Genomic DNA, 56,840 nt, shown 5'->3' with positions numbered 1-56,840 from the left:
ACGCTTGCCGAGGTGCCGAGAAATGTCAGGGCGAACATGGTCGTCGATGTCCAGCGGCCGCCCCTCTCCGCGACAGCACGGTGGACGGCCTTACCGTCCCCAATGCCACGCAAGCAGCAGCGCGTACAGGCCCATCGAGGCGGCATAGAGCACCGCAAGGAGTGCGTAGCCCGCGATCTGGCGACTGACCGCCGCCTTCGGCGCGATCCACCAGTCGAGTGCCTTGAAGGCGGCAGGCACCAGCCACCAGCCGAGCAGCTGGGTGCTGACGAGATTGCCGACGAAGAGCGACAGCCAGACCGGCACGCCATGGCTGTCGATCAGCGGCCCGCTGACGAAAATGCCCCAGAGGTAGACCACCGGATAGAGCACGAGGAGGACGATCAGGTTGCTCTTCCAGATGAAGTCCGGACCTTGCTCCGGCGACTGCGTCTTGCCAGACGGGAACCAGAAATTGAAGCCGTAGCTCGCGCGCTTCACGTTCATGCCGGCATTGAAACGCTCGCCTTCGCTGAGCAGCGTCTGCCGCACGGGCGAGTCAAGCCATGCGTTGAGGCTGGCATCCGAGTCGAACGACAGGATGACGATCCATTCGTCATGCAGCCCCGGAATCGGCCGCTCGATCTTGTGGCGCAAAAACCCCTTGAACTCGGCTTCGGCGGCCTGGATGCGCTGCTGCCATTTCAGGAACGCATCCTCGAGCCCTTCGGGGACCTTGAAGGAGATGACGGCGGACACTGCACTGTCGCGCTGGACACCGCTGTCAGGCAGGATGTGGACATCCTCGGAACCGACGAAATAGCGCTGCACCTCTCCGATCAGCTTGGCCCGCGCCTCGCTCTGAAGCCAGGCGCGCGCGGCGGCCGGGCTGGCGAAACGCACGATCGTCACCCAGTCCACATGCGCCGGCGGCTGCGGCGGCACGACCTCCTGGCTGAGGAAGCCTGGCCATGCCTTCAGCACCTCGCCGACCTCGCCATTCCAGCGCACGAACGCGGCGAAGCCGTCGTCCGCGATCCGGCGCTGGATGACGAGAGCGACCGGTTGGCCGGCTGGATCCGCAGATGCACTCATGAGCTGCTGTCTCAGCTCTTCTTGTAGAGACGCTTGCCCATCACCCAGGTCTCGTCGACGCAGCGGTCGTCGCCGACCATCATGACGGCGAACAGCATGCTCGCGGCCTCATCCATCGTGCGCGGACCGCCGCCGTCGGCGATCAGCGACTGGTGCCACGCCTGCGCGATCTGCCCGCCGTTCGGATCGAGCGCGACGAAATCGGCCTCCTTTCCGGGTTCGAAATTGCCGAGCTTGTCGTCGATGTAGAGGCCTTCGGCACCGCCGAGCGTGATCGACCAGAAGCCGCGATAGGGCGAGAGCTTGTTGCGCTCGGCTTCGGCGAGATCCTTGCGGGTGGGATCGATGCTGCCGTCGAGCAGCGTGTTGTTGCACATGCCGACCTTGTAGGCGTCGTCGAGCACGGAGATCATCGAGAAGCGGTTGCCGCCGCCGACGTCGGTGCCGAACGACATCTTGACGCGATGCTCGGGATCGGTGGCGCGGCCGAGACGGAACAGGCCGCTGCCGAGGAACAGGTTCGAGCACGGACAGAACACCACCGCGGCGCCCTTCTTCGACATGCGGCGGAACTCGCTGTTCGAAAGATAGACGCCATGGCCCCCGGAGAATTTCGGCCCCACCAGGTCGAACTTCTCGTAGACGCCGAGATAATCCTGGCAGTCCGGATGCTCGACCAGCACGCCGCTGCATTCGGCGGGGTTCTCGGAGATGTGGGTGTTGACCCAGCAGTCCGGATGCTCGTGCTTGAGGCGCTGACACGCCTTCAAGAGCTCCGGCGAGGCACCGAAGGCAAAGCGCGGCGTGATGGCGTAGAGGTTGCGCCCCTTGTTGTGGTATTGCGCGATCAACCGCTTGCTGTCGCGGTAGAAATTCTCGGGCGTATCGATGAAATCGGCCGGCGCGTTGCGATCGATGCCGGTGAGGCCTGCGATGACGCGCATGTTGCGGCGTGCAGCTTCCTCGAACAGCTCCTCGGTCGAAACCGGCGAGGAGCTGGTGAAGGCCTGGCAGGTGGTGGTGCCGGACGCCAGCAGCGCATCGAGAAAGCGCTTCACGCCCTCGCGCGCGTAGTTGCGATCGCGGTATTTGAGCTCTTCCGGATAGACCCACTTCTGAAGCCACGGCAGGAGCTGCTCGCCATAGGCACCCAACACGCGGGTCTGCGGCAGGTGGATATGACCGTCGATGAAGCCCGGGACGATGATGCGGTCCTTGATATCAGTGATCGCCACGCCGGGATGCGCAGCGGCGATCTTCTCATACGGACCGAACGCCTTGATCACGCCGTCGGTGACGATCATGAGACCATCCTGATGGAAGCGTGCAGCGGCCTGTTCGTTGCCGACGTGCTTCCAGGGATCGTCGACGAAATCGAAGAACGTGCCGCGAATACCGACGGTGGTCATGAATTGGTTCCTTCCTTAAGTCTGTGCGGCGTGCCGCGCCGAAGGCAATGAGATCGCGAGCAGCACGCCCGCAATGGCGCAGAGGCCGAGATAAAGCCATCCGATCGGCGCCTGCGTGGCCTCAGGCAGCACCGCCGCGATCGCCATGGCACCGCTGACCGCGAGATAGCAGAGCGCGCTGATGAGACCGCCGATCAGGCCGTGGTCGCGCTCGAACAGGCCGAGCGCCATGCCGTACATCATCGGGCACAGCACGCCGCAGCCGCCGAGCACCAGCGCGCCGCCGATCGTGATCGACGCGACATCGAGACCGAAGATCAGGCCGGTTGCGGTCAGAACCGCTGAGCCTGCGAGAAACAGCGCGAAGGCGCCGAAGCCGAGCATGCGGGCCGGCACGAGGCGCGCGAAGTGCGCGCAGCCGAGCTCGCCGGCGAGATTGACGCCGCCAAGGCCCAGCGCGACCAGGCCGTAGACCGCCGCGGAGTAGTCGAGGCCAGTCTGATAGAAGAACGGCGCGACGACGCCGAAGGCAAGCTGCGCGCTCGCCGCGGCGGCGAACACCAGCACGAAAGCGAGGAAGCCCGGGCGGACCAGCGCCTCGCGCAGGATGCCGGCCGTGCGGCGCGGATTGAACGGTGCGCGCCGATTAGCGGGCAGCGTCTCGGGCAGGAGACATACGACGATCGCGGCAACGATGGCCGCAGCGATGGCAATGATGACGAAGACACCGCGCCAGGACGTCAGCTCGACGATGAAGCCGCCGGCCGCTGGCGCAAGCACAGGCGCGAGGCCCCAGGCGGCGCCAAGCAGGCCGGAGATCGCCGTGAGCTCACGACCGCGAAAGCAGTCGGCCGCAACAGCATAGGCGACGACGAGGCAGGTGCAGCCGCCAATGCCTTGCAGGAAGCGCAAGCCGAGCAGCAGCGAGGCGCTGGTGGCGAGCGCACAGGCGATGCTCATTGCGATCAGCATGGACAGGCCTGCGAGCAGGACGTTGCGGCGGCCGAGCGTGTCGGAGGCGATGCCGACGGGCACCAGCGCCAGACTCATGCCGAGCATGTAGGCGGTGACGGTGTTCTGCATCGAGGCGGAATCGGTTGCGAGATCCACCACCATCTGCGGCAGGCCGGGCGTATAGGCATCGAGCGGAATCTGACTGAACGGCACGACGCACAACAGGATCGTCACGATCCCACCCCTCGCGCGACCGGCGTCCGAAGCAAGTGCAGTCATGGCTTTTACGCCCCCTCGATTTCCGCGGGCCTCGTCTTTTCGTGCGCGCAATGAGAGGCGCCGATGCGGGTTGCGGATTGACGGGCGGAGGGTGCCAGAACTGTGTGTAGAAACTCTTAGGGGCGAGCGTATCGATCCGTTTCCGGCCGCTGATGCTCAGGCTGCCACCTCTCAAACAAGAAATGCGAAAACAACCCCATGCAAAGTACAAATCATTGAAGAATTTTCCTGCGTGCGGCCGAGCCTGATGCCGCGTTTGACACGTCGGGCAAAACAGCGGCACGATTGCACGATCGCCATATCGAGTTGCCTTCGTCCGGATCCATTAACCGACCGGAAGGCACGACTGTTTCGGATCGCGAGATGGAGGTCCCATGCAAAGAGCCGCGGACGCTGCTGACTTGGACTACGGCCCGATCAGCGCCCTTCTCGGCGCCCTGCACGCTCGCAAGATGTCGGCGTCGGAGTTGCTCGAACACACCATCGCGCGCATCGAGGCGCTGGATGGCAAGATCAACGCCATCATCGTTCGCGATTTCGATCGCGCCAGAGACGCCGCGCGCGCTGCCGATGCCGCGCTTGGCCGCGGCGAACGGCGGCCGTTGCTCGGCATCCCCGTCACCATGAAAGAGCCGTTCAACGTCGCGGGCCTGCCGACGACCTGGGGCTTTCCGCATTTCAGGGATTTTCAGCCACCCGAGGACGCTCTCGTCGTGTCGCGGCTGAAGGCGGCGGGCGCCATCATCATCGGCAAGACCAACATCCCGATCGGCCTCAGGGATTTCCAGAGCTACAACGAGATCTATGGCACGACCAGGAATCCATGGGATCTCGACCGGTCGCCCGGCGGCTCCTCGGGCGGATCGGGCGCGGCGCTCGCCGCAGGCTTCGGCCCGCTCTCGATCGGCTCGGATATCGGCGGCTCGATCCGGGTCCCGTCGCATTTCTGCGGCGTGTTCGGGCACAAGCCGAGCCTTGGCCTGGTGCCGCTGCGGGGATACAACCTGCCGCCGGCGCCGCCTGTTCCCGGCCAGGGCGATCTCGCCGTCCTTGGGCCGATGGCGCGCACGGCCTCGGATCTTGCCCTGTCGCTCGACGTCATCGCCGGCCCCGACGAGCTGCGCGATGGGGTCGGCTATCGGCTCGCACTGCCCGCCCCTCGCCATGCCGATCTCAGGGATTTCAGGATCCTCGTGATCGATACGCATCCGCTGATGCCGACAGGTGACGCCGTACGTTCTGCCATCGGACGATTGGCCGACCGGCTAGGCAGATCGGGCGCTCATGTCGCGCGTGCCAGCGCCTCGCTGCCTGATCTTGCGGACTCCGCGCGGCTCTACATGAGGCTGCTCAACGGCGCGCGAAGCCCGCGCCTGACACCCGCCGCGCTCGCCGAAGCGCAAGGCCTTGCCGCGGCACTCTCACCCGACGACCGCAGCCTGCAGGCCGAACGTGCCCGCGGCTGGGGCATGCTCCATCGTGAATGGCTCGCAGCCGACGCGGCCCGGCTGCAGCTGCAGCAACGCTGGCAGCAGTTCTTCCGCGAGTTCGACGTGGTGATCTATCCCGTCGCCACCGTGCCGGCCTTTCCGCACGACCATTCCGAGCCGTTCGAGGCGCGGCAGCTCGACATCGACGGCAAGCTCTACAATTACTCCGATGCGTGCTTCATCTGGGCCGACCCCGCCTCGACCTGCGGACTGCCGGCGACCGCCGTTCCGATCGAGCGCACGCCCACCGGCCTTCCGATCGGCGTCCAGATCATCGGACCATATCTGGAGGACCGCACGACGATCGCGCTCGCCGAGCTGATCGAACGCGAGTTCGGCGGCTTCGTCGCGCCGCCGTCGCTGCCTGCCAAATAACCGCAACATGAGAGGGGACGACGCTAATAGTCGTCACGTTCTTTCAGTCGACTGCGCCTCAACCACCGGCACGGCCACACTTGCCACCAAGGACAGCGCCTTTCCAGGCCCTGCCCTGCGGCAGGATTATTCCGACCAACTATCTGCTAATCCAAACCTCAAGAGCGCCCTTTGGCACTCCCGAGCTGAGTTTCGCAACAACCGGTCGGGAGACTATGCTGGAAGCTTGTACGGCTTGCGCGAGTACTCTTGCCGCCGCTTCATCAACCGCGTCCGAAAAGCGCACTTCTTGTAGCCCTGCGGCAGCCGGGGTACGTTCGCCACCGAGTTCAGCGCCCTGAACATTCCAACCAACATCGCCCAATTTACGCATCATGACTCGCATCTCGTCACGAGTGATGACACCGGCAAATTGAACAAATACGCGATAATTGGCGGCTTGAATGTTCTTGTCGGATGGCAATTCCGGCACTTGTACCTTGGCGCGCGGATTGATCGAGGCACTTCGATCCTTCTCGACGTATCCTACCTCAGCATAAGCCCATTTTAAGCGGCGCTCGAGATGCTCTATTCGCAGATCATCAGGCTCCTTGGCTCGAACGGCCTTCAGCCAATCGCCTTCCATTTGGTCGATATCCTTGCGGATATCGTCCCGTTGTTTCTGCAACTCGCTGCGATAGTCATTCCACCCCTTACGAAAGGTGTCGGCGGAGACAAAAGCAAAATATTGTGCGAAGCGGATCCGAAGTTCGATATCCTGATTCAGCGCGTTGTTAAGGAAGTCTTTGATATAGCCGTCCCGAAATTCCTGTTGCTTAACTTGTCGATCCTTATCGCTTCTCACACTCTCAAGAAACGCTGTGGCAAGCTGGAATGAGGGTGGAATTGCTGCGATTGCAATAGCCGCACACACACTGCCAAGCACAAATTTCCAAAAGTCCAGCTTGGACTTGTAGCGCTCTACGCTAAGCTTCTCTCGTTCAATATCGAACTGGGAATCGGCTCCATTGCTCATAGGATTCTCACCCAAATAAATGGTTCGGAAAATGACTTGAATAGGAAAGGACCGGCACCGAATCTACTCGGAATGACGCGGCAAACTAATTCTACTTTAGGTTACCTGACCCGTTCCTAGATGCACGCTGTAGAGCCCGCCTTCCAATCGTGGCCCGTTCGAGTGACCATGGTGGAAGATCGGTGTCCTATGAAGGATATGCTCAAAGGCGCGCCTACGCTCAGCTCACTTGCGCGAGGTGGCGGCATTATCAGCTAAGCCGCGAAGAAAATCGTGAGCCATCACGAGGCAGCAGGGACCTCAGTCGACTGCGCCTCGACCGCCTGCACCGCGACATCAGCCACCTGCCGCAACGCTTCGCGGTCCGCGCCCGAGGATGCCATCACCCCCATGCCGACCGCGACCGCCGAGACGTAGCGCGCGAGCGCGGCGGGATCTGACGTCGACTTGAGATCACCTTCCGCCTTGGCGCGAACAAAACGGTCGCGAAGCTGGTCCTCGTTCTGGGCGCGGCGGGCGGCGAGCTCGAAGGGGACGTTCTCGGAACCGGTGCCGCAGGCGATGCCGCCCTGCACGAGCAGGCAGCCGGGCGGATTGGCGGGATCGGTCTGCTTGTCGGCGATGCCCATCAGCATCCGCTCGGCGACGTCGCGCGCGGTGCGGGCCGCGACCACCTCGTCCATCCAGGCGCCGCGCAATTTGGTGTAACGGTCGAGCGCGGCCTTCAGCAGGCCTTCCTTGTTGCCGAAGCAGGCATAGAGGCTGGGGGGATTGATGCCCATGGCCTCGGTCAGCTGGGCGATGGTGGCGCCCTCATAGCCATGGCGCCAAAACACTTCCATCGCCTGGTCCAACGCCGTTTCGGCGTCGAACTCGCGGGGGCGTCCCATGCGCATGTGCCTGTCTCCTCGGAAGCGGCCGGCGGTGTCAGCCTAACGCCGGTCCCTATCTATTTGTTCTAACTTTCTTTTTCTTGTGTCTTCCAATTGTCGCGGTATCGACGTACATTTTTCTTAGCGATTGATACATAAGTATCTTGCGCTGCGGTATCCAGCTCCACATTTGTAGTGAACACTACATATCTGGAGCGCGCAAATGCCCCCCTCCCAAGAAACATCTTCCGCCGGCCGTTTCCGCCGCCTTCTCGGCGGCGTCGCCATTGTCGGCGCCCTCGCCGCCGCGGGCTCGATCGCGACCGGCCGCTACTTCCATGCCGCCCAGGCCACGGCGACCGCCGCCGCGGCTGAACAGGCCGTCCCCGTCACCGTCGCGCTGATCGAACCGAAGCAGACCGCGCTGTGGGACGATTTCTCCGGCCGGCTCGAGGCCGTCCATCGCGTTGAGCTGCGCCCGCGAGTCGCCGGCGCGATCTTGTCTGCCAACTTCACCGAGGGCGCGCTGGTGAAGGCCGGCGACGTCCTGTTCAAGATCGACCCTGCCCCCTACGCGGCCGAAGTCGACAAGGCCGCGGCCCAGCTCGAAGCGGCGAAGGCGCGCGTGGTGTTCACCAACAGCGAAGTCGAGCGCGGCGCGCAGCTCGTCGGCAACGCCGTCGTGACCCGTCGCGATTTCGATCAGCGCGAGAATGCCAATCGCGAAGCGATCGCCAACGTGAAGGCCGCCGAGGCGACGCTCCAGACCGCCAAGCTCAATCTCGACTATACCGAGGTGCGCGCGCCCGTGGACGGCCGCGTCGGCAAGATCGAGGTCACCGTCGGCAATCTCGTCGCCGCCGGCACCGCCTCCCCGGTGCTGACCTCGCTGGTCTCGGTCAATCCGATCTACGCCTCCTTCGATGCGGACGAAGAAGTCGTGCTGCATGCGCTGAACGCGATCGCGGACGCCTCGGGCCACCGCGGCAATCTCGACCAGATCCCGGTGGAGATGGCGACCTCCGGCGGCCTCTCGGCGAAAGGCCACATCCAGCTCATCGACAACCAGGTCAACGGCCAGAGCGGCACCATCCGTGTCCGCGCGGTGTTCCGGAACGAGGACGGGCGGCTGATCCCCGGCCAGTTCGCCCGCGTGCGCATGGGCCAGCCGAAGCAGCAGACGCTCGTGATGATCGACGAGCGCGCGATCGGCACCGACCAGGACAAGAAGTTCGTGATGGCGGTCGGCGACGACAGCCGCGCGGTGTACCGGCCGGTCACGCTCGGCGGCGCCGTGGACGGGTTGCGCATCGTCACCGCGGGTCTGAAGCCCGGCGACCGCATCGTCGTGAACGGTCTGCAACGCGTGCGTCCCGGAGCCCTGCTGAAGACGGAGGTCGCGGCGATGGGCGCGCGCGGGCAGCAGGCGTCCAACCACAGCAACCAGGATGTGGTGCAACGCTAGTTACCTCGCTCCGGGCCGCGCGCCCGGAACGAACGAGCTACGAAACTCCGAGCACATCGCCTCTGGATTCCGGGTTCGCGCTTCGCGCCCCGGAATGACGGCGGAGCTGTCGGGAGACGACAAAGATATTGCCCAGGGGCAAGGCCATGAATCTCTCAAAGTTCTTCATTGATCGTCCGATTTTCGCCGGCGTGCTGTCGGTCCTGATCTTTCTCGCAGGCCTGATCTCGCTGTTCGCGATGCCGATCTCGGAATATCCCGATGTCGTGCCGCCCTCCGTCGTGGTGCGTGCGACCTATCCCGGCGCGAACCCCAAGGTGATCGCGGAAACGGTGGCGACGCCGATCGAGGAGCAGATCAACGGCGTCGAGAACATGCTCTACATGTCGAGCCAGGCGACCACCGACGGCGCGATGACGCTGACGGTGACGTTCCGGCTCGGCACCGACCCTGATAAGGCGACGCAGCTGGTGCAGAACCGCGTGCAGCAGGCCGAGCCGCGGCTGCCGGCCGTGGTGCGCCAGCTCGGCATCATCACCAAGAAGTCTTCCCCCGACCTCACCATGGTCGTGCATCTGTTGTCGCCCAACGGCCGCTACGACATGACGTATCTGCGCAACTATGCGGTGCTCAACGTCAAGGACCGGCTGGCGCGGATCGACGGCGTCGGCGACGTCCAGCTCTATGGTGCGGGCGACTATTCGATGCGGGTCTGGGTCGATCCGCAGAAGGCGGCCGAGCACGGGCTGACCGCCAGCGACATCGTGAAGGCGATTCAGGCGCAGAACGTCGAAGCCGCCGCCGGCGTGGTCGGCTCCTCCCCGAACGTCAGGGGGATCGACCTGCAGCTCTCCGTCAATGCGGAAGGACGCCTCGCCAACGAGGAGCAGTTCGGGGATATCGTGGTGAAGACGGGGACACGCGGCGAAGTCGTTCGCCTGCGCGACGTCGCGCGCATCGAGCTGGGAGCGTCCGAATACGGATTGCGCTCGCTGCTCGACAACAAGCAGGCGGTCGCGATCCCGATCTTCCAGGCGCCCGGCTCCAACGCGCTGCAGATCTCCGACAACGTCCGCGCCACCATGGCCGAAATCAAGAAGAACATGCCGGAAGGCGTGTCCTACCAGATCGTCTACGACCCCACCCAGTTCGTGCGCTCCTCGATCGAGGCGGTGATCCACACCCTGCTGGAGGCGATCGCGCTGGTGGTGCTGGTGGTGATCCTGTTCCTGCAGACCTGGCGAGCCTCGATCATTCCGCTGCTGGCCGTGCCGGTGTCGATCGTCGGCACGTTTGCGGTGATGCACGTGTTCGGCTTCTCCATCAACGCGCTCAGCCTGTTCGGCCTCGTGCTCGCGATCGGCATCGTCGTCGACGACGCCATCGTCGTGGTCGAGAACGTCGAACGCAACATCGAGGGCGGGCTGTCGCCGCGCGATGCCACCTATCAGGCCATGCGCGAGGTTTCCGGCCCGATCATCGCGATCGCCATGATGCTGATCGCGGTGTTCGTGCCGCTCGCCTTCATCTCCGGCCTCACCGGACAGTTCTACAAGCAATTCGCGCTGACGATCGCGATCTCGACCGTGATCTCGGCCGTCAACTCGCTGACCCTGTCGCCTGCCCTGTCGGCCTTGCTGCTCAAGGGCCACAACGAGCCGAAAGACCGGCTGACGATCATTATGGAAAAGGGCCTTGGCTGGTTCTTCCGCGGCTTCAACAAGGCCTTCACCCGCTCCTCGGAGAACTACAGCGGCAGCGTCACCAGGGTGATCTCGGCCAAGGCCGCCGTCATGGGTCTCTATGTCGTGCTGGTCGGCCTCACGGCCTTCCTGTTCCAGCAGGTGCCTGGTGGATTCGTGCCGGGCCAGGACAAGCAATATCTGGTCGGCTTTGCCCGCCTGCCCGACGGCGCCACGCTCGACCGGAGCGAGGAGGTGATCCGCAAGATGAGCGACATCGCGCTGACCCAGCCCGGTGTCGAGAGTTCTGTCGCCTTTCCCGGCCTGTCGATCTCCGGATTCACCAACTCGTCCAACGCCGGCATCGTGTTCTCGACGCTGAAACCGTTCGACGAACGCAAGAGCCCGGCCCTGAGCGGCAATGCCATCGCGGCCGATCTCAACAAGAAGTACGCCGGCATCCAGGAAGCCTTCATCGCCATGTTTCCGCCGCCCCCGGTCAACGGTCTCGGCACCATCGGCGGCTTCAAGCTGCAGATCGAGGACCGCGCCGGCCTCGGTTATGACGCACTGAACCAGGCGACCAACGCTTTCATGGCGGCGATGCAGAAGGCGCCGGAGATCGCCGGCGTGTTCTCGAGCTTCCAGGTCAACGTACCCCAGCTGTTCGCCGACATCGACCGCACCAAGGCGCTGCAGCTCGGCGTGCCCGTGACGGAGGTGTTCAACACGCTGCAGATCTACCTCGGCTCCTACTACGTCAACGACTTCAACAAGTTTGGCCGCACCTATTCGGTCCGAGTCCAGGCCGATGCGCCGTTCCGCGCGCGTGCTGACGACATCAGGCAGTTGAAGGTGCGCTCGTCCTCCGGTGACATGGTGCCGCTGTCGGCGCTGCTCACGATCCGCCAGAGCGCAGGGCCGGAGCGCGCGATCCGCTACAACGGATTCCTGTCATCCGACATCAACGCGGCGGCCGCGCCCGGTTTCTCGTCGGGCCAGGCGCAGGAGGCTGCAACGCGAATCGCGGCCGAGGTGCTGCCGCCGGGCTTTGCCTTCGAATGGACCGACCTGACCTATCAGGAGTTCATCGCCGGCAATTCCGGCATCTGGGTGTTCCCGCTGGCGATCCTGCTGGTGTTCCTGGTGCTGGCGGCGCTCTACGAGAGCCTGACGCTGCCGCTCTCGATCATCATGATCGTGCCGATGGGCCTGCTCGCTGCGATGTTCGGCGTCTGGATCTCCAAGGGCGACAACAACGTCTTCACCCAGATCGGCCTCATCGTTCTCGTCGGCCTCTCCGCCAAGAACGCGATCCTGATCGTGGAATTCGCGCGCGAGCTCGAATTCGCCGGGCGCACGCCGATCCGGGCCGCGATCGAGGCGAGCCGCCTGCGGCTGCGACCGATCCTGATGACCTCGATGGCGTTCATCATGGGCGTGCTGCCGCTGGTGCTCTCGACCGGCGCGGGCTCGGAGATGCGGCGCGCCATGGGCGTCGCCGTGTTCTCCGGCATGATCGGCGTCACCGTGTTCGGCCTGTTCCTGACGCCGGTGTTCTACGTGCTGCTGCGAACCATCACCGGCAACAAGCCGCTGGTGCATCACGGCAGCGACATCAGCGCGGCGCCGGTCCAGAGTGCGGGGCACTAGATCAGGGAAATCCCCGAGATCAGCAGCAGAACGAGCACGGTCTTGCGAAAGATCGTCTCGTTGACGCGGTGAAAGGCGATCACGCCGAGCGCAGAGCCGGCGAACAGCGCCGGCAGGCTGACCGCGAGGTCGACGAACACCTTCGACGACAGGTTCTGGTGCCCGACCAGCAGCACGATGGCGAAGAGCTGCATCACCGCGATGAAGGGCTGCACGAGACCGCGCTGCTCGCTCTTGGGCATGCCGCGCATGTCGCACCAGATCGTCGGAACGGCGCCCGGCATCGCCGTCAGGCCGCCGACGAGCCCTCCTCCGAACCCGATCAGCGCGACCCAGTGGCGGCCCACGGCTTCGCCGGCGGTCACCAGCGTCGGCCGCAACAGCATGTAGGCGGCATACAGCGCGACGACGATGCCGAAGCCGCGCCGCAGCAGATGCGTATCCGTCGACTGCAGCAGCGAGATCGCGATGGGAACGCCGATCAATCCGCCGACGATCAGCATCAGGCTGCCTTCCCAGCGGATGTTGCGCCGGAGCGCCCACAGATTGGTCGCCTGCACGCCGATGCTGCAGGCCATCATCAGCGGCACGGCCTCGAGCGGCTGAAACACGCGCAGCAGGATCGCGCCCGCCACGGCCGAAAACGCAAAGCCGGAGAGCCCGGAGACGAAGGCGCCGGCGAACACGGCAACACTCAGCAGAATCAGAGTTGCGACATCAGGCACGGACCGTCCTCCGGTCAATCGTAGGGAATCTGCGGAGCGTCGGCATTGACGCCTTCGGGGCAGACGGCCGCCTCGCTCGGCAACGACACGTGCATCGCGTGGGCGTGGGACCGTTCCAGAATCGCGAGGCCAACCAGTTGAAGAGCGACGAGTGCTGCGGTCAGCACGATTGCAACGATGTTGAAATTACGCGCGCTCGAAGGCCGGGTGGCCGGGAGCGTGTTCGCACGCATCAATTCCGTGGGCATTTCTCGAAATATCCTCTTGCTTGCTGACCGAAATGGTTTCGTTCAAAGGCAATGTCTCGTCCGGCCGGGCCAGCAAATGGTGATAGCGCCGCAATGCGCGCTGCGCCTCGATCTTGCGCTGCTCGTGAAACACGGCGCCGACGCGAGCGACGATGTCGCGGAACTTGTCGGCCATGGCAAATGACGTCCTTCGCATGACGACCTCCTCTCAACCTGTCCGAGAGAATGGTTGGCTTCACTCCAACCCGCTGTGAGTTGCTTCACAGAAGAGCTGATCGGTCGAACAAGAAATCGTGTGACGATTCACTAAATGAGAACGCAAAAAAACGCGTCATTCGATCGAATGACGCGTGGTCACTTCATCATGATGTCTTCGGCTTGAACCTGTCGCGCGCTACGGCGATGCGAGTGCGGGCCCGACGCGCATCAATGCAGGAGCGGATTGGAAAATCCCGCGGCGAGCTTGACGAGATCGGCCTGGCGCGAAACACCGGTCTTGGCGAAGACGCGATGCAGATGCGTTTTCACCGTCGTCTCGGCGATCCCCAATGCCACCGCGGTCTCCGGAACACCGCCGACCTCGACGATCGACTGCAAGACCCTCAGCTCCGCCGGCGTCAGCTCGAACGTGCGATCGATCAGGCCGGCGCATGAGCGACTGTCGAGTTCCGCCTTCCAGACGAGCAAGGCCCCGACCGCCGATGTGCGCTCTGTTGCGCCGTCGCGCAGCAGCGACGGCAATGCAATCACATGCGCGACGTAGTGCGATCCGTCATGCGCCATCAGAGGGATCTTCCGACCCATTGCCGCCGCGACGGCCACCTCTGCCGGATCACGGAAGATGTTGCGCAAGGCGAGATTCGCCTCGGAGGATCTCGTCACGAGCCGGCCCGCCATGGAACGCAGGACGTCGTCGGCCGCGAGGATCGTCTCCGCGGCCGGATTGCTGTGGACGATGCGGCAGGCCGAATCGAGCAGGATGACGCCGGCATTCAGCCGATCCACGACGTCGGCGAGCGCGGTCGCGCGCTGCTGCTTCCGCTCGATCGCGCGGTTGATCAGCAGCGCCCGGCTCGCATGCGGGGCCAGGGACCGCATGCGCGCACGTTGCTCGGCATCGAGCATCTCCTTGCCCGGGATGACGGTCATCAACATCGGGCACGGCGACTTCGACTGCTCCAGCACGACGTTGGCAACGTCGACGCAGCCCTGGGGACGGAGCCATTCCTGGTAGAAGCGGCCGCGGCGATACTCGTCGAAATTCACGAGGTCCGGAATGTTGCGCACCTCGCCGTACTGGGGAAGCCGGGCGAGCGGATCGTAGCGCGAGTAGGTTTCGGAATAGAGCTGGATATAGTGCGGATCGACCCCGCAATAATAATGGGTCGCGCCCGACTTGCTGACCGTGTCCTTCGAGATCAGGCCGCAGGCCTGGCTGCCGATGAAGGCATTGAGCATGACCACGACATCGCTCCACAACTCAGGGTGGAGCCCCGCATCGTAGATGCTCTCGATCAGCTCGGAATGCTTGGGAACTCGGGACATCCGAAGAGCCATGGTCAAACGCGGAGATTGGGGAAATGTTCTTCACGCCCGGGGGCTATCGTGAGTCTGTCACGGCGCCAAAAGGTTCAACTTCGGCAGCGGTTGAGCGGGTCAGTTGACGAGCGGGTTGGCAAACCCGGCCGCGAGCTTGACGAGATCCGCCTGCCGGCTGACGCCGGTCTTGGCGAAGATGCGATGCAGATGTGTCTTCGCCGTGGTTTCCGCGATGCCCAGCGCCGCCGCCGTCTCCGGGACGCCGCCGATTTCGACGATCGACAGCAACACCCGGAGCTCCGCCGGCGTCAGATCGAAGGTCCGCGCGATCAATTCGCCATATGACGGGCCGCCGAGCGACACCTTGCGCAGGAGCAGCGCGCCGGCTGCGTCGACGACGCGCTCGCTGCAATTGCGCAGCACCGATGACAATGGCAGCAGATGAGCGACGTAGCGCCCGCCCGTCGATGACTGCAGCGGCATCGCATTGCCGCTTGCGGCAACCAACAGATGGTCGCCGCGGCCCGCGAGCGTTTCGCGCAGCGCCTGGTTGGCCTCCATGCTGGAGGTCACGAGCTGCCCGGCGACCGACCTCACCACGTCGTCGGCCGCGAGAAGAGCGTGACCGGCCGAATTCGCATGCACCACCCGGCAGAGGCCATCGAGCAGGAAGATCCCGGCCGTCAAATTGTCGAGGACATCGGCCAGTGCCGTCGCCAGCGTCAGTTGCGCGCTCATGGCGCGGTTGATCAGGAGCGCCCGGCTGGCATGCGGCACAAGGAGCGAGAGGCGATCCTTCATGCTCCGGTCGACCATGCGGCGGCCCGACAGCACGGTCATCATCACGGGGCAGTTCGCATTCGACATCTCGAGCACGACATTGGCCGCATCGCTGCAGCCCTGCGGCTGCATCCATTCCTGGTAAAAACGCCCTTTGCGATATTCCGCGAACTCGACCAGGTCCGGGACGCTCACAACCCTGCCGTGTGGCGGTAGGACGCTGAGCGGGTCGAACTTCGAATGCGTGGCGGCATAGAGCCGGATGAAATGCGGGTCGGCTCCGCAATAATAGTGGGTGACGCCGAACTTGCTGATCGAATCCTTCGAAAACACGCCGCAGGCCTGGCCGCCGACGAAATCCCGAATGCCGGCGACGGCCTCATTCCAGCGGGACGGATCGATCCCGGCATCGTAGATGGTCTCGACGAGGTCAGGCAGTTTCTGCGGTCCGTGCATGGCTCGAAATGGCACTGAATGATCGATGCCGGCGAGAATAACACGACCCACGCACGCGACATCCTCCGATCGGAGGAGGCGCCGGCCGGGTGGATGGCACCCGGCCGGCGCGCACCGTGTTCGAGCCGCCAGGGCTGATGCCGGCTCAGAACGCGACGCGGACCCCGCCCTTGGCCGAGCCGGTGCGGCTCTGGTCGGACATCATCACGCCCTCGACCGCGCCGAACACGGACACGTTGGCCCCGGTGCGATAGTCGAAGCCGAGGCCGGCGACGGCACCGACCGTGCTGCGGCTGCCCGGCGTCACGAACGACAGGCTCTGCCCAAGCAGCACCGTGTTGATGGCGGTGTCGCCGGCGCGCTGCAGCGCGATCACGCCGCCATGGATGTTGGCCTTGAGCTCGCCGCCGGCAAGGCCCGTGATGCGGGACAGATCGACCTCGCCGCGCTCCTCTAAATCCTGCAGCGTGCGGCCGCCGACGGACAGTCCCTGCGCCGAGCCGCGCTCGCTGTAACCGTCGAAGCGGCCGGCGACATAGCGCAGCCGCGCCGTCGGCGTCAGCACATAGCCGTTGCCGATGTTGAGCCGGTGGCCGTAGGCTACCTCCGGGCTCACGTACCAGCCGCTGTAGCTCGCGATCGCCGTCTCCATGCCGCCCGCCGCGGCATTGTTCAGCACCAGGCGACGCGATTTGTTGTCGGCATTGCCGCCCTGGATCGTGAAGTCGAAGAACTGCGAGGCCCATTCGAAGCGGCTGTAGGCGCCGGCGAAGACGTAATTGGTGTCGACCGACTGCGAGTTGAGGTCGACGGAGAGGCCGCCCTGCCCGCCGCCGAGGAAAGCGCCGACCAGCCAGTCCGGCCGCACCTTGCGATCGACGCCGATCGCCCCGCCCCAGGCCGTCGAGGTCGCGCGCAGCGTGGAGGCGGTCTCGTCCTGGATGCGCTGGCCGCCGAAGCTGTTGGCCCACACCGTGATCGGCGCCGGATCGGTCCAGAGGCTGCGCGGTGCCTTGGTGAAGGGCCCGGCCTGCGCCGTCTCGGGCGCATAGGCCATCGCCATCATGTTGCTGCCGGCCGTTCCTGCACCGCCGCTCAGGCGGCCCTGCACCAGCGAGGAGACGCCGCTGGTGAAATCCATCAACGTGCGGTCGGTCTGCGACAGCGCGGTGGGGTCGAGGGTTGCCAGCATGTCGCCGGCAAAGACCTTCGGGCCGGCGAAGCCCCCGCCTCCGGCGTTGGTGTTGATGATGCCGTTGAAGTTGACAAAGGTCGGGAGCTGAATGCTCGTCAGTGACGACACCCGGCTGCTCAGCGGAACGAAATTGACGTTGACGACGTCATTGCCGAAGCCGAAATCGACCACGCCGTTGATCTTCGAGCCCGGCAGCAGCGTCAGCGTGTCCGCCCTGTTGGAAAGCTTGATCGCGACCCCGCCGGCCCCGGTAATCGTGCCGGAGTTCGTGATGTTCGATCCATCGCTCGACTCGATGCCGATCCTGCCGACAATCGTTCCGGAATTGTTGACAGTCGCCTGGGTCGTCAAGATGCCGGTGCCATTGATGGTCGAGCCCTGAAGCAGACCTGTATTCGTCACATTGGCGATGTTGGCGTTGACGGCGGCGCTCCGGCCGATGATCGACCCGGAATTGTTGACGTTGCCGAAGATCGCGTTGATGCCGCGATCCGCTGTGACGGTTCCGGAGTTGTCGAGATTCACCGTGATGCCGCTCATGCCGAAGCCGAGCGTCGTTGCGATCTGTCCGGTATTGGTCACGTTGACCGTCGTGGCGAAGATGACGGTCGAGCCGCTGGTGATCGTGCCGCTATTCAGGACGTTCGCCGCACCGTTCCTGGCATTGATGCCGGACTGGGTCCCGCCGATCGTACCACTGTTGCGGACGGTTGCATCTCCCGTGTCCGCAATGATGGCCACGCCCGTACTGCCGTCGGCGCTGATCGTCCCGGCATTGTCGATGACGGCAGACGTACCGGCGAACACCGCATTGTCGTGGGCGGTCACGGCACCACCGGCAAGGTTCGTCAGATTGACATCTCTGGCCCTTATCCCGGCCTCCTGGCCGGCAATCGTGCCGGAATTGTTCACCGTCGCCAGACGGTCGGAGAAAATCGCGGCGCCCGTTATTCGGGTCTGCGTGATCAGGCCCGTCCCGAGGTTGGTGATGGTTGCATTGCCGCTGGTGTCGATTGCCCCGTCCTCGCCTCGGACCGTGCCGGCATTGCTGAGGACGATTGACGTCGGCGTAATGGCGTTGAAGCCCGCAATCGTCGCCCCTTCCAGGTTGGTGATCGTCATGTCGCCGCCGGTAATACCCGCCGCATTCGTTCCACTAATCGTGCCTGCGTTGGTGAAAACGCTGTTGAAGCCCACCTTGAAGCCAAAGTCGTCTCCGCGGACGGTCACACCCGCGCGGATGTCGTAGGAGTTATTGTCATCGCCGCTCGTACCGTAGCCGGTACCGCTGCCCTGCTGGGTGTCGGTGTCACTGGCACACACCACCGTCGCATTGCTGACTGGCGCCGTCGGGGTACAGGCGGCCACGGCGGGTTCGCTCGTCAACACCGGGAGGACCAGCGCGGCTGGCACCAAGAGCCATAGCGATCGCCACAGCGAACGCCAATGGGCCACGCCGTCCCCGCCCAACCCGATCATTCCCAGTCCCTCGTCAAAGGTATGCCTCGTCCACCTCCTCCGATCGAAGAAGGACGGTTCCCGCGAATTTGGATTCGCAGAGCGTCAGGCTAGAGACGAGCACCGCCGCCGACTTGGACTGATGCGACCGGATTTTGTCTCACAACGAACCGAAGCGGCTTCGTGCAGCACTGGTGCGCAATTGCGACACCTTCCCCGAAGGAGCTACGCCCGGTCCCAGCCGACCTTCTCTGAATTCTCCGCCCAGACCGGCGCGCGGTAGATCTCGTTCCCGCCAGCGTCCCTGACGCGGATAAAGGCGTCGCGATCGCGCAGATCGTCGCGCCAGACGAACAGATGCCTTGCCATCTCGTCGGCAACGACGAAGGTCGCGCTGGTCTGCTCGAACACCATGCCGCCGGGATCGATCTTCACGATATTGCCGACCAGGAGGTCGAAAAAGAAACGGCGCATTCAATACTCCGGCTGCGGATGCCGCACGCAATGCTTGGGTCATGGTTTCGCAATCAGGGATCACGTCGGATCCCCGTTTGCTGATTGAAATCGGCAGATGGCTGGAATTCAGTCGCGCGTGGTCACGCCACCTCGCCGCTCCTGATGTCGCTCGGCGTCGCGTTATAGGTTCGCCGGAAGCAACGATTGAAGTACGAGAGATCGCCGAAGCCGACGTCGTAGGCGATCGAGCTCACCGTTCGTTCGGCGTATCCGGGTTCCCTCAGCATGCGATGCGCGCGCTTGACGCGCTGCTCGATCAGGAAGGACGAGAAGGTCTTTCCGTCGGCCTCGAACAGGCGCTGGAGATATCGCGGCGTCACGCCGAGCTCCTGGGCAACCGAGGCCACCGACAGATCCTGCCGCCAGCAATTGTTGGCAATCGAGACTTTCGCTTTCTGGAGCCGGGCCGCCTTGACGCCGCGCCGTCCGGCCAACTCCCGCACCTCGCCGGTCGCACCGAGGACGAGCGCCAGCAGATCGTGCAGATGCCCGACCCCGAGCTGCCGGAGCTCAGGCGTCGCAAACGCCTTCTCCCGCACCAGCGTCGCCGCGTAGTCGACCAGCAGCCTGAGCCCGGTGGAACTCTCAGGCATGACGCGCATCACGGCATCATCGACGTCCACGATCATCGGCGCCAGCACCCGTCTCGGCACGCGTAGCGAGAAGCAGCTGCCCAGCAACAATCGCTCGAACGTCGTGACGTCCTCCGCGCTCGTCAGGACCGCCTCGCCTGCATGGAGCCTCAGATCGTGTCCCCGCTCGGATATCCCGAGGACGCCGGACCTGTTCACGATCAGGGCGAGACTGTCATCGCCGTCGGCCACCAGTTGCTTGGTGCGAATGACCCGCGCTCCGCACAACCCTCCGATCAACAGCTGGGCCTCCGGCAGGACGTGAGACGTGAAGCTCGCCGCAGCCGGCTTTCCTTCCCTTGCCTCGACCTCTGCCTTCAGCACCCCGCGACAATAGAAATCGCGAAGCATCGAGATACGCTCGCCTTCTGGAATTTCGTTCGTTGAAACACTGAGAACGGAAAAATCACCCATGCTGCTCACTGCAATCTCTCCAACCGACGAGCAGGCCGGCAATACACTGTCGTTTCCTCATACGCGCGTTCGATGCCGTCGCGGCATGCTCGTGCGGCGTACGCTGCTCTTCTTTTCAGGAGCGCTGATATACGAAAGTCTCGGATGACTCGCGTCCTGCGTTCGGAGGACCCGCGAGTCCGCGCCATCACAATGGATTGAGAGCGCGGCGCGCAACATCGAGCCACGCAACGACGTATCACGTGGCCCTGTCATCTCCGCTCATCCGCCGCGCGAAGGGCACGGCAAAGCCTGCGGCGATCTTCACCAGATCGGCCTGCCTGCCGGCGCCCGTCTTCTCGAACAAACGGCCGAGATGCGTTTTTACCGTCGTCTCGGCAATGCCGAGCTTTGCGGCGATGTCGGGAACGCCGCCAATCTCGATGATTGCCATCAGCACGCGCAGTTCGGATGGCGTCAGCCTGAACGCTGCTGCGATCGCGTCGGCTGCGAGTAACGGCAGCATGGAAGCTCTTTGAACGAAGAGCATCGTGGCTGCGATATCCCGTGGCAGACTGCGATCCCGCTTCAGCGGAACGGCATGAAGCAGATAATGCTGTCCATCGGCCGATGTCGCAAGCTCGATCTGACGACGGGGCCCTCCATCGATTTCGCACAAGCCGCGGAATATTTTGTCGGTCTGGGTGTTGCGGGCCACGATCCTGTCGCCGACCATCGCGAGCAGATTGGCATCGGCGAACAGCTGACGGCACGCCGCGTTGGCATGGACAACCCGGCCGTCTGCGTCGAGCAGGCAGATCGCCGTGTTCAATCCGTCGAGAACATCGGCGAGATCGTCTACCGTATGCGAACGAGCCCGAATCTGCCGGCCCATGATCTGCGATCGCTGAATGTGCGGAGCGAGCAGCCGCATGCGCTCACGCATCGCGTCGTCGACGGTTCCACGGGAGCGATGGCGCAACACCTGGAGGATCGTGGTGCGGGCGGCCGTCTTCTCCAGCGCGATGGTCGCGAGGTCTATCGCCCCCTGCGGTTCCACCCATTCGCGATAGAAGCTCGTCGCCAGAAATTCCTCATGGGGCATGATGTCGGTCACGCCGATCGTCTGCTCGGGGGCGAGATTGAGATGACGATCGAGCAGAAGGTCGAGCTCCACATAGCGGTCACGGTAGAGCTGGCGGAAGCGGGCATCGGTTCCGAAATGCTGGTGAATCTCGATCGAGAGCCGCGCCGTATCCCTGGAGACGATCATCGCGGCACAACCGCCGACGAAATGCGCAACCTGCTCCAGCGCGCTGCTGCGCAATGCGGGGTCGATCGCCGCATCGTAGATCTCGCCGATGAGGGACGAGAACCGATTTGCCTGGTGGGTCGTCATCGGGCGGACGACGCGATCTGCGTGTAGCCCGCGCGAGACGAAGGGCCCGCGATCCGGGAACTGGCGGAGAAGACGGGCCGGTCAATTGCCGCCTTCGACACTGAAAATACGTTGCAGCTGGATGCTGGAATATCGAACATCGTCCTTGCGTAACGTCAACCGCAGGGGGCGGCTTGGACGGTTTCGCCAAAGACTAGGATAAATGCGAACAGCGCGCGGACTGTGTGCGAAGAGTCACGCGCCTGCTCGCTGCGATCGACTTCAAGGCCGCCGTCTTGCCGCCTTCACGGCCGGCACCGGCAACCTATTTCCGGTTCTCCTCGCAGAACTTCAACGCCGCCAGCGCTTCGCCGGCACGCGGGACCTGCATCTCGATACTGTCGTCGTCATCGTCCTCGAAGTCGAGCGTGAGGCGCTTTGCCTTCGACAGGCGGTCCATCATCGACTGGTCGTACTCGAAGATGCCGCGCACGGTGGTCTTGTCCATGACCTCCCACTTCGCCTTCTTCATGATGTCCGCATCGTCGGTACTGACATCGGCCCGGAGGATCTCGCCGACCTTCTCCCATTCCCAGCCGTCGTAGATCATCACGATGACGATCGCCTTCTCGGAATAGGTGATCACGATGACGTAGTCGCGGTTCTCGTCGTCCTTGTCCTTGTAGCCGCGGCTCGCATTACAGTGCGTATCCTGCGTCCGCTTTTCGATGGTCCAGTCGCCGACCTTGGATTGCTGCGCAAGCGCCGGCCCGGCCGTTAAGGCGCCCGCGGTCAGCAAAACGGCGAGAAGGAATCGTTTCATGGCAGCCTCCAGCGCGTTCCCGAGCTGAGATGACCACCTCCGGGAGAGAGCCGCAAGGGCCGGCGGCAGCCGAAAGACGGGCCCGCGCCCCTCTCGGGCCGCGGCATTTTGGCGAGACCGCAGCGCACAACGCCGGCCCGAGTGTTCCCTGCGAAACCCCATTCCGGATGCGACGAAACACGCCTGAAACAGATCGCCGGTTAAGTGGTTGTCAAAATAGATACAGGGACGGCCACCATGCAATTCCTCCTCGATCTGATCTACGAATATTCCTGCTGTCAAAACCTCGTCGCCCAACCCCCACAGGAGGACGAGCTATGATCGAGCTGATCTCCGCACTGCTCGCCCTTTGCAGCATCGGCGTCTTCGCGGCGCATGCGTTGGATGCCTATCGCACCACGCACTCTTGATGGATCGCCGTCAGCCGGTCCGCTGGTACGTCGCCCGAAGGGAGGGTGACCATCGAGGAGCGATCGGATTCTCCCGCGGCTAGAACGGCCGCCGGTAGAAATGCTCCGAATGCGTTGCCGGTGGAAACCGGTTGGCAAGTGCCAACGCCCCCTGCTCGTCCGTCTCGAGCGCGATCTTCTGCGCCAGCATCACGTCGCCCGGAACCAGAAAACCTGACGGGACGAAGCACCACCCCATTGTCGCTATACCGGCCTCGTCGATCTCGTGGACATTGGCGGCCGTACCATAGTGGATGCGATAGGTCTTGCCGGTATCGCAGCCGACGACGTCGAAATAGCGGTGCTGCTCGAACTGGGCGCGCTGCGCCGGCGACAGCCATTCGGCCAGAAGCCGGCGGCCACGTGCGTCCGGCGTGTTCTCGCCGAAGAACCGCCGATAGAGTTCACGCAGCGCATGCAAACGCGCACGCGCCGGCGCGCGGAGCCAAACTGCCGCGATCATGAGCAGCTCAGATCAGCCGCCGACCAGGCGCGGATAGAACAGCGTTTCCTGCGCGGTCGGGTCGAATGATCTGATGCGGGTGACTTCGCCAGGTCCGTTTCGAAGGGCGGCGGTGAAGCCAGCGCCGGTCAGCTCCCGAAAGCGCCGTTCGGCTCGCGCCAGCGCTTCGGCATTGCCAGGATCAAACTCGTGGCGCGTATCGCCAGTCTGGTCCATCACGATCTGGGTTGCCATGGTGAGTCTCCTCATGCCCAGCCCTGAATCTGATCAAAGCAAACCTCGTGCCGTCCGTTCCCAATGGCAACAACTTTCTCGCGCCGGCGCATCACGCCTTGCTGAGCAGGAACGCTTTCGAGCGAAGCGAATGCCGGTTCGACGCGTCAAAACGAGAATCTGGAGCCCGTTCGAAGCGCGGCTCCCTGTCAGCGCGAGGCGGCCGCCCCTCCGCCCTCATCGATCTGCCGGCCCATCAGCGCGATTGCCTTCTGATAGACGCCCGCCGCGTTCCAAGCCTCGATGGCGGCGAAATTCGGCTCGCCGGGCTGGTATCCGGCTCCCGCGCGCCAGCCATGGGCTTTGAGGAAATTCGCCGTCGAGTTCAGGGCATTGGCGGCAACTTCGAGATTGCCGGTGCCATAGGCCAGGATGTTCTTGGGCATGAACTGGGTCTGACCGACCTCGCCATGCATGGAGCCGCGCGTCGCCCCCGACAGCGTGCCGCGGTCGATCAGCTTCAGGGCCGCATAGAGCTGGTCGGTGAAGAATTCGGGACGGCGGCAGTCATAGGCAAGGGTTGCGATCGACGACAGCATGTTCTGATTGCCGCGCTGGCTGCCGAAGCCGGTCTCCATGCCCCAGATTGCGATCAAGGGTCCGGGCGGGACGCCATAGCGCTGCTGGATGGAGGCGAACAAGGCTGCCTGCGATTGCTTGAGCTGCCGCCCCTTGGCGACGATGGTGGTGGCACCGCGCTTGGCGAGGAACTGATCGAGCGTCAGCGAGAAGCTGCGCTGGCCGCGATCGGCCGCGATGGTCGCGCTGGCGTAATTGGCCTGCATCAGGGCCGCGAGCGCCGTCTGGCCAATGCCCTTGCCTTGCGCCTCCGCACTGAACTCGCGCTTCCAGGCCTCGAAGCCGCCGGGCCCGTTGCCGCACGTGGCGGCCTCGGCCATGGGCAGAGAGAGGAGCAGCGCGGTCGCGCCAATCACCGCCGTTGCGACTGTTCTGCCCTTGATCATTGCGCGTTCCCTTTGCTGGTGCGCGACCGGCTCGCGCGAGCACATGATCCTACGTCAGTTGCCATCGCTCAAGTCCCGGCGGCTACAATCAATCCAGTCAAAGCCCTTGACACCAGCGGTCACGCCTCGTCCGTTTCCAGCAGGAAATCCACCATGATGGCTTGGTGCTGCTGATACATGTCCGTGCCGGTGCCCGTGACACAGCCGATGCTGCGGGCGGCCGCGATGAAGGGCGAGACCTCGGGCCTGGTGATGACGCAGCCGCAATAGGCCGACGGCGCGAGCCGCGCGACATCGACCGGCAGCGGATCGCCTTCTTTCATCCCTGCTGGCGTCGCATTGGCGACAAAATCGAAGCCGGAGGGATCCATGGTGCCGGCCCGCACGGGCGCTTTGCCGAGACCGTTGAGCCGACCGATCAGCGCGTCGCGGCGCTCGGCCAGGCCATCATGAATGGCAAGCTCGCTGACGCCGGCCTCGACCAGTTCGAGTGCAATCGCCGACCCCGCACCGCCTGCGCCGACAAGCAGCGCCTGCATGCCCGCGGGAGCGATCCCCTTCGCCCGTGCCGCACCGACGAAGCCGAGACCATCCACCATGTCGCCATGCCACGAGCCATCGGCGCGCCGCCGCATCAGGTTCACGACACCCAGGAAATGAGCGCGATCGGTCGCACTCGTACAGGCCTGGTAGCAGGCGAACTTATGCGGAATGGTCACGACGATGCCGTCGAGATTCGTCAGCCGCGTCGCGACCGAAAGGAAATCGGGCAAATCCGCCGGCGCGACCTGAACGGGCACGAGAATGCCATCGTGCCCCCGCGCGGCAACGGCGGCACTGACGCCGGCCGGCGAGCGCACCTGGGCGATGGGATCACCAACGATAACATAGAGCCGCGTCGCACCTGTTGGGGCCGGGATCATGTCGTGCGAGCCGGAACTGGCGAGCCGTCCCCAGCGGTCAGTTCGAGGCCCTCCAGCTTGCCCTCCTTCCGCCATTTGTCGAGCAGCCGCAGGAACGCCATCGGCCCACGCCAATACTGGCTGTTTCTGGCCGCGACCGGGTCGAACACGCCTTCGTTGTTGTAGTATCCGGGCGTGCATTCGGCGAGATAGGTCTGGCGGCCGATCGCCGCCTTGACGACCTCGTCGACCCAGGCGTTCTCGGCCGCGAGCGTCGGCTCGAGCGTCCGCGCACCCCGCTTGCGAGCCTGGTCGATGACGTAGGCGATGTGCCGGGATTGCTCGTCGATGATGTGCGGGAAGTTGGCGCTCTGCCCGGCCTGCACGGTGACGATCAGGAAGCAGTTCGGGAAGCCGCGGCTGTAGAAGCCGTGCATGGTCTTGACGCCGCCCTGCCAGCGTTCGGACAGGCTCACGCCGTCGCGGCCGTAAACCTCGAAACCCATGCGCCGCGCGTAATCGGTGCCGACCTCGAAACCGCTGGCGTAGATCAGGCAGTCGAGCTCATAAGCCTTGCCGCCCGCGACGACGGCGTTCTCCGTGATGCGTTCGACACCCTGCCCTTGGGTGTCGACGAGATGCACATTCGGACGATTGAAGGTGTCGAGATATTCGTCGTGAAAGCACGGCCGCTTGCAGAACGCCTTGTACCAGGGCTTGAGCGCGTCCGCGGTCGCCTTGTCCCTGACGACCGCATCGACCCGGGCGCGGATCTCCTCCATCTTGCGGTAGTCGGCCTGCTCGATGACCTTCAGCGCCTCCTCCATCGAGGTCACCGGCTGCGGCTGACGGCGCGGCGCCAGCAGGATCTCGCCGAGCAGGCCCGTCCAGCCGTCCTGCACCAGGTCCCGCTCGAACGGCTCGCCTGATATCACGGCGGTGAAATTGTCCATGCGCTCGCGCTGCCAACCGGGCCTCAGGCCCTGCGCCCAGCCCGCATCGGTCGGGCGGTCGTCGCGCACACCGATTGCCGACGGTGTGCGCTGGAAGACGTAGAGCTCCTTCGCCGCACGGCCGAGATGCGGCACGCACTGCACGGCGGTGGCGCCGGTGCCGATAATGCCGACCCGCTTGCCGGCAAGGCCGGTCAGATCACCATCCGCATTGCCGCCGGTGTAGCCGTAATCCCAGCGGCTGGTATGGAAACTGTGGCCTTTGAAAGTCTCGATGCCGGGAATGCCCGGCAGCTTCGGCCGGCTGAGCGGACCGCCGGCGAGAATGACGAAGCGTGCGCGGATCCGGTCGCCGCGATCGGTCTCGACCAGCCAGCGCGCCTCCTGCTCCTGCCATGTCATTCGCGAGATGACGGTCTGAAACAGCGCGCGCTCATAGAGCTTGAAGTGACGGCCGATGCGGCGGGAATGCTCGTAGATCTCCGGCGCCCGGGCGTATTTGCGCACCGGCATGTAGCCGGTCTCTTCCAGCAGCGGCAGATAAATGTAACTCTCGGTATCGCAGGCCGCACCGGGATAACGATTCCAGTACCAGGTGCCGCCGAAATCGGCGGCCTTTTCCACGATGCGGAAATCGTCGATACCGGCTTCGCGCAAACGCGCGCCACAGAGCAGCCCGCCAAAGCCGCCGCCGACGACGAGCACCTCGGCCTCGTCGCTGACGGCTGCGCGCGCAAATCCGGGATCGGCCCAGGGATCGTCGAGATAGCGGCCGAACTCGCCTGTCACCTCGACATACTGAGCCTTGCCCTCGGCGCGCAAACGGCGGTCGCGCTCGTCGCGATAGCGCGCGCGGAGTGCGGCAACATCGACCGTAGGATCGCCGGCCGCACCGGTCTTGTGTCTTTCCGCTGACATGAATTTCCTCCACGGCGAACGCTGCTTCGCCGGCAGCTGGGATCAGTTAGCCCCGAAAAAGTGACGCATGCAATCACGTCCCATGTTTTTTGCGTGAACGCTGCGCGACGTTCCGCTAACCTCGCGCGCACATCACAAGCGTGCGCCACGCAACGACGTGGCTTCCGGAGGAGACCATGCAGGGATTGATGATGGACATGCCGCTCCTGATCAGCGGCCTGATCCAGTACGCTGCCGATTATCACGGCGAAGCGGAGATCGTCGCGCGCGAGATCGAGGGCGACGTTCATCGCTACACCTATGCCGACGCCCATCCGCGCATCAAGCGCATGGCACTGGCGCTGAAGCGGCTCGGCATGAAGCAAGGCGACCGCGTCGGCACCCTGGCCTGGAATACCCACCGGCATTTCGAGATGTTCTACGCGGCGCCCGGCATGGGCTACGTGCTGCACACCATCAATCCCAGGCTGTTTCCCGAGCAGCTCGTCTACATCATCAACCACGCCGAAGACCGCCTGCTGTTCATCGACCGCGCCACGGTTCCGATCGTCGAGACGATCGCGCCGCAGCTGAAGACGATCGAGGCTTACGTCGTGATGTCCTCGCGCGAACGAATGCCGGAGACCAAGCTTGCCAATGTCTTTTGCTACGAGGAATTGCTGGACAAGGAGAACGACGCCGGCTTCGCCTGGCCGGAGTTCGACGAGAAGTCCGCATCCACGATCTGCTACACCTCGGGCACGACAGGCAATCCCAAGGGCGTGATCTATTCGCACCGCGCCGCGATTCTGCAGACCATGACCTGCTGCAATTTCGACTTCCTGCCGGGGCACGTCGAAGGCGTGCGCGAGGTGATGATGCCGATGGCGCCACTGTTTCACGGCAACGGCTGGAACATGCCGTTCACCGCGCCCTATACCGGCTCTAAGCTGGTGCTGCCCGGCCGCAACTATGAGCCCGACAAGCTCTATGAACTGCTCGAGGGCGAGAAGGTGACGCTCTCCGCCGGCGTGCCGAGCTTCTGGCTGATCCTGCTCGACTGGCTGGGCCGCACCGGCAACAAGTTCTCCACGCTGCGCGCAACATTGTCGTCAGGCTCGGCGCCGCCGCGCGCGATGGTCGAGACGCTCAAGCGCGACTACGGCATCGACTACATCCAGGCCTGGGGCATGACCGAGGCGCTGGGCTGCTCGATGCCGGGCCTGCGGCCGGGCTCGGAGCATCTCAGCGACAAGGAGAAATTCGACCGGCGCCAGGTGTCGGGCCGCGCCTGTTTCGGCACCGCCTTGCGCATCGTCGACGATGCCGGCAATGAGCTGCCGCGCGACGGCAAGACCGTCGGTCACTTGCGCGCCCGCGGCCCCTGGGTCGCCTCCGGCTACATGAAGCTGGACGAAGGGCTCGACCGCGACGGCTGGCTGATCACCGGCGACATGGCAGTGATCGACCCGCAGGGCCACGTCACGCTGACCGACCGCTCCAAGGACGTGATCAAGTCCGGCGGCGAATGGATCTCCTCGATCCAGCTCGAGGACGTCGCGCTGTCGCATCCCGACGTGCTGCAGGCCGCGGTGGTCGCGATCCATCATGAGAAATGGCAGGAGCGTCCCCTCCTCCTCGTCGTTCGCAAGAAGGGCGCAACCGTCGACGGCAAGACCCTGCTCGACCACATGCGCCCGAAGATCGCGAACTGGTGGATGCCTGACGCCGTCGAATTTCTCGACGAATTCCCGATGACCGGCACCGGCAAGGTGCTGAAATCGGCGCTGCGCGACAAGTTCAGGGAGTATCGCGCAAGTTGACGGCGTTCGATCGCGTACGGACACTTCCGCGCGCGGTCTTCATCTTTTGGTAGATCGAGGAGCGATATATCAAGGCCTCGCTCACCTTGGATCGAGGACACCATGGCGTTTTCCGGATTGGGTCTGCATCTCGGCAATCTCTCGCGCCTGTCGAATGCGCAGACACGCTCCATCAGCCCCGAGAATATTTCAGGCGAGAAGGGCAAGGGCGGCATGTCCGTCGACGGCCCCGCGGCGCGCCAGGCCCGCGATCTCGGACAGGGCTGGAAGGTCTCTCCTTACGTCGTCATCGAACCCGGCGCGACCCTTGTGCTCGCCGACATCGCCGGACAAGGGGCGATCCAGCAGATCTGGATGACCTTGGCGCGCGGGCGTCTGCGTCATTCGATCCTGCGCATCTATTGGGACGACCAGGAGCAGCCGAGCGTCGAATGCCCCGCCGGCGACTTCTTCGCCTGCGGATGGGAAGAGTTCGCGCAGGTGTCCTCGCTCGCGGTCTGCGTCAATCCCGGCCGCGCGTTCAACTGCTATTGGGAGATGCCGTTCCGCAAGCGCGCGCGCTTCACGCTGGAGAACCGCAGCGAGGAGCAGCTCACGGTCTACTACCAGATCAACTATGCGCTCACGGATGTGCCCGAGGAGTGCGCCTATTTCCACGCGCAGTTCCGCCGCACCAACCCGCTGCCTTTCAAGGAGGTCTACACCATCCTCGATGGCGTGAACGGCGCAGGCCATTATATCGGGACCTACATGGCCTGGGGCGTCAACAACAACGGCTGGTGGGGCGAAGGCGAGATCAAGTTCTTCATCGACGGCGACGGCGAATTTCCGACCATCTGCGGCACCGGCACAGAGGACTATTTCTGCGGCTCCTATAATTTCGATCCCCATGTCGCGCATGCCGGCCAGGGACAATCCCGCTACGTGGAGTTCACCACGCCCTATTCCGGCCTGCCGCAAGTGATCCGTCCCGACGGCGTCTACAAATCGCAGCAGCGCTTCGGCCTCTACCGCTGGCACATTCCCGATCCCGTACGCTTCCGGAGCGATCTGCGCGTGACGATCCAGGCACTGGGCTGGCTACCCGGCGCGAAGGACGGAAAATATCTTCCATTGCAGGACGACATCGCCTCGGTCGCGTTCTGGTACCAGACGCTGCCGACCGCGCCCTTCCCGACATTGCCCGGGCCGGACTATCTCGAAATCGCGTAGCTGCGGCTGCGATCAAGGAGACGAAAGATGCTCTACCCGATGTCGCCCAAAGTCGTCGAGCTCAAGCGCAAGCTCGAGAGTTTCATGGACCGGCACATCTATCCGAACGAGGAGCGGTTCTATCGCGAGGCCGAGGAGCTCGGGCCGTGGAAGGTCTATCCGGTCGTCGAGGAGCTGAAGCCGCTGGCGCGCGCCGAAGGCCTGTGGAATCTGTTCCTGCCGGAGTCCAGCCACGGCGCCGGGCTGACCAATCTCGAATATGCCCCGCTCTGCGAGGTCATGGGCCGCTCGCATCTGGCACCCGAAGTGTTCAACTGCTCGGCGCCCGACACCGGCAACATGGAGGTGCTGGAGCGCTATGGCACCGAGAAGGACAAGGAGCGCTGGCTGAAGCCGCTGCTCGCCGGCGAAATCCGGTCATGCTTTGCGATGACGGAGCCCGCGGTCGCCTCCTCCGACGCGACCAACATCGAAAGTTCGATCGTGCGCGACGGCGACCATTACGTCATCAATGGCCGCAAATGGTACACGACCAATGCGACCGACCCGCGCTGCAAGATCTGCATCTTCATGGGCAAGACCGACCCTGACAATGCCGACCGGCACAAGCAGCAATCGATGATCCTGGTGCCGATGGACACGCCGGGCGTCGAGGTGAAACGTCCCCTGCCCGTGTTTGGCTTCTACGGCGTGCCCGATCGCGCCTCCGAAGTCGTCTTCACCAACGTCCGCGTGCCGAAGGAGAACATGCTGCTCGGCGAAGGCCGCGGCTTCGAGATCGCGCAGGGCCGCCTCGGCCCCGGGCGCATCCATCACTGCATGCGGCTGATCGGCCTTGCCGAACGCACACTAGAAAAGATGTGCCGCCGGGTGCGCAGCCGCGTCGCCTTCGGCAAGCCGGTCTCCGAGCAGACCGTGACCCAGGAGCGCATCGCGGAAGCCCGCATCATGATCGAGCAGGCCCGGCTGCTGACGCTCAACGCCGCCTATGCCATGGACACCGTCGGCAACAAGGTGGCCAAGGCCGAGATCGCGATGATCAAGGTCGCCGTGCCCAACATGGCCTGCCAGATCATCGACTGGGCGATCCAGGCTCATGGCGGCGGCGGCACCTCGAATGATTTCGGCTTGACGCAGGCCTATGCGACCGCGCGTCTGCTGCGGCTCGCGGACGGGCCGGACGAGGTGCACCGCAACCAGATCGCGCGGTTCGAGCTGAAGAAATATTCGAATGCTTGAACCGTGCGGGCGAGGCAGCCGTGCGTCTCGCCCGCCCCAGGATCAAAGCGAGTATAGAAGCCGCAAGACCAAAGTGACACGGCAAGGCAACACAGCAAGCAGCCGCGCTGCATCGCGAAATGAAGCAGCGAAGCAACCGTTCTCCGGATGAAGCGCAGTCTCGCGGGGACCACGCTACTCCTCACTTCAGGGCCTGATCGACGGCCGCGCCGTTCCCGTAAAGGCCGCGTCAATGGCGACCTTGCGCCCTCGTCTCAATTCGCCGCGTACACGTCCGGATCCGGGCTCGAGCTCGGCTTCTTGAACGCGTTGCGCAGAGCGGCCGACATCGGGACATTGTAGTTGAGGCCGTTCGGCGGCGTCGGCGATTGCAGCCAGGTCTTGTAGAGAACCTCGATCTCCGGGCTTGCATAGAGCTCCGCGGTCGCGCGATCGGCCAGCGCCTTGAACGGGGCATCCTCGCGGCGCAGCATGATGCCGTAAGGCTCCGGCTTCGAAAATGCTTCCTCGCTGATCATGAAGGCTTGCGGCTCCTTCGAGCGCGCGATCGCGACCGCGAGCTGCACGTCGTCGAGCGCGTAGGCCTGGGCGCGGTCGGTCTCGAGCAGCAGGAAGGCCTCGGCCTGATCCTTTGCCGGCATCACGCTGATGCCGAGATTGCGATCGGTATTGACCTTGGCGAGCTGCGTCAGGTTGACCGAGCCGGCGACGGCCGTGACCGCCTTGCCCTTGAGATCGTCGATGGTGTTGATCTTCGCGGCCTTCTTGGCAGCGAACCGCGTCGCGCTGAGGAAATGCGTGTTGGTGAAGGCGACCTGCTTCTGGCGGTCGGCATTGTTCGTCGTCGCCGAGCAGTGCAGATCGAGCGTGCCGTTGACCATCAGGGGGATCCGGTTCGAGGAGGTCACGGCGAGCGTGTCGACGGCGATGTCGGCCATGCCCAGCTGCTTCTTCACGGCATCGACGATCCTCAGGCAGATGTCCATGGCGAAGCCGACAGGCTTCTGGTTGCCGTCGAGATAGCTGAACGGGACGGACGCTTCCTGATAGCCGAGCGTGATCTTCTTGGTCTCCTTGATCTTCTGGAGCGTGCCCGACAGATCATCGGCAGAGGCTGCACCGGAAAGACATGTGAGGGCCAGGATAAAGGCAGGTAGACGCATCGGCTGCTCCTAGGGGCTCGCGCCTCCATGCCGGGCGCGCAATCGCGCGCGTTGATAGCGCAGGCGTGCGCAAGCCACCAGACGTGCCGACGCCTATCAGCTATCGCAGCTTTCGATACGGCGAGCGATGGTCGTCTCCGCCGCGACGGCCCGGCCTTGGGTCGCCGGAGCGGCCCTCACGCGTCGATGCCGCGCTGGACCAGGATGCGCTCGGCGCTGTCGTTCCAGACGTCCATCTTGGTGATCTTGCCATTGCGCACCACGAAGCGATCGACGTAACGGTTGCCCTCGAACGGGGTGCCGTCCTTCCATTCGCCATAGAGCGTCCCGACGCTGTAGACCACGGTCTCGCCGTCACCGGGGCAGACGTCGAACCGGTCCATCTTCTTCTTGACCCAGCGGTAGCGCTTGGCGTTGAAGCCGGTTGGGCCGCGCGGATGATCGAACTCGCGCCCGCCGGTGAAGGTGATCACGGTGCCCGGCGCCATATAGGCCGCCGCAGAATTGGGATCGGGGATCATCGATGCCGTGAGATAGGCTTCCACGATCGCGGCGTCGGACAATTGAGCGGTTTCGGCTCGTGCGGCAACGGACATGGCTGGCTCTCCTCGGATTCACGGAATACTACCGCTACTGTTGCGGAATCCATGCATATATTTTGAACACCTGCCTCGCTACACTGCCGATAATCTGGAGCCGCCGATCCCGGCCGATTGCTCTAAGTTCCATCCACAAGAGCCATGATCACCCAGTCCGCCTTCGACCTGGTCTTCCGCAACGCATTGTTGCGATCATCCGCCGCGCCCGTCGACATCGGGGTGAAAGGCAGCCGGATCGCCGCGATCGCGCCAAAGCTCGCCTGCGAAGCGGTCGAGGTCGATATCGCCGGACACCTGGCCCTGCCCGGCTTCGTCGATAGCCACATCCATCTCGACAAGGCCTGCCTGCTCGACCGCTGCGGACACGATCACGGCAGTCTCGGCGACGCGATCCGGGCCGTGTCGGCGATGAAACGCGACTTCACCGTCGAGGACGTCTACGCCCGCGGTGCCAAGGTGCTCGAACGCGCCATCGCGCACGGCACGACGCGTATGCGCACGCATGTGGAAATTGATCCGCGGATCGGCCTGCGGAGCTTCGAAGCCGTGAAGCGGCTGCGGCGCGATTACGCCTGGGCGATCGACCTGTCGCTGTGCGTCTTCCCGCAGGAAGGCCTGACCAACGATCCCGGCAGCGAAGACCTGCTGATCCAGTCTCTGCGCGACGGCGGCGACGTGATTGGCGGCTGTCCTTACACCGACACCGACCCGAACGCCCATCTCGAGCGCATCTTCGATCTCGCGGAAGAATTCGACGTCGACGTCGATCTCCATCTCGACTTCGATCTCGATCCCTCCTGGAGCCATCTCGACGACGTCTGCCGGCAGACGGAGCGGCGCAGCTACGGCGGACGGGTCACGGTCGGCCATGCCACAAAACTCTCGGCCCTGCCGCCGGAGCGGATGCAGGCCACTACCGCGCAACTCGCAAGATCAGGCGTCGCCGTCACCGTGCTGCCCGCGACCGACCTCTATCTGATGGGGCGCGAGGCGACCCACAACGCGCCACGCGGGCTGACGCTTGCGCACAAGCTCGCGGGCGAAGGCATCGTCTGCTCGGTCGCCACCAACAACGTGCTCAATCCCTTCACGCCGTTCGGCGATGCCTCGCTGCTGCGCATGGCAAACTTCTATGCCAACGTCGCGCAGGTCTCGGTCGCTGATTTCGGCACTTGCCTCGACCTCGTGACCGAGCAGCCGGCGCGGCTGATGAACCTCGGCGATTACGGCATCAAGGTCGGCAACCCCGCCGATCTCGTTGTGCTCGATACGCGCGACAGCCGCTTCGCGATTGCCGAACTGCCTGACATCATGATGGGCTTCAAGGGCGGCCGACCGACCTTTGCGCGGCCACGGCCCACCCTGTTCCGGCCCGAAAGCTGATCGCGTTTACAGCCGCAGTTCCAACGGTAAAATCGTCGGGAAATACTGCCGATCCTCGGCCCGTTTCGCTTTGATTTTACTGCCGATCTGGCCGCAAAACCGAGTCCGGTAGAATCCCGGACCGTAGCTGTGCGCATTGCACAAGCGGCCGCCCGGATCATACTAAAGGGGCGCTCTGGACCATCTGGGTTCAGTGGGGAAGTATGTAAATGTTCAACGCGTTCAGCAGCATCGATTATCGCTCCCTTCGGGCCAACACGCCCGCGGAAGCGGCCGTCAAGCGACTGAGTGGGATCGGCGAAGTCCTGTCGGGCCTGGATATCTCGGCGATCCACACGCAGGACGACATGACCCGCGCGCTCTGGACGCTGGATACCGCGGACAAGTGCATCCGCATGATCGTCACCGAGTTCCGCGCCGCGCCCGCCAGGGAGCAGGTCGTCCGCAAGGCCAAGAGTCTGGTCGATCTGATCGAGCTCGCCCGTGACGAAATTTCCAGCTATCGCGACGTCGGCAAGGTCCTGAGCTGAACGTTCGCGTTCAGCATCAGCGCTTGATTCTTGCCAGTATCCGGTCGGCCTCGGTACGCCAATCAGCGCTGCGCGCGAACTCCTTGCTGCCCCTGATGCCGAACAGCCCTTCGTCGGCCAGATCAGCCACCCAGGCCTGACGCTCGGCCGTGCCCTGCGCCGACCACGGCGTCAGCCCTGCCTCACGCACCGTCTCGGCGACCTCGCGCACCTCCTCGGCGCGGCGGCGGCCGTGCTCGATCACGCGCTGGAAGAAATAGGCCCCCTGCTTCTCCCAGTTGATCGCCGGAAAGGTCTCGGCGAGTGAGGCCAGCACTGCATCCTCGACGCCATAAGCGCGTGCGGTGGTAAAACTCTCGATGACCATGGCCTCCAGGCCCTTGATCATGATGCTCCGGCACATCTTCACCGCCGAAGACACGCCCAGCTTGTCGCTCGCAACCTTCGCGGCAAAGCCGATCGCGTTCAGCAGCGGCGCCAGCTCCCTCGCGCCGGGACCACCGAGCAACAGCGGCACCTTGATGCGATACGGCGGCACCGAGGTCATCACCGCACCCTCGACATAGCGTCCGAACGCGCCGTCGATCAGCGCCGCGGCGCGCTGCTTGGCGCCGGGAGAGGCCGAGTTGAAATCGAGGAACCAGGTGCCCTGGTTGATCGCTGCCCCGCAGGCTTTCGCCACCGGAACGGCCTGGCTCGCCGTGACCGCGGAGATGATGAAATCGGATTTCGCGGTCAGCTCGGCATGAGACGCCGCGAGCACGACACCAAATCTGGTCGCATGCTCCCTCAGCGGAGCGCCCTGCTCGCCTCCGAGCTTGATGTCATAGGCCGCGACCTTGATACCCTGTTGGCGCAGATCCTCGGCCAGGATCCGGCCGACCTCGCCATATCCGACCAACCCGATCTGCCATCGCTTCGGATCCGCCATCAGTTCAATCCTCGTGTCGTCTCGTCGAATAGCTCGTCGACGGCATAACGGCGCGGGATCAGCGCCTGCTGGAAGGCGTAATCGACGATCAGCTCGAGCGGCTTTCTGTTGGCCTCGATTCCGAACGGCACGAGGTCGGGCGTTGCCGCTGGTCCCGTCTGGTCCTTGTTGCGCTTGAGCAGATCATAGACGCCCGCGACCACGTCGGGGCGCGATTTCGCGAGCCTTTCGGTCACGACCACGAGATGGTTGACCGGGACGACGCCGCGCCGGGCGTACCATTTTGTGGCCTCCGCCGCCGGATCGGGGAACAGCGGATTCAGCTTCGGATCGTTCGAGGTCTCGCCAAGAACAGCGTCGAGTTCGCCATCGAGCAGCATCTGCAGGATCTTCTTGTCCTTCGGCGCACGCTCTGTGGTGTCGACATATTCGGCGACATGCGGATCCTCGAACGTCACCCAACGGATCTTGTCGAGATTGACGTCGTAGTCGTTGGCGAGGATGCCCCGGATCCAGGCGCCCGTCGTCGTCGTGAACGAGCGAATGCCGACGCGCTTGCCTTCGAGATCGGACGGTCCGAGCGTTCCCTGCGCAGGATTGTACAGCGCATAGGAATGCTGGAAGCGGCCCATCATCGTCGCCGGCAACAGCACCAGCGGCTTGCCATGCGCCTTCGCCATCAGAAAAGTGACGATCGCCATCTCGCAGACGTCGAAGGCCTGCTCGCGCACCATCGGCTTGAACGCGGTGTTGGTCGGCGTGTATTCGACGAAATCGAGATCGAACAGGTCGGAGCGGAGCGCACCGCCCTTCACCGCCTGAACGTGGGGGTGATTGCCGAGCACGGCCTTCAGCTTGAGACGATCCATCCGCCCGCTCCGCTTGTCTTCAGACGTCCTCGGGGTTGTCGACGTAAACGAGCCCGGCCTTCGCCAGGGCCTCGCGCATGCTGTACATGTCGAGCCCCAGTTCGCCCGAGGCGAGCCGCTTGCGCTTGCCGCCCTCGTCCGCGTTGCGCCTCTTGGCCTTCTCGGCGACCTCAGCAGCGTAACGCTTCGGCACCACGACGACGCCATCGTCATCGGCCACGACGATATCGCCGGGATCGACATTGACGCCGGCGCAGACCACGGGGATGTTGACCGAGCCGAGCGTCGCCTTCACCGTACCCTTGGCCGAGACCGCGCGCGACCATACCGGAAACTTCATTTCGTGCAGCGCCTTGACGTCGCGGCAGCCCGCGTCGATGATCAGCCCCTGCACGCCGCGCGCCCGCAGCGAGGTCGCGAGCAGCTCGCCGAACATGCCGTCCGTATTGTCGGTGGTGCAACCGACGACGAGAATGTCGCCCTTCTTGCACTGCTCGACCGCGACATGAATCATCCAATTGTCGCCGGGCTGTGCCAGCACGGTGACGGCAGGCCCGGCAATCGACGCGCCCGCCCAGACGGGTCGCAGATAAGGCTTCATCAGGCCAAGCCGGCCATAGGCTTCGTGCACGGTCGAGACGCCGTACTCCGCCATGCCGGCGGGATCGGCACGCTTGATGTTGCGAACGACGACCGGCTTCATGCCAGCTCCTCCGCAACCGTCGGGAACAGGCGCTGATAGGCCTCACCATAGGTCATGGGCACGCCGGTGTTGCGGCTGCCTTGGATGCCGCGGTTGAGCGCGACGCGCTCGTAATAGCCCCAGAGGTGTTTTTGCGCGGCCAGGATCTGGAAGGCCTCGTACTTCTCCTTCCAGACCTCGTCGATCTTGAGGATCGTGTCCGGCTTGTAATTGCACTGCTCGGGCTGGTGCGGCTCGAACAGGAACACCGGCGGCGCCGAATATTTGTATTGCGCGCCGGGCTTGTGGCCCATCGCCTGCGCGACGACCCGCGTCTCCTGCGCGAAATGCGCCGCGTTCGGATGGTCGAAATTGTAGGGGTCTTCCAGCGCATGCGTCAGCACGAAGCTCGGATTGAGCTCGCGGTAGATGTCGACCATGCGGTCGAAATGCGCTTCCGTCAGCTTGAGCGGATAATCGCCGCAGTCGAAGAATTCGATCTCGGCACCGAGCAGCTTGGCGGCGCGCTCTGCCTCGTCCTTGCGGCCGGCCTTGACCGATTCCAGCGTCGCGCCCTTCTCCTTCCAGGCGAACTGGCTCTCACCGCGCTCGCCGAAGGATAGGCAGACGATCTTCATGCGGTAGCCCTTCTTCGCATGCAGCGCGATGGCGCCGCCGGCACGCCAGACGAAATCGCCGGGATGGGCGGTGACGACGAGACCTGTCTTCATGGGATGAACTCCCCTCTCTCATTCGTAAGCATCATAAGCCGCCCTTCTCAATACCGGCAGCCGATTCATTTCAAGCGGCTGCGACCACCGGTTCGTCGCCGTCGAGCACGCGCTTCAGACGCTCGCCGTCGAGCGCGCCTTCCCATTTCGCAATGGCGATGGTCGCAACCGCGTTCCCGATCAGGTTGGTCGGCGTCAGCCCCTGCGACATCAGGCGATGGATGCCGAGCACCAGCGCGACGCTGGTCACCGGAATGGTGCCGGTGGCCGACAGCGTCGCCGCCAGCACGACGAAGGCCGCGCCTGCGATTCCGGCCGCGCCCTTGGAGGTCACGAGCAGGATCAGCAAGAGCTCAATCTGCTCGGCGAGCCCGAACGGCGTGTTGGTCGCCTGCGCCAGGAACACCGAGGCAGCCGCAAGATAGAGACAGGTGCCATCGAGATTGAAGGAATAGCCGGTCGGGATCACGAGCCCGACCACGCTCTTCTCGCAGCCGGCTCTCTCCAGCTTGGTCAGCATGCGCGGCAGCACCGTCTCCGACGAGGTCGTGGCGATGCAGATCAGCAGCTCTTCCCAGATGTAGCGGATCAGCTTGAACAGCGAGAAGCCGCACAGCCGGGCCACCGGTCCGAGCGCGACGACGATGAAGACCACGCAGGTGAGGTAAAAGCCGCCGAGCAACTTGCCAAGCGAGGCCAGCGATCCCACGCCGAATTTGCCGACCGTAAAGGCGATGGCGCCGAACGCCCCGATCGGCGCCGCCCACATCACGAAGCCGACCACCGCGAACACCATCTTGGCGGCGATGTCGATCAGGTGGACCAGCGGCGCGCCGCGCTCGCCGAGCTGCACCAGCGCGAAGCCGCACAGCACGGAGATGAACAGCACCTGGAGGATGTTGCCTTCGGCGAAGGCACCGACGAACGTCGCCGGCACGATGTTCATCAGGAACGGCACGAAGCCGATGACGCTCGTCTGCTTGACGTAAGGCTCGACCGCACTGGCGTTGATGCTGGCAGGATCGATGTTCATGCCGACGCCGGGCTTCATCAGGTTGACCGCGACGAGACCGATGATCAGCGCGATCGTGGTCATGATCTCGAAATAGACGATTGCCTTCAACGCCACCCGCCCGACACGCGCCATGTCGGCCATGTGAGCGATGCCGTGCACGACGGTGCAGAAGATGATCGGCGCGATCAGCATCCGGATCGCCTTGATGAAGGCGTCCCCGAGCGGCTGCATCTTGGCGCCCGCCTCCGGGCTTACGATCCCAAGCGCGATGCCCGCGGCCATGGCGATGAGCACCTGGATCCAGAGCTCCTTCCACCAGGCCCGGCCGCGCGGCTTGTCGATCGCGAGCGCCGTCATGGAGCGAACTCGAACAGACGCGCGGGATTGTCGACCAGGATCTTCTGCTGGAACTCCGGCTCCGGCGCGAACAGCGGGATCAAATCGACGAGGTCGCCGTCATTCGGCATCACCTTGACGTTGGGATGCGGCCAGTCGGTGCCCCAGATCACACGGTCCGGCGCGGTCTCGACGATCTTTCGTGCGAACGGCACCGCATCCGTGAACGGCGGACCGGCCGAGGACACGCGCTCGGAGCCGCAGATCTTGACCCAGCATTTCTCGTCGCGCTGCATCAGCTCGATCAGGATCCTGAACGGAAGCTGATCGAGCCCTTCGGACGCCTTCACCCGGCCCATATGGTCGATGGTGTAGCTCAGCGGCAGCCTGGTCAGCATGTCGGCATATTCAGGCAGGTCGATCGCGTCGAAATGCAGATCGATGTGCCAGCCGAGCGGCGTGACCATCGCGACGATACGGTCGAACACGCGCTTGTCGGGCACCCCGCCGAGATGGCGGACGAAATTGAAACGGCAGCCGCGAAAGCCGCCCTCGTGCAACACACGCAAGCCACGCTCGGTGATGCCGTCGTCGATATTGGCGACCGCGCGGTAGGCGCCGCCACTTTGCGCAATCGCATCGAACGCCACCGTATTGTCGGTGCCGTGCACGCTGGCATTGACGATCACCGCGCGCTCGACGCCGAGCTTGGCATGCAGCGCCCTGAAATCCTCCAGCGGCGCGTCAGGCGGGGTATAGGAGCGATCCGGCGCGTAAGGATATTTCGAGCCGGGCCCGAAGATGTGACAATGCGCGTCGCAGGACAGCTTCGGCAGCTTGAACTTCGGCGTGCGCGTGTTCGGATCGGGCGGCGGAATGGTCGGCGTGTACATCGTCTTCATCAGGTGAACTTGAACAGGCGCGCGGGATTGTCGACCAGCAGCTTCTGCTGGACCTTGGCATCGGGTGCGAAGAGCGGGATCAGGTCGACGATCTCGCCGTCATTCGGCATGACCTTGACGTTGGGATGCGGCCAATCGGTGCCCCAGAGCACGCGATTGGGCGCATTGTCGATCAGCGCCTTCGCGAACGGCACGGCGTCTTGGAACGGTTTGCCGGTGCTGGACGCGCGCTCCAGGCCCGTGATCTTGACCCAGCACTTCTCGTCTTTCTTCTGAAGGTCGAGCAGCGAGGTGAAGCCTGGGTCGTCCAGCCCCTTGCCGGTCTGCACCGTCCCCATGTGGTCGATCACATAAGGCGTCGGCAGCGCAGTGAGGATTGGCGCGAATTCGGCGATCGTGCCCGGCTCGAAATAGACGTCGATGTGCCAGCCGAGTTCGGCAACGCGATGCACGATGCGCTGGAACTTGTTCATGTCGCCGACGCCGCCGAGGCGCTTGAGGAAGGCGAAGCGGCAGCCGCAGATGCCGGCCTTGTCGAGCGCCCCCAGTTCCTTCTCGGTCATCTCGTCGTTGACGTTGGCGATGCCCTTGTATGCGCCCTCGCTTCCAGCGATGGCATCGGTGACGACGCGATTGTCGGTGCCGTGCACGGTCGCGTTCACAATCACGCAGCGCTCGACGCCGATCTTCTCATGAACGCTCCGGAACATCTCCAGCGGTGCATCGGCCGTGTTGTAGGGCCGCTTCTCGGAGAAGGGATAGCGCGACGCCGGCCCGAAGATGTGGGTATGGCTGTCGCAGGATTTCGGCGGCAGCTTGAACGACGGCGTTTTGGGATTGGGGTCCGGCGGCGTAATCGTCGGCATCGCCTTCGGCTCTTCCGCGCGCACCTCGCCCGCGAGGACCGTGCCGGCCAGCCCGGTCAAGAGATGCAAGCACTCCCGCCTGTTCATGTTTCCAACACCCTGTCACATCGTCCGCCTGCAAGCGGAAGCGCGGTTGCGCGCCTCCCCTCGGGCGGCTCTTTTCAAGTCTTGTTGCTGACGGCCTGCCGCCGACGTGTGGGCGCGGCCTGGTCGAGCGCCGGCGCCTGAAATGCGGCAACGGTGGCCTGCACCAATTGCTCGATCGCATTGGCGGGATCGCTGCCGTCGGCCTCGCCGCGCGACAGGCGCGAGACCCGGTCCGGCGTCACCAGCGAATAATACAGCGCCCCGAGCAGGAAGTGGCTGCGCCAGACGATGTCGGTGCGCGGAATATGCGGCAGGCTCTCGTGGATCGCATCGATGAAGGCGTGACTGGTGTCGTCGAAGGTCTGCGCGATGATCTTTCGCGCGACCTCATTGCCTTCGGCCGACATCACGGCGCGCAGCCGCGTGAAGCGCGCCCCGCCGCCGGCAAGATCGCTGCCCGAGGTGAAGGCCGGCACCACATAGGCGCGCACGATCGCCTCCAGCCGGTCCTGCAGATCGCGCACGCGCTTTGCCGCCGCGAGCAGCTCCGACCGGCGCAGGTTCATCGGCCCGCAATGGCGCCGGTAGATCTCCAGCAGCAGGCCGTCCTTGGTCTTGAAATGATAGGTGACGCTGCCCGGATTGGCTCCGGCGGCCTGCGCGATGTCGCGCACCGAGACGGCGTTGAAGCCGTTGGTGGCGAACAGCTCCTCGGCCGCGGCGAGGATCGCCTCGCGCATGTTCGGCTTGCGGGCCGATTCCTTGCTGGTGGGCTTGCGTACCATGTGATTTGTACTATCGTACAAAAGATCAGGTCTCGTCAACAAAAACCATGGGCGGCGTCCGGGCAGGTCGGAAGACCGACGGCAAGCAACGCAAACGCCCGCAAGGAGTGCTGGGAAATGCTGGGTTTGAACAAGATGATCGGCGGTGTGATGCTGGGTGCCGGTCTGCTGCTGGGGAACACTGCGCAGGCCGCTGACAACTATCCCAGCAAACCGGTCCACATTCTGGTGCCCTACGCCGCCGGCGGCGCGGTCGACGTGCTCGCGCGCACGCTGGCCCAGGCACTCGCAAAGACCTGGGGCCAGCAGCCGGTGGTCGACAACCGTCCCGGGGCCGGCGGCATCGTCGCCTCGCAGGCGCTGACCCAGGCCGCGCCCGACGGCTACACGCTGATCCTGGTCGCGAGCGGCCATCCGCTCAATCAGTTCATCTATCCGAGCGTGCCCTACGACACGTTCAAGGATTTTACCGCGATCACGGAAGTCGCCTCGTCCCCGCTCGCGATCGTGGTCGCCAAGGACAGCCCGTACAAGACCCTCGGCGATCTCCTTGCCGCCGCGAAGAAGGAGCCGGACAAGCTCTCCTATGGCATGTCCGGCAACGGCACCTCGGCGCATCTCGCCGGCGAGCTCCTGAAATACATGTCCGGCACCAAGATCGTCTCGATCCCCTACAAGGGCGGTGCACCGGCGCTGACCGCGGTGATCGCCGGCGAGATTCCCCTCAGCATCAACCCGCTGGCCGAGGCGATCGGCCAGCTCGAAGGCGGCCCGGTGCGTGCACTCGCGGTCACCTCGGCCGAGCGCTCCAAGGCATTGCCTGATGTCCCGACCGTCGCGGAGTCAGGCGTCCCCGGCTACGATGTCTCGGTCTGGTGGGGCGTCCTCGGCCCGGCCAAGATGCCGCCGGAGATCGTGGCCAGGCTCGAGACCGACCTCAAGGCCGCGCTGCAGGACCCGAATGTGGTGTCGACGCTCGGCAAGATCGGCGCCGCCCCGGTGGGATCCTCGTCCAAGGATTTCGACGCCTACATGCACGCCGAGGCGACCAAATGGGAGCCGGTGCTGAAGGCGGCCAATATCCGCGCGCAGTGAGGCTCGACCCATGAGGACCTCTCTTCGCCACATTGCGCGCACAGCCCTGCTTGCGCTTGCCGTCATCGGCTTATCCGGTGCACCCGTACGCGCCGACGGCGAAGCAAAGCTGCTGGCGCCGAGCGGCACCTTGCGCGTCGGCATCTATCCCGGCAGCCCGACTTCGATGGTGAGCGATGCGGCCGGCAAGCCGCACGGGCTCACCTATGATCTTGGCGGCGAGCTGGCAAAACGGCTCGGCGTCGGCATCGACTATGTCAGGTTTCAGCGCGTCGCCGACATCGTCGCCGCCATCCATGACGGCAACGTCGACCTCACCGTCACCAACGCTACGCCCGCGCGCGCGAACGACGTCAGCTTCAGCCAGCCGGTGCTCTCGATCGAGCTCGGCTTTCTCGTCCCGGCGATGTCGCCGATCGACAAGGTCGAGGATATCGACAAGCCCGGCGTGAAGATCGGCGTCACCAAGGGCTCGACCTCCGAGCGCACTTTGCCGACGAAGTTCAAGAACGCGACCGTCGTTCCCGCCGAAAGCGTCAAGTCCGCCATCGGCATGTTCGGCCGCGGCGAGATCGATCTCTATGCGACCAACAAGCCGACGCTGTTCGAGATGTCCGACCAGATGCCGGGTGCCCGCATCCTCGACGGCAATTGGGGGCTGGAGCACATGGCGATTGCGATCCCGAAGGGACGCGAAGACGCGCTGCCCCTGCTCAATCATTTCGTGGCGGACGAGCAATCATCCGGCGCGCTCGACACGATCCAGCAGCAGGCGGGCCTGCGCGGCGCGATCAAGGCCAAGCGCGAATAGCTCACCGATCCGCTGGCGCACGCGTGCGGGCGCGCGGAGCACGCCGACATGGTGCGCGCGCGAATCCAACACCGTGGGCCCATCTCGCAGCGAACTTTAATTCTTGTTGCTGCAAGTCAACGCAACAACATGGACAAAGCGTCATTTGTGTTTTGCACGGCTCTGCGCGAGCAAGGTCGAAAGAACACGCGAGACGACACATGAGCAAACCCGCATTGTTGAGACTTCACCGCTGGATCACTCTGGTCTTCGCTCTTCCGCTGTTCGCGATCATCGCCACCGGCCTGATCCTGTCCGTCGAGCCGCTCGTGCAAACGAGTGGCATTGGCGGTGCCGCGATCGATGCCGGCCGTGTCGTCGAGCTGGTGAAGCGATACGATCCCGACGGCAAGGCGCGCGGGCTCTCCATCAACGCGGCCGGCCGGAAGATCACGCTGCAGGGCACGAACGTCCCGGCGATCGATCTTGCAACCGGCGAAGCCGCGCCGGTGAGCTCGCCCCTGTCGAATGTCTTCCTCTGGGCGCGTTTCACGCACGAGCGTCTCATGGGACAGGCCTGGCTGGTGACGGCGTCCACGCTGGCGATGGTGATCGTCCTGTTGCTCGGCATCGTCATGGGGCTGCCGCGGCTGCGCAACACGCTCTCGGGATGGCACAAGGGGACCGCCTGGTTCACGCTGCCGCTGATCCTGCTCAGTCCGTTGACCGGCCTGTGCATGGCGTTCGGCCTGACCTTTCAGACGGCCGCTCCTCCAGCCGCGGGTGGCCGCCCTCTCGCTTTGCCGGACGCGATCCGCATGGTCGCGGCCTCGCATGAGCTGTCGCACGTCATCTCGATCGGCACCCGCGGCGGCCGCATGATGGCAAGGCTTTATGACGGCGGAGAGCTGCGCGCCTATGCCGTCACCCCGTCGGAGGTCACACCGCTGCCGCGCAACTGGCCGCGCCTGATCCACGAAGGAAACTGGTCGGCCCTGATCGCATCGCCGCTCAATGTCGTGACTTCGATCGCGTTGCTGACGCTGCTGTCGACCGGGCTCCTGATCTGGGCGAGGCGAACGCTGCGCAAGCCGCGGCCCCGCGCGGGACGACCGGCCGATACGGCCATTGCCGGCGTCCGCTGATCGCACCGAGCATCAGTTGCGGGCATTTGCCCGCATCTTCTCGGGTGGCGCAGGCCGTCGCAGGAATTCGGTATCCGCGTCGGCCGACGGAATCAGGATCGCGCGCTCGCGCGGCAGCGCCTCCGGCATCTCGTCGCGAATGAAGGCGACGAGCTTCTCCCTCATCTCGCAGCGCAGGTCCCAGGATTGCGGCGCGTTTCGCGCGCTGACCAGCGCGCGCAGCTCGATGGTGCGCGAGTCCGCGTCGATCACCTGGAGATTGACCACTGCCCCGTCCCAGAGCTTGGACTGCTTCACGGCGTCCTCCAGCCAGCGCCGGATGCGGGGAACGTCGGCGCGATAATCGACGTGGAGCGCGATCACGCCGATCAGCGAAGCGGTGTCGCGCGTCCAGTTCTGAAACGGCTTTTCGATGAAATAGGACAGCGGCACCACCATGCGTCGCCAGTCCCAGAGCCGGATCACGACATAGGTCGAGGCGATGTCCTCGACCCAGCCCCACTCGTTCTCGATGATCACGGCGTCCTCGATGCGGATCGGCTGGGTGATCGCGATCTGCAGACCGGCAATCAGATTGCTCAGCAGCGGCCGAGCGGCAAGACCGACGATGATACCGGCCGCGCCGGCGGAGGCGAACAGGCTGACGCCGTATTGCCTCACCGAATCGAACGTCATCAGCGCGGTCGACACCGTGATGATGACGATGATGGTGTCGGTGACGCGCTTGAACACGCGGACTTGGGTGACGTGCTTGCGCGCGACGAAGTTCTCGGTGACGTCGCGAAAATTCTGCAGATAGCGCGCCGCGCTCATGTCGACGATCCGGATCGAGATCCACCCGATCAGGGCGATGAAGGCCACGACGAACAGGCGCATCAGCGGCGTACGGATCGTGTCGTCGAGCGGCGCGAGCGGCAACACCAGCGCAACGGCCGCCAGGCAAAGAGCCAGTCGCGCGGGCCCTGCCGTCCGGTCGATGAAGACGCCCAGCAGCGGAAGCCGGGCTCCGAAGGCGCGAGTGAGCAGCCACATCGCAAGCCGATAGGCGAACAGTGCAAGCAGGATGGCGCCGACAACGAGGCTCAGACCGACAAACCACGACGGTATCCACCCGAGCATCCCATCGATCTCGGCCATGAGGGCCTGCCAGTTCATTGCTGTCCCCGTGCTTGCATTCACATAGCCGGCTCAACGCCTCCCAACAGGCTTGGCTCCCCCGCCCAGTGCAACGCAGCATTCCGCTGGTGCAACCGTCGCCGAACTGCGCTAAGGTCCGGATCTCCATGACTCGACGTAGCGGCAGCGCCGATCTTCCCTTGCATACAGGCCGGGTTCCGCCCTGGCTGGCGAGCCGCATGGCCTCGCTCGGCTCGATCGTCACGCAGGCGATCGTGCATCATTACGGCCGCGATGCGTTTCTGCAGCGGCTGTCCCATCCATTCTGGTTCCAGTCGTTCGGCGCCGTGATGGGGATGGACTGGCACTCCTCGGGGATCACGACTTCGGTGATCGGCGCGTTGAAGCGCGGGCTCGGGCCGCTCCAGGACGAGCTCGGCATTTACGTCTGCGGCGGCCGCGGCCAGCACTCGCGCAAGACGCCGGACGAGCTGATGCAGCTCGGCGAGCGCGTCGGGTTCGACGGCGCGAAGCTCACCCGCGCCAGCCGACTGGTGGCGAAGGTCGACAGCGCGGCCGTGCAGGACGGCTTCGATCTATATCTCCACGGCTTCTTCGTCTCCGCCGACGGCAAATGGACGGTGGTGCAGCAGGGCATGAATGGCGACAAGCGCCAGGCCCGCCGCTATCACTGGCATTCCGAGGCACTGAAGAGTTTCGTCGATACGCCGCACAGTGCGATTGATGGCCCCCAGCAAGGCGAGATCGTCAATCTCACCGACCATCGCGCCGAGATTTCGCGCACCGCGCAGCTCGATCTGCTGGGGGAATTCGGCCCCGATCGCATCGTCGGCGAATTCGAACGGCTGATCGGGACCGCAGCGGAGCCGGCGCAGGCCATGCTGCCGCATTTGATCATGCCCGCGCATCACGATGTCAGGCCGAAGGACGTGTTCGCCCGCCGCCTGCACGGCACTCTTGCGGCCGCAGCCGAGCGCGGCCCGGTCGATTTCCCGGAGCTGTTGCTGACGCCGGGCGTCGGCGCCCGCACCGTGCGCTCGCTGGCAATGGTCGCAGAGGTCGTGCATGGCGCGCCCTACCGCTTTGCGGACCCTGCGCGCTTCTCACTCGCCCATGGCGGCAAGGATCGGCATCCCTACCCGGTCCCGATCAAGGTCTATGACGAGACCATCCGCGTGCTGAAGGGCGCGATCCGGAACGCCAAGCTCGGGCGCGAGGAAGAGCTGCAGGCGATGAAGCGGCTCGACGATCAGGCGCGGCGGCTGGAGCGGACCGCGCGCGGGCCTTCCGTGGAGGCCTACATCGCCGGCGAGCGCGCGGCCTCGCCCGATCTCGACGGCCGCTCCGTATTCGGCTGGGAGCGCGATCTGGCGACCACAAAAAAGCGGACCGGCTGAACACCGGTCCGCGAGTTGAGCGGGAGGAACGCGCTCACGCCTCGTCGGCCTCTGGCGCCTCGTCGAGCCGGTTCGCCGAATGATCCTGATATTGCTCGGTCTGGATCGCCTTGCCGTCCATGCCGCGAATGTCCGAATGCTGTGCCTTGTCGCGGTTGGACAGGACCATGTTGTCACCGATCATGTCCTTGGGGATGTCGGTCATGCCGCCGGTGCCGTCGCCCTTGCCATGCATGCCCGATCTGAAATGCGTCTTATTGCCGTGCCCAGATGGCATCTGTTCTCTCCTCTTGCCGCAATCGTCTTCAATGCTTCTGTTGCCTGGCCTGCATCGCATGCGTGGCTTGCATCGGATCTCCAATCCCCGCTTGCTGGCCCTGCGGCGTCGATGTTGACGGTCCTGGAACTCATTGCCACGACCGATGTGCCAGGGACAACAGGACGAACAGCGCACCGTTCCCGATTGATCCGGCGCGACGAAGATTTGAGAACGGACGCTTGTCTTCAGCTCGCCGCTGTCAGGGAACGATCGACGCTCGCCTCACTGCGCGCAGTTGCCTTGGTTCCGCGGCCCTCGGCCGTGACGGGGAGCGCGGCGATCGCGCGCAGGCCCGGCCGCTTGCGCCAGTGGACCTCGGCGGGATCGACGGCCAGTCCGAGTTTCGGCCATCGCACGAACAGCGCTTCCAGCGCGCAGGCAGCTTCGATGCGGGCGAGCTGATGGCCGAGGCAGAAATGGATTCCTGTTCCGAACGACATGTGACGGTTCGGCTTGCGTTCGAGATCGAGCCTGTCAGGGCGCTCGTGCATTGCCGGATCCATGTTCGCCGCAGCGAGCATCACCATGACGCGATCACCCTTCTTCAGGCGCACGCCCTCGACCTCGATATCCCGCCGCAGATAGCGCGGCTTGGAGAACTGCACCGGCGCGACGAAGCGCAGGAACTCCTCCACGGCAAGTCCGACACGGCTCCAGTCTTGTTCCAGCCAATCGCGCAAGTCCGGATTTCTGAGCAGCTCATAGGCGGAACCGCTGATGAGATGCGTGGTCGTCTCGGAGCCGGCCGCAAGCAGCAGGAACACCATCGAGACCATTTCATCCGGCGTGATCTGGCCGCCCTCGCGCTCGACCTGGATCAGTTCGGCAATCAGGCCCTCGCCGCCCTGCTCGCGCGCCATCTGCAATTGTCGTTCGAGATAGGCACGCATCTTTCGGAACGCCCACAACAGGCGGAAGAAGCTGACGACATTGGTCAGCGAGGACATCTCGTTGGCCCAGGCAATGAACCGCGGACGATCCGCCGGTGGCAGGCCCAGCAGCTCGGTGATCACCGCGAGCGGAAGGATGCGTGCGTAGCGCTGGACGAGATCAGCCGGGTTTCCCTTCGTGAACAGCTCGTCAGCCAGATCGTCGGCAATCGCGCGGATGCGCGGCTCCATCGCGACGATCGCGCGGCGGCGAAAGGCCTCGTCCACGATGCCGCGCAGCCTGGCATGGTCAGGCTCGTCCATCGTCAGCATGTTGTTGGCGATGGTCCTGACGTATCTCGGCATCCACCAGCGCAAACCGGCGACGTCGCCATCCTCCTTGCGCAACGTGAAGGTCGCGCCGTCCTTCAGGACTTGCGCGGTGGCGTCATGGGTCGTGGTGATCCAGACGTCGCCGACGAGAGGGAAGCGCGTCGCGACCACGGGGCCGGACATGCGCAAGCTCGCAATCGCCTTGGGCGGATCGCGGAAGAAGGCCTCGCTGGTGAAATCGAGGCGCACGACCATGTCATCACCGGATCGATTGCTGAGGTTTCCCCCAGATGGTGCGCGGCTCGGCCGTAGCAAGGGGGTCTGCGTACGTCCCTCCGGCGCAGCAGCCAAGAGACCGGCTACCCCCGTCCCGGCGGACGCTGGCCCGTCTTGCGCTGCTGTTGCGTGTAGGCGTCCCAGTGGCTCCAGCTGCCGTTGCTGAGGCTCTGCAGGTCGGTTGCGAGCGGACGGCGCGTACGCTTGTCATGATCGGCGATCACGCGCTCCGACAGCGCGATCTTCCGCTTGAGTTCCGAGATGGTCTTCTGGGTCTGGCCGTTCCGCTTCGAGGATGCGATTTCGCCCATCGTGAAGCGTGCGGTCTCCACCGCCTTCAACTCGGCACGGTTTTTCTTCAACTGAACCCGGTGCCAGGCGATGTTGCTGTCGCTGTCCGCAACCATGTGGGAACTCCGCTGATTCGCTCCCACAGTGTATCAAGCGCCGAATCGGCGCCGCAACGCCCGCCGGACGGCGAAAATACGGTCTTTCTGCGAGCCTAGCGCTCGGCGAAGGCCTTTTCGACCACGAATTGGGCCGGCTCGCCGTGATTGCCTTCGACGAAGCCGCGCTCGCCCAGCAGCACGCGGGTATCTGCCACCAGCGCCGGGCTGCCGCAGATCATGACGCGGTCGTGGGCGGCTTCCAGCACCGGCAGGCCGATGTCGCTGAACAGCTTGCCCGACGTGATGAGGTCGGTGATGCGGCCGCGGTTGCGGAAGGGATCGCGGGTCACGGTCGGGTAGTAGATCAGCTGATTCTGAATGTACTCGCCGATCAGTTCATCCTTCGGCAGCGTCTCGTTGATCATCTCGCCATAGGCGAGCTCCTTGACGTGCCGGCAACCGTGCAGCAGCACGACCTTCTCGAACCGCTCGTAGGTCTCGGGGTCCTTGATCACGCTCAGGAATGGCGCAAGGCCGGTCCCGGTGCCGATGAGGTAGAGGTTGCGCCCCTCCTCCAGGTTGTCGATTACCAGCGTGCCGGTGGCCTTGCGGCTGACGATGATCTCGTCGCCTTCCTTCAAGTGCTGAAGCCGCGAGGTCAGCGGGCCGTCCGGCACCTTGATCGAGAAGAACTCCAGCGTGTCCTCGTAATTGGCGCTGGCAACGCTGTAGGCCCGCAGCAGCGGCTTCTCGCCGACCTTGAGCCCGATCATGGTGAATTCGCCGTTGCGGAAGCGGAAGGTCGGGCTGCGGGTGGTCTTGAAGGAGAACAGCGTGTCGGTCCAGTGGTGGACGCTCAAAACGCTTTCCTGATTGAAATTGCTCATCTCACCCTTCCGTGTCGCTCGCTTGCGGTTCCGAGGCGGTCAGCTATGCGTCGTTTGTACACGATCATTCGTACACTAATGAATAATCCTGCTTGATCCCGGGGTCAAGGCTGCCCAAGATCGACAGCGTTGCAGTTGGGAATAAGGAGCCCTTTCCATGGCGCATGACGCACCCCAGGCCACCGGACCCTCGAAGCTCGTGATCCGGAATATCGGCCTGATCCTGTCCGGCGCGCTGGAAAAGCCCATCCTGGACGGCGACACCATCGTGGCCGAGAACGGCAAGATCACCGCGATCGGCCGCTACAAGGACCTCGACACCGAAGGCGCGACCACCATCGTCGATGCCAACGGCACCACGGTGACCCCCGGCCTGATCGACAGCCACGTCCACCCCGTCGCGGGCGACTGGACGCCCCGCCAGAACCAGATCAACTGGATCGACAGCTCGCTCCATGGCGGCATCACGACCATGATCTCGGCGGGCGAGGTCCACATGCCCGGCCGACCCCGCGACGTCGTCGGTCTCAAGGCGATGGCGATCTTCGCCCAGCGCGCGTTCTGGACCTTGCGCCCGGGCGGCGTGAAGGTTCACGCCGGCGCGCCGGTGATCGAATGCGAGATGGTCGAGGAAGACTTCAAGGAGATGGCCGCTGCCGGCGTCAAGCTGCTCGGCGAAGTCGGCCTCGGCGGCGTCAAGGACGGCCCGACCGCGCGCAAGATGGTCGGCTGGGCGCGCAAATACGGCATCCAGAGCACCATCCACACCGGCGGCCCCTCGATCCCCGGCTCCGGCCTGATCGACAAGGACGTGGTGCTGGAAGCCGACACCGACGTCGTCGGCCACATCAATGGCGGCCACACCGCCCTGCCCGACGACCAGATTCGCTGCATCTGCGAGGGCTGCAAGCGCGGGCTCGAGATCGTTCATAACGGCAACGAGCGGTCGGCACTCTACACGCTGCGCATCGCACGCGAGATGAACGAGCTGCATCGCGTGATCCTCGGCACCGACGGGCCGGCCGGCTCCGGCGTGCAGCCGCTCGGCATCTTGCGCATGGTCTCGATGCTGTCCTCGATCGGCGAATTGCCGGCCGAGATCGCGTTCTGCCTCGCCACCGGCAACACCGCACGGATGCGGCAGCTCGATTGCGGCCTGATCGAGGTCGGCCGCGCCGCCGATTTCGTCATCATGGACAAGGCCCAGCACTCGCCCGGCAAGACCATCCTGGAGAGCGTCCAGCTCGGCGACCTCCCTGGCATCGGGATGACCATCATCGACGGCATCGTGCGCACCCAGCGCAGCCGCAATACGCCGCCTGCGGGCAAGGTGCCGGAAATCGTGGCGAAGTGACGCAGCTGGAGCGGCTCTCCGCTCCGCATCGTCCCTCGAAGGCGTTGAACACAAGAGCCGCCTGCTGCGTCTAACGCAGGCAGCCCTCGGCGGCGGCAATTCATTGCTGGACCATCGAGGAAGACATGAAGACCTCATCACGGATAGCCATCGGCGTTGCTGCCGCAGTGGCGGGCTATGTCGCGAGCTTCGTGCTGCTTTCCCTGGTCGATTTCGGCAACCGGGCGGATCCGATCACGGCGGGTCTGATGGGATTGCTCGTCTACTCCCCCATCGGCGCGATCGGCGGGGCGGTGCTTGCCAACTGGCTGATGGCGCGCTCCGGCAAAGAGGCCGGCAATGGCAGCGTCGCGCGCAACAGCCTGAAGTCGCTCGGAATCGTCGTCCTGCTCTGCGTCGCCGGGATCGGCATCTACATTGCCTACGCCTATGCGACTGCGACGCCCTGGCTCAATCGGAATGGCGCCAATCCCCTGCTCGTGTTCGAGGTCCGATTTCCGGCCGGCGTGAAGGTGCCGGCGTCGGCGCAAGGCATCGCCATCGAATTGCAGACCGACCTCAACACCATGCCGGGCGAGGTGACCGCCGCCGCGTTCCATCGCGACGGCGACCAGGCCGTGATCGCCGGCGAAGTCGAGCTGGCGTTTCGAACCTCGCACCGGCAGCTCGCCGTCGACATCCAGGGCCAACCAAGCCGGATCTATCCGATCGACTTGACGGCCCGGGCGCCGCATACGCCGGAATTCGGAACGTGGCGGCGGATCGACGACGGCAGCGAAATCCGCTACCGCGCCAAATGGCCGGGCCAATCGTGAGCCTTGAAACTAGCGATTTTCCGATCTCACAACGCATAAAGGTCCAGCGCACGGCCAGCCGACGAGATCGTCTTCCTCGAGGTCAGTCGCCGGTCGGCACACCATGTTCAACTGTTGTAGGGTGGGCAAAGGCGCGAAGCGCCGTGCCCACGATCTCTTTCTGACTGAAAAAGAAGGTGGGCACGCTCCGCTTTGCCCACCTTACGGCACCGCCTTCGAAGGCACCGTCACCGCAGCTTGTTCAGCAGCGCCATCAGCAGCTCGCGCTCTTTCGCGTCGAGAGGGGCCAGCGTCTCGCGCGTGATGGCGAGTGCATTCGGGGCGAGCTTTTCCGCGAGCTGTTGACCGGCCCGCGTGAGGCTCACCAGAAGCCGCCGTCCGTCCTCGGGATCCTGGCTGGTCTCGGTGAGGCCGCGCGCAGTCAGGCGGTCGATCACGCCCTTGATGGTTGCGACGTCCATTGCCGTGAGACGGCCAAGCTGGTTTTGCGAACATGCACCTGTCTCGGCGAGCTTCGACAGCGCAGCCCATTGCGTCGGCGTCAGATTGGTGCCGATGTCGCGGGAGAAGATCGAGCTGTGGCGCTGCCAGACCTGACGCAGGATGAAGCCGACCTGCTCGTCGAGCACGTAAGGCGGCTTCGCCGGTTTGATGCTCTTCTTCGCCGTGACGCTTCTCGCCATCCGCTCGCAGCCCTTCCCTTTGTCCTCACAACGACAGATGCGCGTCGCGGATGTCCGGACGCGCGTCGAGCTCGGCCATGGTGCCGCCGAAGCAGATGCGGCCACGCTCGATGATGTAGGCGCGATCGGAGATCAGCCGCGCAAAATGCAGGTTCTGCTCGGAGACGACGATGCTGACGCCCTCCTTCTTCATGGTCAGGATGGCATCGACCATCTGCTCCACGATCTTCGGCGATAGACCTTCCGACGGCTCGTCGAGCAGCACCAGCGACGGATTGCCCATCAGCGTGCGCGCGATGGTGAGCATCTGCTGCTCGCCGCCGCTCATGCGACCGCCGGGACGATTCTTCATCTCGCCGAGATTGGGAAACAGCGCAAACAGCTTCTCACGGGTCCAGTATGGCGCGTTCGGCCGTTTCGGCTGCTTGCCGACTTCGAGATTTTCCTCGACGGTCAGGTCGGTGAAGATGCGCCGCTCCTCCGGCACATAGCCGAGTCCCTCGCGCACGATCTCGTGCGTCGGCTTGGCCGAGACGTCCTTGCCCTCGAACATGATGCGGCCGGTTCGCTGGGCGACGAGCCCGACGATCGAGCGGAAGGTGGTGGACTTGCCGGCGCCGTTACGGCCGAGCAGCGCCACCACCTCGCCCTGGCCGACCTCAAATCCGATATCGAACAGGATGTGGGCCGGGCCGTAATGGCTGTTGAGCCCCTCGACCGTCAGTTTCATGCCGAGGCTCCCTCGCGATGGCGGGCATCATAGACGAGGCCCTCGCCGAGATAGACCGCCTGAACCTGCGGATTGCCGCGCACCTCGGCCGGCGAGCCCTCGGCGATCAGCGTGCCGCGATTGAGCACGAGGATGCGGTCGGCATGCTCGAACACCACGTCCATGTCGTGCTCGGTGAAGAGCACGCCGATCGACTTCTCCCGCGCGATCTGCGCCGTGAGCCGCATCAGGTCGACGCGCTCGCGCGGCGCCATGCCGGCGGTCGGCTCGTCCATCAGCAGCAGCTTTGGCCGGTTGGCGAGCGCGACTGCAAGCTCGAGCCGCTTGAGGTCGCCATAGGCAAGCTCGCCGCAGGGACGATCCGCGTAGCCGCCCATGCCGACCAGCTCCAGCAGACGGCCGGCCTCGCCGCGGTCGAACTTCGGCGCCGAGCCGAACGGGTTGAACAGCTGCTTGCCATGCGAGATCAGCGCAACCTGCACGTTCTCGCGCACGGTCATGGTGGCGAAGGTCGCAGTGATCTGAAAGGTGCGCCCGACGCCGAGCCGCCAGACCTCGCGCGGCTTCCTGCCGGTGATCTCTTCGCCGAGCAGGCGAACGTGGCCGGTATCGGGCTTGTTCTGGCCGTTGAGCATGTCGAAGCAGGTGCTCTTGCCCGCGCCGTTCGGACCGATCAGTGCGAGGATCTCACCGGCGCGCAGTGAGAACGACACGCCGCGCACGGCGTGGATGCCGCCATAGGATTTGGTCAGACCTTCGACCGCAAGAAGTGGGGGTGCAACGCTCATTCGGCGGACTCGATCGGCTTGGCAAGCAACGGGGATCCCGGCGGCGACGACTTCCTGCGGCGCTGCGCCAGCATCTCCAGCATTCCGACGATGCCCTTGGGGAAGACGACGACGATCAGCACGATGAAGCCGCCGAGCACGAGCTTCGACAGATCGGTCTGGCTGACCAGCCAGATGTTCAGCGCCTTGTAGACGATGGCGCCGATCACCGCGCCCGACACCGTCTCGACGCCGCCGAGCAGCACCATGACCAGCGCATCGACGGAGAGCGAGATGCCGAGATTGTCGGGGAAGACGCTGCCCTTCAGATACGCGAACAGGGCGCCGCCAATGCCGGCGGTCGTACCTGCGATCACGAAGGCCGTCCACTGGATGCGTTTGGCGTTGATGCCGATCGCTTCCGAGCGCAGCAGCGAGTCACGCGTGGAGCGAAGCGCGTAGCCGAAAGGCGAGAACACCATGGCCCGCAGCGCGATGGTCACCAGCGCTGCGACGCCGAGCGCCAGCCAATAGAAGTGCGACGGGCTCGCCGCCCAGCTCGAAGGCCAGACGCCCAATATGCCGTTGTCACCGCCGGTGACGCTCACCCATTGGAACGCAATCGACCAGACGATCTGCGCGAAGGCCAGCGTCAGCATCGCGAAATAGACACCGGAGAGCTGCACGGCGAAGAAGCCGAACACGGCCGCGCCCATGCAGCCGAGCAGCGGCCCGAGCAGCAGGCAGACGATCATCGGCAGCCCCGCCATCTTGGCAAGGAAGGCGACGCCGTAGGCGCCGAGGCCGAAATAGGCGGCATGGCCAAAGGACGCGAGCCCGCCGACCGACATCAGGAAGTGCAGGCTGACGGCGAAGATCACGAAGATCGCGATCTCCGAGCCGACCGTCAGCGCGTAGTTGCCGGCGAACAACGGCAGCATCGCCGCGACGACGAGCGCCGCCAGCGAAGCCAGCCGCTCGTTCGATGTCAACGGACGCCAGGGATTGACCGTGAGGCCCGGCGTCTTGCGCGCGGCCGCCTCCGGCTTGCCGAACAGTCCCCAGGGCCGCACGATCAGCACCACCGCCATCACCAGGAAGACCAGGATGATGGAGATCTTCGGGAAGATCAGGATGCCGAAGGCGTTGAGCTCGGACACCAGCACCGCCGCGACGAAGGCGCCGACGATGCTGCCGAGGCCGCCGATCACGACGACGACGAAGACCTCGACGATGATGCGCAGGTCCATGGCGTGATGGACGGCATCGCGCGGAATCTGCAGCGCGCCGCCGAGAGCGGCGAGGAAGACGCCGACCGCGAACACCGAAGTGAACAGCCATTTCTGATTGACGCCGAGCGCAGCCACCATGTCGCGGTCCTGCGTTGC

General features: G+C 64.4%; 53 protein-coding genes (2 of these 53 cut by a window edge). 14 read left to right on the top strand and 39 right to left on the bottom strand.

Annotated elements, in window-relative coordinates:
* The 4 genes in view from CO669_RS17600 to CO669_RS17585 are tightly spaced (at most 52 nt apart) and all read right to left on the bottom strand, a layout consistent with a single transcriptional unit that may run on beyond the window.
* Positions 1–38, bottom strand: the start of a protein-coding gene (locus CO669_RS17600; protein WP_097661095.1) for a ribonuclease Z. Its footprint begins 868 nt before the window's first position; only the first 38 of its 906 coding nucleotides appear in the window; its start codon is at positions 36–38; the stop codon falls past the left edge of the window.
* A 52-nt stretch (positions 39–90) separates the two neighbouring features.
* Positions 91–1,074 carry an antibiotic biosynthesis monooxygenase gene (locus tag CO669_RS17595; protein ID WP_097661094.1) on the bottom strand — a complete coding sequence of 328 codons (984 nt, stop codon included), beginning with the start codon at positions 1,072–1,074 and terminating at the stop codon, positions 91–93.
* Between the two features lie 11 nt (positions 1,075–1,085).
* Positions 1,086–2,483, bottom strand: a complete 1,398-nt coding sequence (gene guaD, locus CO669_RS17590; RefSeq protein WP_097661093.1) for a guanine deaminase — start codon at positions 2,481–2,483, stop codon at positions 1,086–1,088.
* A 15-nt stretch (positions 2,484–2,498) separates the two neighbouring features.
* Positions 2,499–3,671, bottom strand: a complete 1,173-nt coding sequence (locus tag CO669_RS17585) for a multidrug effflux MFS transporter (RefSeq protein ID WP_245444338.1) — start codon at positions 3,669–3,671, stop codon at positions 2,499–2,501.
* A gap of 419 nt (positions 3,672–4,090) precedes the next feature.
* Here CO669_RS17585 and CO669_RS17580 point away from each other — a divergent pair, with 419 nt between their 5' ends.
* Entirely contained in the window at positions 4,091–5,581 is a 1,491-nt protein-coding gene (locus CO669_RS17580) for an amidase (RefSeq protein ID WP_097661091.1), read from the top strand.
* Between the two features lie 139 nt (positions 5,582–5,720).
* Here CO669_RS17580 and CO669_RS35065 read toward each other — a convergent pair whose 3' ends face one another.
* Both CO669_RS35065 and CO669_RS17570 read right to left on the bottom strand, forming a co-directional pair.
* Positions 5,721–6,596 carry a hypothetical protein gene (locus CO669_RS35065; RefSeq protein WP_143278683.1) on the bottom strand — a complete coding sequence of 292 codons (876 nt, stop codon included), beginning with the start codon at positions 6,594–6,596 and terminating at the stop codon, positions 5,721–5,723.
* Between the two features lie 281 nt (positions 6,597–6,877).
* Positions 6,878–7,492 carry a TetR/AcrR family transcriptional regulator gene (locus CO669_RS17570; RefSeq protein ID WP_097661089.1) on the bottom strand — a complete coding sequence of 205 codons (615 nt, stop codon included), beginning with the start codon at positions 7,490–7,492 and terminating at the stop codon, positions 6,878–6,880.
* A 199-nt stretch (positions 7,493–7,691) separates the two neighbouring features.
* Between CO669_RS17570 and CO669_RS17565 the strand changes: the two genes are divergently transcribed.
* Entirely contained in the window at positions 7,692–8,933 is a 1,242-nt protein-coding gene (locus CO669_RS17565) for an efflux RND transporter periplasmic adaptor subunit (protein ID WP_097661087.1), read from the top strand.
* A 146-nt stretch (positions 8,934–9,079) separates the two neighbouring features.
* The gene (locus CO669_RS17560; RefSeq protein ID WP_097661085.1) at positions 9,080–12,268 is read left to right on the top strand and encodes an efflux RND transporter permease subunit; all 3,189 of its coding nucleotides are present in this window, start codon (positions 9,080–9,082) and stop codon (positions 12,266–12,268) included.
* Here CO669_RS17560 and CO669_RS17555 read toward each other — a convergent pair.
* From CO669_RS17555 to CO669_RS17485, 14 genes are all read right to left on the bottom strand, one after another.
* Positions 12,265–12,993 (bottom strand): sulfite exporter TauE/SafE family protein, encoded by a 729-nt coding sequence (locus CO669_RS17555; protein ID WP_097661083.1) that lies wholly within the window; start codon positions 12,991–12,993, stop codon positions 12,265–12,267. The genes CO669_RS17560 and CO669_RS17555 overlap by 4 nt on opposite strands.
* A 186-nt stretch (positions 12,994–13,179) precedes the next feature.
* On the bottom strand, positions 13,180–13,416 hold the full coding sequence (locus CO669_RS17545) for a hypothetical protein (protein WP_245444336.1): 237 nt from the start codon (positions 13,414–13,416) through the stop codon (positions 13,180–13,182).
* A 251-nt stretch (positions 13,417–13,667) separates the two neighbouring features.
* Positions 13,668–14,786, bottom strand: coding sequence for a helix-turn-helix transcriptional regulator (locus CO669_RS17540; RefSeq protein ID WP_097661081.1), 1,119 nt, complete (start codon positions 14,784–14,786; stop codon positions 13,668–13,670).
* A gap of 111 nt (positions 14,787–14,897) precedes the next feature.
* The gene (locus tag CO669_RS17535; protein ID WP_097661080.1) at positions 14,898–16,016 is read right to left on the bottom strand and encodes a helix-turn-helix transcriptional regulator; all 1,119 of its coding nucleotides are present in this window, start codon (positions 16,014–16,016) and stop codon (positions 14,898–14,900) included.
* 145 nt (positions 16,017–16,161) lie between these two features.
* Positions 16,162–18,579 (bottom strand): autotransporter family protein, encoded by a 2,418-nt coding sequence (locus tag CO669_RS17530; RefSeq protein ID WP_158228773.1) that lies wholly within the window; start codon positions 18,577–18,579, stop codon positions 16,162–16,164.
* Positions 18,580–18,894: 315 nt separating this feature from the next.
* Positions 18,895–19,143, bottom strand: a complete 249-nt coding sequence (locus CO669_RS17525) for a DUF6894 family protein (RefSeq protein ID WP_097661078.1) — start codon at positions 19,141–19,143, stop codon at positions 18,895–18,897.
* A gap of 122 nt (positions 19,144–19,265) precedes the next feature.
* Positions 19,266–20,231: a helix-turn-helix transcriptional regulator gene (locus CO669_RS17520; protein WP_198964084.1), complete on the bottom strand. Its 966-nt coding sequence runs from the start codon at positions 20,229–20,231 to the stop codon at positions 19,266–19,268.
* Between the two features lie 238 nt (positions 20,232–20,469).
* Entirely contained in the window at positions 20,470–21,609 is a 1,140-nt protein-coding gene (locus CO669_RS17515) for a LuxR C-terminal-related transcriptional regulator (protein ID WP_097661076.1), read from the bottom strand.
* Positions 21,610–21,913: 304 nt separating this feature from the next.
* The gene (locus CO669_RS17510; RefSeq protein ID WP_097661075.1) at positions 21,914–22,411 is read right to left on the bottom strand and encodes a hypothetical protein; all 498 of its coding nucleotides are present in this window, start codon (positions 22,409–22,411) and stop codon (positions 21,914–21,916) included.
* Between the two features lie 489 nt (positions 22,412–22,900).
* Positions 22,901–23,323 (bottom strand): hypothetical protein, encoded by a 423-nt coding sequence (locus CO669_RS17505; RefSeq protein WP_097661074.1) that lies wholly within the window; start codon positions 23,321–23,323, stop codon positions 22,901–22,903.
* Between the two features lie 12 nt (positions 23,324–23,335).
* A complete protein-coding gene (locus CO669_RS17500; RefSeq protein WP_018319783.1) occupies positions 23,336–23,557 on the bottom strand; it encodes a hypothetical protein in 222 nt (73 codons plus the stop codon).
* Positions 23,558–23,745: 188 nt separating this feature from the next.
* Entirely contained in the window at positions 23,746–24,561 is an 816-nt protein-coding gene (locus tag CO669_RS17495) for a lytic murein transglycosylase (protein ID WP_097661204.1), read from the bottom strand.
* Positions 24,562–24,680: 119 nt separating this feature from the next.
* Complete coding sequence (locus CO669_RS17490) at positions 24,681–25,484, bottom strand: shikimate dehydrogenase family protein (RefSeq protein ID WP_097661073.1); 804 nt, start codon at positions 25,482–25,484, stop codon at positions 24,681–24,683.
* Complete coding sequence (locus CO669_RS17485; protein WP_097661071.1) at positions 25,481–27,334, bottom strand: flavin-containing monooxygenase; 1,854 nt, start codon at positions 27,332–27,334, stop codon at positions 25,481–25,483. Before CO669_RS17485 ends, CO669_RS17490 begins: the two co-directional genes overlap by 4 nt.
* 176 nt (positions 27,335–27,510) lie before the next feature.
* On the opposite strand from CO669_RS17485, the gene CO669_RS17480 reads away from it, so the two are divergent.
* The 3 genes from CO669_RS17480 (at position 27,511) to CO669_RS17470 (ending at position 31,587) form a co-directional block, all read left to right on the top strand.
* Positions 27,511–29,136 (top strand): long-chain fatty acid--CoA ligase, encoded by a 1,626-nt coding sequence (locus CO669_RS17480; protein ID WP_097661070.1) that lies wholly within the window; start codon positions 27,511–27,513, stop codon positions 29,134–29,136.
* A gap of 102 nt (positions 29,137–29,238) precedes the next feature.
* Entirely contained in the window at positions 29,239–30,348 is a 1,110-nt protein-coding gene (locus CO669_RS17475) for a glycoside hydrolase family 172 protein (RefSeq protein ID WP_097661068.1), read from the top strand.
* 27 nt (positions 30,349–30,375) lie between these two features.
* Positions 30,376–31,587 carry an acyl-CoA dehydrogenase family protein gene (locus CO669_RS17470; RefSeq protein ID WP_097661066.1) on the top strand — a complete coding sequence of 404 codons (1,212 nt, stop codon included), beginning with the start codon at positions 30,376–30,378 and terminating at the stop codon, positions 31,585–31,587.
* 254 nt (positions 31,588–31,841) lie between these two features.
* Here CO669_RS17470 and CO669_RS17465 read toward each other — a convergent pair whose 3' ends face one another.
* Together CO669_RS17465 and CO669_RS17460 are read right to left on the bottom strand one after the other, a co-directional pair.
* Entirely contained in the window at positions 31,842–32,750 is a 909-nt protein-coding gene (locus CO669_RS17465) for an amino acid ABC transporter substrate-binding protein (protein WP_097661064.1), read from the bottom strand.
* Positions 32,751–32,926: 176 nt separating this feature from the next.
* Positions 32,927–33,346, bottom strand: a complete 420-nt coding sequence (locus tag CO669_RS17460; protein ID WP_097661062.1) for a nuclear transport factor 2 family protein — start codon at positions 33,344–33,346, stop codon at positions 32,927–32,929.
* Between the two features lie 144 nt (positions 33,347–33,490).
* Between CO669_RS17460 and CO669_RS17455 the strand changes: the two genes are divergently transcribed.
* Together CO669_RS17455 and CO669_RS17450 are read left to right on the top strand one after the other, a co-directional pair.
* Entirely contained in the window at positions 33,491–34,732 is a 1,242-nt protein-coding gene (locus CO669_RS17455; RefSeq protein WP_097661060.1) for an amidohydrolase family protein, read from the top strand.
* A 209-nt stretch (positions 34,733–34,941) separates the two neighbouring features.
* Entirely contained in the window at positions 34,942–35,262 is a 321-nt protein-coding gene (locus tag CO669_RS17450; protein ID WP_097661059.1) for a hypothetical protein, read from the top strand.
* 16 nt (positions 35,263–35,278) lie between these two features.
* Here the strand turns inward: CO669_RS17450 and CO669_RS17445 are convergent, their stop codons facing one another.
* The 8 genes from CO669_RS17445 to CO669_RS17410 all read right to left on the bottom strand — a co-directional run bounded on the left by CO669_RS17445 (position 35,279) and on the right by CO669_RS17410 (position 42,466).
* Positions 35,279–36,196 carry a DUF1932 domain-containing protein gene (locus tag CO669_RS17445; RefSeq protein ID WP_198964083.1) on the bottom strand — a complete coding sequence of 306 codons (918 nt, stop codon included), beginning with the start codon at positions 36,194–36,196 and terminating at the stop codon, positions 35,279–35,281.
* Complete coding sequence (locus CO669_RS17440) at positions 36,193–37,062, bottom strand: substrate-binding domain-containing protein (protein ID WP_097661057.1); 870 nt, start codon at positions 37,060–37,062, stop codon at positions 36,193–36,195. The genes CO669_RS17445 and CO669_RS17440 overlap by 4 nt, the downstream gene beginning before the upstream one ends.
* A 19-nt stretch (positions 37,063–37,081) precedes the next feature.
* A complete protein-coding gene (locus CO669_RS17435; RefSeq protein ID WP_097661056.1) occupies positions 37,082–37,765 on the bottom strand; it encodes a 4-carboxy-4-hydroxy-2-oxoadipate aldolase/oxaloacetate decarboxylase in 684 nt (227 codons plus the stop codon).
* Complete coding sequence (locus CO669_RS17430) at positions 37,762–38,475, bottom strand: PIG-L deacetylase family protein (RefSeq protein WP_097661055.1); 714 nt, start codon at positions 38,473–38,475, stop codon at positions 37,762–37,764. The genes CO669_RS17435 and CO669_RS17430 overlap by 4 nt, the downstream gene beginning before the upstream one ends.
* A 70-nt stretch (positions 38,476–38,545) precedes the next feature.
* Complete coding sequence (dctA, locus tag CO669_RS17425; protein WP_097661054.1) at positions 38,546–39,847, bottom strand: C4-dicarboxylate transporter DctA; 1,302 nt, start codon at positions 39,845–39,847, stop codon at positions 38,546–38,548.
* Positions 39,844–40,728: an amidohydrolase family protein gene (locus tag CO669_RS17420; RefSeq protein ID WP_097661053.1), complete on the bottom strand. Its 885-nt coding sequence runs from the start codon at positions 40,726–40,728 to the stop codon at positions 39,844–39,846. Before CO669_RS17420 ends, dctA begins: the two co-directional genes overlap by 4 nt.
* Positions 40,728–41,681, bottom strand: coding sequence for an amidohydrolase family protein (locus CO669_RS17415; RefSeq protein WP_097661051.1), 954 nt, complete (start codon positions 41,679–41,681; stop codon positions 40,728–40,730). Before CO669_RS17415 ends, CO669_RS17420 begins: the two co-directional genes overlap by 1 nt.
* A 74-nt stretch (positions 41,682–41,755) precedes the next feature.
* Positions 41,756–42,466: a TetR/AcrR family transcriptional regulator gene (locus CO669_RS17410; RefSeq protein ID WP_097661049.1), complete on the bottom strand. Its 711-nt coding sequence runs from the start codon at positions 42,464–42,466 to the stop codon at positions 41,756–41,758.
* 117 nt (positions 42,467–42,583) lie between these two features.
* Between CO669_RS17410 and CO669_RS17405 the strand changes: the two genes are divergently transcribed.
* The 3 genes from CO669_RS17405 to CO669_RS17395 all read left to right on the top strand — a co-directional run bounded on the left by CO669_RS17405 (position 42,584) and on the right by CO669_RS17395 (position 45,496).
* Entirely contained in the window at positions 42,584–43,561 is a 978-nt protein-coding gene (locus tag CO669_RS17405; protein WP_097661047.1) for a tripartite tricarboxylate transporter substrate binding protein, read from the top strand.
* 10 nt (positions 43,562–43,571) lie between these two features.
* Positions 43,572–44,372, top strand: coding sequence for an ABC transporter substrate-binding protein (locus tag CO669_RS17400; protein WP_097661045.1), 801 nt, complete (start codon positions 43,572–43,574; stop codon positions 44,370–44,372).
* Positions 44,373–44,572: 200 nt separating this feature from the next.
* Complete coding sequence (locus CO669_RS17395; RefSeq protein WP_097661043.1) at positions 44,573–45,496, top strand: PepSY domain-containing protein; 924 nt, start codon at positions 44,573–44,575, stop codon at positions 45,494–45,496.
* 12 nt (positions 45,497–45,508) lie between these two features.
* Here CO669_RS17395 and CO669_RS17390 read toward each other — a convergent pair whose 3' ends face one another.
* Entirely contained in the window at positions 45,509–46,651 is a 1,143-nt protein-coding gene (locus CO669_RS17390; protein WP_097661041.1) for a mechanosensitive ion channel family protein, read from the bottom strand.
* A 128-nt stretch (positions 46,652–46,779) separates the two neighbouring features.
* Here CO669_RS17390 and CO669_RS17385 point away from each other — a divergent pair, with 128 nt between their 5' ends.
* Positions 46,780–48,030, top strand: coding sequence for a DUF763 domain-containing protein (locus tag CO669_RS17385; protein WP_097661039.1), 1,251 nt, complete (start codon positions 46,780–46,782; stop codon positions 48,028–48,030).
* 34 nt (positions 48,031–48,064) lie between these two features.
* Here CO669_RS17385 and CO669_RS17380 read toward each other — a convergent pair whose 3' ends face one another.
* From CO669_RS17380 to CO669_RS17365, 4 genes are all read right to left on the bottom strand, one after another.
* Positions 48,065–48,307, bottom strand: a complete 243-nt coding sequence (locus tag CO669_RS17380; protein ID WP_097661037.1) for a hypothetical protein — start codon at positions 48,305–48,307, stop codon at positions 48,065–48,067.
* A 227-nt stretch (positions 48,308–48,534) separates the two neighbouring features.
* Entirely contained in the window at positions 48,535–49,806 is a 1,272-nt protein-coding gene (locus CO669_RS17375; protein ID WP_097661035.1) for a cytochrome P450, read from the bottom strand.
* Positions 49,807–49,910: 104 nt separating this feature from the next.
* Complete coding sequence (locus CO669_RS17370) at positions 49,911–50,234, bottom strand: hypothetical protein (RefSeq protein WP_097661033.1); 324 nt, start codon at positions 50,232–50,234, stop codon at positions 49,911–49,913.
* A gap of 95 nt (positions 50,235–50,329) precedes the next feature.
* Entirely contained in the window at positions 50,330–51,103 is a 774-nt protein-coding gene (locus tag CO669_RS17365; RefSeq protein WP_097661031.1) for a ferredoxin--NADP reductase, read from the bottom strand.
* Between the two features lie 157 nt (positions 51,104–51,260).
* Here CO669_RS17365 and CO669_RS17360 point away from each other — a divergent pair, with 157 nt between their 5' ends.
* Both CO669_RS17360 and CO669_RS17355 read left to right on the top strand, forming a co-directional pair.
* Positions 51,261–52,457 carry an amidohydrolase family protein gene (locus CO669_RS17360; protein WP_097661029.1) on the top strand — a complete coding sequence of 399 codons (1,197 nt, stop codon included), beginning with the start codon at positions 51,261–51,263 and terminating at the stop codon, positions 52,455–52,457.
* 125 nt (positions 52,458–52,582) lie between these two features.
* A complete protein-coding gene (locus CO669_RS17355; protein ID WP_097661027.1) occupies positions 52,583–53,272 on the top strand; it encodes a hypothetical protein in 690 nt (229 codons plus the stop codon).
* A 227-nt stretch (positions 53,273–53,499) separates the two neighbouring features.
* Here the strand turns inward: CO669_RS17355 and CO669_RS17350 are convergent, their stop codons facing one another.
* The 4 genes in view from CO669_RS17350 to CO669_RS17335 are tightly spaced (at most 25 nt apart) and all read right to left on the bottom strand, a layout consistent with a single transcriptional unit that may run on beyond the window.
* Positions 53,500–53,955, bottom strand: a complete 456-nt coding sequence (locus tag CO669_RS17350; RefSeq protein WP_097661025.1) for a MarR family winged helix-turn-helix transcriptional regulator — start codon at positions 53,953–53,955, stop codon at positions 53,500–53,502.
* Positions 53,956–53,980: 25 nt separating this feature from the next.
* The gene (locus tag CO669_RS17345; protein ID WP_097661023.1) at positions 53,981–54,685 is read right to left on the bottom strand and encodes an ABC transporter ATP-binding protein; all 705 of its coding nucleotides are present in this window, start codon (positions 54,683–54,685) and stop codon (positions 53,981–53,983) included.
* Positions 54,682–55,473, bottom strand: a complete 792-nt coding sequence (locus CO669_RS17340; RefSeq protein WP_097661021.1) for an ABC transporter ATP-binding protein — start codon at positions 55,471–55,473, stop codon at positions 54,682–54,684. The genes CO669_RS17345 and CO669_RS17340 overlap by 4 nt, the downstream gene beginning before the upstream one ends.
* Positions 55,470–56,840: the 3' portion of an ABC transporter permease gene (locus CO669_RS17335; protein WP_097661020.1), read on the bottom strand. 519 nt of this gene lie beyond the right edge of the window; the window shows 1,371 of its 1,890 coding nt (coding positions 520–1,890); the start codon falls outside the window, past its right edge; its stop codon occupies positions 55,470–55,472. Before CO669_RS17335 ends, CO669_RS17340 begins: the two co-directional genes overlap by 4 nt.

The sequence above is a fragment of the Bradyrhizobium sp. Y36 genome (genome assembly GCF_002531575.1).
Lineage (GTDB): Bacteria > Pseudomonadota > Alphaproteobacteria > Rhizobiales > Xanthobacteraceae > Bradyrhizobium.
This window is presented reverse-complemented; position numbering and strand designations above follow the sequence as displayed.

What these genes read in the sequence shown, in the direction of transcription:
- CO669_RS17395 (WP_097661043.1), top strand. Translation starts at nt 44,573, where the DNA reads ATGAGCAAACCCGCATTGTTGAGACTTCACCGCTGGATCACTCTGGTC.
- CO669_RS17470 (WP_097661066.1), top strand. Translation starts at nt 30,376, where the DNA reads ATGCTCTACCCGATGTCGCCCAAAGTCGTCGAGCTCAAGCGCAAGCTC.
- CO669_RS17405 (WP_097661047.1), top strand. Translation starts at nt 42,584, where the DNA reads ATGCTGGGTTTGAACAAGATGATCGGCGGTGTGATGCTGGGTGCCGGT.
- CO669_RS17485 (WP_097661071.1), bottom strand. Translation starts at nt 27,334, where the DNA reads ATGTCAGCGGAAAGACACAAGACCGGTGCGGCCGGCGATCCTACGGTC.
- CO669_RS17365 (WP_097661031.1), bottom strand. Translation starts at nt 51,103, where the DNA reads ATGAGCAATTTCAATCAGGAAAGCGTTTTGAGCGTCCACCACTGGACC.
- CO669_RS17535 (WP_097661080.1), bottom strand. Translation starts at nt 16,016, where the DNA reads ATGCACGGACCGCAGAAACTGCCTGACCTCGTCGAGACCATCTACGAT.
- CO669_RS17580 (WP_097661091.1), top strand. Translation starts at nt 4,091, where the DNA reads ATGCAAAGAGCCGCGGACGCTGCTGACTTGGACTACGGCCCGATCAGC.
- CO669_RS17435 (WP_097661056.1), bottom strand. Translation starts at nt 37,765, where the DNA reads ATGAAGCCGGTCGTCGTTCGCAACATCAAGCGTGCCGATCCCGCCGGC.
- CO669_RS17375 (WP_097661035.1), bottom strand. Translation starts at nt 49,806, where the DNA reads ATGGTCGTGCGCCTCGATTTCACCAGCGAGGCCTTCTTCCGCGATCCG.
- CO669_RS17540 (WP_097661081.1), bottom strand. Translation starts at nt 14,786, where the DNA reads ATGTCCCGAGTTCCCAAGCATTCCGAGCTGATCGAGAGCATCTACGAT.
- CO669_RS17385 (WP_097661039.1), top strand. Translation starts at nt 46,780, where the DNA reads ATGACTCGACGTAGCGGCAGCGCCGATCTTCCCTTGCATACAGGCCGG.
- CO669_RS17400 (WP_097661045.1), top strand. Translation starts at nt 43,572, where the DNA reads ATGAGGACCTCTCTTCGCCACATTGCGCGCACAGCCCTGCTTGCGCTT.
- CO669_RS17340 (WP_097661021.1), bottom strand. Translation starts at nt 55,473, where the DNA reads ATGAGCGTTGCACCCCCACTTCTTGCGGTCGAAGGTCTGACCAAATCC.
- CO669_RS17410 (WP_097661049.1), bottom strand. Translation starts at nt 42,466, where the DNA reads ATGGTACGCAAGCCCACCAGCAAGGAATCGGCCCGCAAGCCGAACATG.
- CO669_RS17500 (WP_018319783.1), bottom strand. Translation starts at nt 23,557, where the DNA reads ATGGCAACCCAGATCGTGATGGACCAGACTGGCGATACGCGCCACGAG.
- dctA (WP_097661054.1), bottom strand. Translation starts at nt 39,847, where the DNA reads ATGACGGCGCTCGCGATCGACAAGCCGCGCGGCCGGGCCTGGTGGAAG.
- CO669_RS17345 (WP_097661023.1), bottom strand. Translation starts at nt 54,685, where the DNA reads ATGAAACTGACGGTCGAGGGGCTCAACAGCCATTACGGCCCGGCCCAC.
- CO669_RS17480 (WP_097661070.1), top strand. Translation starts at nt 27,511, where the DNA reads ATGCAGGGATTGATGATGGACATGCCGCTCCTGATCAGCGGCCTGATC.
- CO669_RS17440 (WP_097661057.1), bottom strand. Translation starts at nt 37,062, where the DNA reads ATGGATCGTCTCAAGCTGAAGGCCGTGCTCGGCAATCACCCCCACGTT.
- CO669_RS17415 (WP_097661051.1), bottom strand. Translation starts at nt 41,681, where the DNA reads ATGAACAGGCGGGAGTGCTTGCATCTCTTGACCGGGCTGGCCGGCACG.
- CO669_RS17380 (WP_097661037.1), bottom strand. Translation starts at nt 48,307, where the DNA reads ATGCCATCTGGGCACGGCAATAAGACGCATTTCAGATCGGGCATGCAT.
- CO669_RS17360 (WP_097661029.1), top strand. Translation starts at nt 51,261, where the DNA reads ATGGCGCATGACGCACCCCAGGCCACCGGACCCTCGAAGCTCGTGATC.
- CO669_RS17525 (WP_097661078.1), bottom strand. Translation starts at nt 19,143, where the DNA reads ATGCGCCGTTTCTTTTTCGACCTCCTGGTCGGCAATATCGTGAAGATC.
- CO669_RS17565 (WP_097661087.1), top strand. Translation starts at nt 7,692, where the DNA reads ATGCCCCCCTCCCAAGAAACATCTTCCGCCGGCCGTTTCCGCCGCCTT.
- CO669_RS17460 (WP_097661062.1), bottom strand. Translation starts at nt 33,346, where the DNA reads ATGTCCGTTGCCGCACGAGCCGAAACCGCTCAATTGTCCGACGCCGCG.
- CO669_RS17505 (WP_097661074.1), bottom strand. Translation starts at nt 23,323, where the DNA reads ATGATCGCGGCAGTTTGGCTCCGCGCGCCGGCGCGTGCGCGTTTGCAT.
- CO669_RS17510 (WP_097661075.1), bottom strand. Translation starts at nt 22,411, where the DNA reads ATGAAACGATTCCTTCTCGCCGTTTTGCTGACCGCGGGCGCCTTAACG.
- CO669_RS17545 (WP_245444336.1), bottom strand. Translation starts at nt 13,416, where the DNA reads ATGGCCGACAAGTTCCGCGACATCGTCGCTCGCGTCGGCGCCGTGTTT.
- CO669_RS17370 (WP_097661033.1), bottom strand. Translation starts at nt 50,234, where the DNA reads ATGGTTGCGGACAGCGACAGCAACATCGCCTGGCACCGGGTTCAGTTG.
- CO669_RS17495 (WP_097661204.1), bottom strand. Translation starts at nt 24,561, where the DNA reads ATGATCAAGGGCAGAACAGTCGCAACGGCGGTGATTGGCGCGACCGCG.
- CO669_RS17355 (WP_097661027.1), top strand. Translation starts at nt 52,583, where the DNA reads ATGAAGACCTCATCACGGATAGCCATCGGCGTTGCTGCCGCAGTGGCG.
- CO669_RS17450 (WP_097661059.1), top strand. Translation starts at nt 34,942, where the DNA reads ATGTTCAACGCGTTCAGCAGCATCGATTATCGCTCCCTTCGGGCCAAC.
- CO669_RS17350 (WP_097661025.1), bottom strand. Translation starts at nt 53,955, where the DNA reads ATGGCGAGAAGCGTCACGGCGAAGAAGAGCATCAAACCGGCGAAGCCG.
- CO669_RS35065 (WP_143278683.1), bottom strand. Translation starts at nt 6,596, where the DNA reads ATGAGCAATGGAGCCGATTCCCAGTTCGATATTGAACGAGAGAAGCTT.
- CO669_RS17490 (WP_097661073.1), bottom strand. Translation starts at nt 25,484, where the DNA reads ATGATCCCGGCCCCAACAGGTGCGACGCGGCTCTATGTTATCGTTGGT.
- CO669_RS17520 (WP_198964084.1), bottom strand. Translation starts at nt 20,231, where the DNA reads ATGGGTGATTTTTCCGTTCTCAGTGTTTCAACGAACGAAATTCCAGAA.
- guaD (WP_097661093.1), bottom strand. Translation starts at nt 2,483, where the DNA reads ATGACCACCGTCGGTATTCGCGGCACGTTCTTCGATTTCGTCGACGAT.
- CO669_RS17595 (WP_097661094.1), bottom strand. Translation starts at nt 1,074, where the DNA reads ATGAGTGCATCTGCGGATCCAGCCGGCCAACCGGTCGCTCTCGTCATC.
- CO669_RS17570 (WP_097661089.1), bottom strand. Translation starts at nt 7,492, where the DNA reads ATGCGCATGGGACGCCCCCGCGAGTTCGACGCCGAAACGGCGTTGGAC.
- CO669_RS17560 (WP_097661085.1), top strand. Translation starts at nt 9,080, where the DNA reads ATGAATCTCTCAAAGTTCTTCATTGATCGTCCGATTTTCGCCGGCGTG.
- CO669_RS17515 (WP_097661076.1), bottom strand. Translation starts at nt 21,609, where the DNA reads ATGACGACCCACCAGGCAAATCGGTTCTCGTCCCTCATCGGCGAGATC.
- CO669_RS17465 (WP_097661064.1), bottom strand. Translation starts at nt 32,750, where the DNA reads ATGCGTCTACCTGCCTTTATCCTGGCCCTCACATGTCTTTCCGGTGCA.
- CO669_RS17420 (WP_097661053.1), bottom strand. Translation starts at nt 40,728, where the DNA reads ATGAAGACGATGTACACGCCGACCATTCCGCCGCCCGATCCGAACACG.
- CO669_RS17390 (WP_097661041.1), bottom strand. Translation starts at nt 46,651, where the DNA reads ATGAACTGGCAGGCCCTCATGGCCGAGATCGATGGGATGCTCGGGTGG.
- CO669_RS17430 (WP_097661055.1), bottom strand. Translation starts at nt 38,475, where the DNA reads ATGAAGACAGGTCTCGTCGTCACCGCCCATCCCGGCGATTTCGTCTGG.
- CO669_RS17475 (WP_097661068.1), top strand. Translation starts at nt 29,239, where the DNA reads ATGGCGTTTTCCGGATTGGGTCTGCATCTCGGCAATCTCTCGCGCCTG.
- CO669_RS17455 (WP_097661060.1), top strand. Translation starts at nt 33,491, where the DNA reads ATGATCACCCAGTCCGCCTTCGACCTGGTCTTCCGCAACGCATTGTTG.